This window comes from Pseudomonas sp. S44 (genome assembly GCF_016624805.1).
In the GTDB taxonomy this organism is placed as follows: Bacteria; Pseudomonadota; Gammaproteobacteria; order Pseudomonadales; family Pseudomonadaceae; genus Aquipseudomonas; species Aquipseudomonas machongensis.
Genome location: NZ_JACVTY010000022.1, coordinates 1 through 56,245 on the forward strand (window position 1 = coordinate 1; position 56,245 = coordinate 56,245).

At 63.6% G+C, this 56,245-nt stretch carries 52 protein-coding genes and 1 pseudogene (1 of these 53 cut by a window edge); 21 read left to right on the plus strand and 32 right to left on the minus strand.

Annotated features, from left to right (window positions below):
* Window positions 1-66 precede the first annotated feature (66 nt).
* From IAE40_RS16780 to IAE40_RS16810, 7 genes are all read right to left on the minus strand, one after another.
* Complete coding sequence (locus IAE40_RS16780; protein ID WP_054893802.1) at window positions 67-657, minus strand: GNAT family N-acetyltransferase; 591 nt, start codon at window positions 655-657, stop codon at window positions 67-69.
* Window positions 658-799: 142 nt separating this feature from the next.
* Window positions 800-1,378 carry a DJ-1/PfpI family protein gene (locus tag IAE40_RS16785; protein WP_054893803.1) on the minus strand — a complete coding sequence of 193 codons (579 nt, stop codon included), beginning with the start codon at window positions 1,376-1,378 and terminating at the stop codon, window positions 800-802.
* A 79-nt stretch (window positions 1,379-1,457) separates the two neighbouring features.
* Window positions 1,458-2,615: a phospholipase D-like domain-containing protein gene (locus IAE40_RS16790; RefSeq protein WP_153773165.1), complete on the minus strand. Its 1,158-nt coding sequence runs from the start codon at window positions 2,613-2,615 to the stop codon at window positions 1,458-1,460.
* Between the two features lies 1 nt (window position 2,616).
* The gene (locus IAE40_RS16795) at window positions 2,617-3,198 is read right to left on the minus strand and encodes a YceI family protein (RefSeq protein ID WP_065864225.1); all 582 of its coding nucleotides are present in this window, start codon (window positions 3,196-3,198) and stop codon (window positions 2,617-2,619) included.
* Between the two features lie 45 nt (window positions 3,199-3,243).
* Window positions 3,244-3,540, minus strand: coding sequence for an amidase (locus tag IAE40_RS16800; RefSeq protein WP_153773166.1), 297 nt, complete (start codon window positions 3,538-3,540; stop codon window positions 3,244-3,246).
* Complete coding sequence (locus IAE40_RS16805) at window positions 3,537-4,616, minus strand: serine hydrolase domain-containing protein (protein WP_200603588.1); 1,080 nt, start codon at window positions 4,614-4,616, stop codon at window positions 3,537-3,539. The genes IAE40_RS16800 and IAE40_RS16805 overlap by 4 nt, the downstream gene beginning before the upstream one ends.
* A 51-nt stretch (window positions 4,617-4,667) precedes the next feature.
* The gene (locus tag IAE40_RS16810) at window positions 4,668-5,555 is read right to left on the minus strand and encodes an acyl-CoA dehydrogenase (protein WP_200603568.1); all 888 of its coding nucleotides are present in this window, start codon (window positions 5,553-5,555) and stop codon (window positions 4,668-4,670) included.
* A 136-nt stretch (window positions 5,556-5,691) separates the two neighbouring features.
* On the opposite strand from IAE40_RS16810, the gene olsB reads away from it, so the two are divergent.
* Both olsB and IAE40_RS16820 read left to right on the plus strand, forming a co-directional pair.
* Window positions 5,692-6,447: an L-ornithine N(alpha)-acyltransferase gene (gene olsB / locus IAE40_RS16815; protein WP_200603569.1), complete on the plus strand. Its 756-nt coding sequence runs from the start codon at window positions 5,692-5,694 to the stop codon at window positions 6,445-6,447.
* Entirely contained in the window at window positions 6,447-7,235 is a 789-nt protein-coding gene (locus tag IAE40_RS16820) for a lysophospholipid acyltransferase family protein (RefSeq protein WP_200603570.1), read from the plus strand. The genes olsB and IAE40_RS16820 overlap by 1 nt, the downstream gene beginning before the upstream one ends.
* A gap of 121 nt (window positions 7,236-7,356) precedes the next feature.
* Here IAE40_RS16820 and IAE40_RS16825 read toward each other — a convergent pair whose 3' ends face one another.
* Window positions 7,357-7,941: an acyl carrier protein phosphodiesterase gene (locus tag IAE40_RS16825; RefSeq protein WP_200603571.1), complete on the minus strand. Its 585-nt coding sequence runs from the start codon at window positions 7,939-7,941 to the stop codon at window positions 7,357-7,359.
* Between the two features lie 152 nt (window positions 7,942-8,093).
* Between IAE40_RS16825 and IAE40_RS16830 the strand changes: the two genes are divergently transcribed.
* From IAE40_RS16830 to IAE40_RS16840, 3 genes are read left to right on the plus strand one after another with little or no spacing between them, the layout of a single operon-like run.
* On the plus strand, window positions 8,094-8,396 hold the full coding sequence (locus tag IAE40_RS16830) for an ArsR/SmtB family transcription factor (RefSeq protein ID WP_054893811.1): 303 nt from the start codon (window positions 8,094-8,096) through the stop codon (window positions 8,394-8,396).
* Between the two features lie 13 nt (window positions 8,397-8,409).
* Entirely contained in the window at window positions 8,410-9,582 is a 1,173-nt protein-coding gene (locus IAE40_RS16835; RefSeq protein WP_054893812.1) for an MFS transporter, read from the plus strand.
* A 19-nt stretch (window positions 9,583-9,601) separates the two neighbouring features.
* A complete protein-coding gene (locus IAE40_RS16840; RefSeq protein WP_054893813.1) occupies window positions 9,602-10,651 on the plus strand; it encodes an alkene reductase in 1,050 nt (349 codons plus the stop codon).
* A gap of 74 nt (window positions 10,652-10,725) precedes the next feature.
* On the opposite strand, the gene IAE40_RS16845 is transcribed toward IAE40_RS16840, so the two are convergent.
* The 3 genes from IAE40_RS16845 to IAE40_RS16855 all read right to left on the minus strand — a co-directional run bounded on the left by IAE40_RS16845 (window position 10,726) and on the right by IAE40_RS16855 (window position 13,566).
* Window positions 10,726-11,544, minus strand: coding sequence for a hypothetical protein (locus IAE40_RS16845; RefSeq protein WP_054893814.1), 819 nt, complete (start codon window positions 11,542-11,544; stop codon window positions 10,726-10,728).
* An 86-nt stretch (window positions 11,545-11,630) separates the two neighbouring features.
* A complete protein-coding gene (locus IAE40_RS16850; RefSeq protein ID WP_065864208.1) occupies window positions 11,631-12,626 on the minus strand; it encodes an NAD-dependent epimerase/dehydratase family protein in 996 nt (331 codons plus the stop codon).
* 49 nt (window positions 12,627-12,675) lie between these two features.
* The gene (locus tag IAE40_RS16855) at window positions 12,676-13,566 is read right to left on the minus strand and encodes a LysR family transcriptional regulator ArgP (protein ID WP_063545988.1); all 891 of its coding nucleotides are present in this window, start codon (window positions 13,564-13,566) and stop codon (window positions 12,676-12,678) included.
* Window positions 13,567-13,692: 126 nt separating this feature from the next.
* Here IAE40_RS16855 and IAE40_RS16860 point away from each other — a divergent pair, with 126 nt between their 5' ends.
* The 9 genes and pseudogenes from IAE40_RS16860 (at window position 13,693) to IAE40_RS16895 (ending at window position 27,258) form a co-directional block, all read left to right on the plus strand.
* Window positions 13,693-14,292, plus strand: a complete 600-nt coding sequence (locus IAE40_RS16860; RefSeq protein ID WP_153773172.1) for a LysE/ArgO family amino acid transporter — start codon at window positions 13,693-13,695, stop codon at window positions 14,290-14,292.
* A gap of 191 nt (window positions 14,293-14,483) precedes the next feature.
* Window positions 14,484-15,080: a superoxide dismutase gene (locus IAE40_RS16865; RefSeq protein ID WP_054893818.1), complete on the plus strand. Its 597-nt coding sequence runs from the start codon at window positions 14,484-14,486 to the stop codon at window positions 15,078-15,080.
* Between the two features lie 307 nt (window positions 15,081-15,387).
* The gene (locus IAE40_RS16870; protein WP_063545989.1) at window positions 15,388-17,439 is read left to right on the plus strand and encodes a putative bifunctional diguanylate cyclase/phosphodiesterase; all 2,052 of its coding nucleotides are present in this window, start codon (window positions 15,388-15,390) and stop codon (window positions 17,437-17,439) included.
* A gap of 160 nt (window positions 17,440-17,599) precedes the next feature.
* A complete protein-coding gene (locus tag IAE40_RS16875) occupies window positions 17,600-18,931 on the plus strand; it encodes an imelysin family protein (RefSeq protein WP_200603572.1) in 1,332 nt (443 codons plus the stop codon).
* 238 nt (window positions 18,932-19,169) lie between these two features.
* The gene (locus tag IAE40_RS16880; RefSeq protein ID WP_200603573.1) at window positions 19,170-20,597 is read left to right on the plus strand and encodes a di-heme oxidoreductase family protein; all 1,428 of its coding nucleotides are present in this window, start codon (window positions 19,170-19,172) and stop codon (window positions 20,595-20,597) included.
* 18 nt (window positions 20,598-20,615) lie between these two features.
* A complete protein-coding gene (locus tag IAE40_RS16885) occupies window positions 20,616-21,680 on the plus strand; it encodes an imelysin family protein (protein ID WP_151925147.1) in 1,065 nt (354 codons plus the stop codon).
* 2 nt (window positions 21,681-21,682) lie between these two features.
* Window positions 21,683-22,780 carry a DUF1513 domain-containing protein gene (locus tag IAE40_RS16890; protein ID WP_200603574.1) on the plus strand — a complete coding sequence of 366 codons (1,098 nt, stop codon included), beginning with the start codon at window positions 21,683-21,685 and terminating at the stop codon, window positions 22,778-22,780.
* Between the two features lie 242 nt (window positions 22,781-23,022).
* Window positions 23,023-24,060: pseudogene (locus tag IAE40_RS25755) on the plus strand (efflux RND transporter periplasmic adaptor subunit); the annotation flags it as partial.
* A 114-nt stretch (window positions 24,061-24,174) separates the two neighbouring features.
* Window positions 24,175-27,258 (plus strand): multidrug efflux RND transporter permease subunit, encoded by a 3,084-nt coding sequence (locus IAE40_RS16895; protein WP_234465174.1) that lies wholly within the window; start codon window positions 24,175-24,177, stop codon window positions 27,256-27,258.
* A 46-nt stretch (window positions 27,259-27,304) separates the two neighbouring features.
* On the opposite strand, the gene IAE40_RS16900 is transcribed toward IAE40_RS16895, so the two are convergent.
* The 5 genes from IAE40_RS16900 to colR all read right to left on the minus strand — a co-directional run bounded on the left by IAE40_RS16900 (window position 27,305) and on the right by colR (window position 31,071).
* Window positions 27,305-27,541 carry a hypothetical protein gene (locus tag IAE40_RS16900; RefSeq protein WP_151925149.1) on the minus strand — a complete coding sequence of 79 codons (237 nt, stop codon included), beginning with the start codon at window positions 27,539-27,541 and terminating at the stop codon, window positions 27,305-27,307.
* Entirely contained in the window at window positions 27,541-28,239 is a 699-nt protein-coding gene (locus IAE40_RS16905; protein WP_054893827.1) for a lipopolysaccharide kinase InaA family protein, read from the minus strand. Before IAE40_RS16905 ends, IAE40_RS16900 begins: the two co-directional genes overlap by 1 nt.
* Before the next feature lie 7 nt (window positions 28,240-28,246).
* Window positions 28,247-28,927: a class I SAM-dependent methyltransferase gene (locus tag IAE40_RS16910; protein WP_112899077.1), complete on the minus strand. Its 681-nt coding sequence runs from the start codon at window positions 28,925-28,927 to the stop codon at window positions 28,247-28,249.
* A 151-nt stretch (window positions 28,928-29,078) separates the two neighbouring features.
* Window positions 29,079-30,398: a sensor histidine kinase gene (locus IAE40_RS16915; RefSeq protein WP_112899078.1), complete on the minus strand. Its 1,320-nt coding sequence runs from the start codon at window positions 30,396-30,398 to the stop codon at window positions 29,079-29,081.
* Window positions 30,388-31,071: a two-component system response regulator ColR gene (gene colR, locus IAE40_RS16920; protein ID WP_054893830.1), complete on the minus strand. Its 684-nt coding sequence runs from the start codon at window positions 31,069-31,071 to the stop codon at window positions 30,388-30,390. Before colR ends, IAE40_RS16915 begins: the two co-directional genes overlap by 11 nt.
* Before the next feature lie 189 nt (window positions 31,072-31,260).
* On the opposite strand from colR, the gene IAE40_RS16925 reads away from it, so the two are divergent.
* Window positions 31,261-31,986, plus strand: coding sequence for a phosphatase PAP2 family protein (locus tag IAE40_RS16925; RefSeq protein ID WP_054893831.1), 726 nt, complete (start codon window positions 31,261-31,263; stop codon window positions 31,984-31,986).
* 81 nt (window positions 31,987-32,067) lie between these two features.
* Here the strand turns inward: IAE40_RS16925 and groL are convergent, their stop codons facing one another.
* From groL to IAE40_RS16950, 5 genes are all read right to left on the minus strand, one after another.
* Window positions 32,068-33,711, minus strand: coding sequence for a chaperonin GroEL (gene groL / locus IAE40_RS16930; protein ID WP_054893832.1), 1,644 nt, complete (start codon window positions 33,709-33,711; stop codon window positions 32,068-32,070).
* A gap of 44 nt (window positions 33,712-33,755) precedes the next feature.
* Window positions 33,756-34,049: a co-chaperone GroES gene (locus IAE40_RS16935; protein ID WP_029614823.1), complete on the minus strand. Its 294-nt coding sequence runs from the start codon at window positions 34,047-34,049 to the stop codon at window positions 33,756-33,758.
* A 261-nt stretch (window positions 34,050-34,310) separates the two neighbouring features.
* Window positions 34,311-34,772 carry an FxsA family protein gene (locus tag IAE40_RS16940; RefSeq protein ID WP_054893833.1) on the minus strand — a complete coding sequence of 154 codons (462 nt, stop codon included), beginning with the start codon at window positions 34,770-34,772 and terminating at the stop codon, window positions 34,311-34,313.
* Between the two features lie 65 nt (window positions 34,773-34,837).
* Window positions 34,838-35,569, minus strand: coding sequence for a HugZ family pyridoxamine 5'-phosphate oxidase (locus IAE40_RS16945; protein WP_197891865.1), 732 nt, complete (start codon window positions 35,567-35,569; stop codon window positions 34,838-34,840).
* 96 nt (window positions 35,570-35,665) lie between these two features.
* Window positions 35,666-36,673 (minus strand): DUF481 domain-containing protein, encoded by a 1,008-nt coding sequence (locus tag IAE40_RS16950; protein WP_065864193.1) that lies wholly within the window; start codon window positions 36,671-36,673, stop codon window positions 35,666-35,668.
* Window positions 36,674-36,826: 153 nt separating this feature from the next.
* On the opposite strand from IAE40_RS16950, the gene IAE40_RS16955 reads away from it, so the two are divergent.
* Window positions 36,827-37,180 (plus strand): MGMT family protein, encoded by a 354-nt coding sequence (locus IAE40_RS16955; protein WP_153773180.1) that lies wholly within the window; start codon window positions 36,827-36,829, stop codon window positions 37,178-37,180.
* A gap of 43 nt (window positions 37,181-37,223) precedes the next feature.
* Complete coding sequence (locus IAE40_RS16960) at window positions 37,224-38,771, plus strand: AmpG family muropeptide MFS transporter (protein WP_054893837.1); 1,548 nt, start codon at window positions 37,224-37,226, stop codon at window positions 38,769-38,771.
* A gap of 58 nt (window positions 38,772-38,829) precedes the next feature.
* Here IAE40_RS16960 and IAE40_RS16965 read toward each other — a convergent pair whose 3' ends face one another.
* From IAE40_RS16965 to IAE40_RS16975, 3 genes are all read right to left on the minus strand, one after another.
* A complete protein-coding gene (locus tag IAE40_RS16965; RefSeq protein ID WP_054894025.1) occupies window positions 38,830-40,074 on the minus strand; it encodes an MFS transporter in 1,245 nt (414 codons plus the stop codon).
* A 125-nt stretch (window positions 40,075-40,199) separates the two neighbouring features.
* The gene (locus IAE40_RS16970) at window positions 40,200-41,042 is read right to left on the minus strand and encodes a mechanosensitive ion channel family protein (protein ID WP_054894024.1); all 843 of its coding nucleotides are present in this window, start codon (window positions 41,040-41,042) and stop codon (window positions 40,200-40,202) included.
* A 113-nt stretch (window positions 41,043-41,155) separates the two neighbouring features.
* The gene (locus IAE40_RS16975; protein ID WP_054894023.1) at window positions 41,156-41,641 is read right to left on the minus strand and encodes a YajQ family cyclic di-GMP-binding protein; all 486 of its coding nucleotides are present in this window, start codon (window positions 41,639-41,641) and stop codon (window positions 41,156-41,158) included.
* Between the two features lie 101 nt (window positions 41,642-41,742).
* On the opposite strand from IAE40_RS16975, the gene IAE40_RS16980 reads away from it, so the two are divergent.
* From IAE40_RS16980 to IAE40_RS16990, 3 genes are read left to right on the plus strand one after another with little or no spacing between them, the layout of a single operon-like run.
* Complete coding sequence (locus IAE40_RS16980) at window positions 41,743-42,660, plus strand: putative 2-dehydropantoate 2-reductase (RefSeq protein ID WP_153773181.1); 918 nt, start codon at window positions 41,743-41,745, stop codon at window positions 42,658-42,660.
* A 36-nt stretch (window positions 42,661-42,696) separates the two neighbouring features.
* Window positions 42,697-44,727 carry an ATP-binding protein gene (locus IAE40_RS16985; RefSeq protein ID WP_200603576.1) on the plus strand — a complete coding sequence of 677 codons (2,031 nt, stop codon included), beginning with the start codon at window positions 42,697-42,699 and terminating at the stop codon, window positions 44,725-44,727.
* Between the two features lies 1 nt (window position 44,728).
* Complete coding sequence (locus IAE40_RS16990) at window positions 44,729-45,295, plus strand: cob(I)yrinic acid a,c-diamide adenosyltransferase (protein WP_063546002.1); 567 nt, start codon at window positions 44,729-44,731, stop codon at window positions 45,293-45,295.
* A 35-nt stretch (window positions 45,296-45,330) separates the two neighbouring features.
* Here the strand turns inward: IAE40_RS16990 and IAE40_RS16995 are convergent, their stop codons facing one another.
* The 4 genes from IAE40_RS16995 to secA all read right to left on the minus strand — a co-directional run bounded on the left by IAE40_RS16995 (window position 45,331) and on the right by secA (window position 51,127).
* The gene (locus IAE40_RS16995) at window positions 45,331-46,275 is read right to left on the minus strand and encodes a Nudix family hydrolase (RefSeq protein ID WP_197891852.1); all 945 of its coding nucleotides are present in this window, start codon (window positions 46,273-46,275) and stop codon (window positions 45,331-45,333) included.
* Entirely contained in the window at window positions 46,272-46,904 is a 633-nt protein-coding gene (locus IAE40_RS17000; protein ID WP_054894018.1) for a glutathione S-transferase family protein, read from the minus strand. The genes IAE40_RS16995 and IAE40_RS17000 overlap by 4 nt, the downstream gene beginning before the upstream one ends.
* A 106-nt stretch (window positions 46,905-47,010) precedes the next feature.
* A complete protein-coding gene (gene argJ, locus IAE40_RS17005) occupies window positions 47,011-48,228 on the minus strand; it encodes a bifunctional glutamate N-acetyltransferase/amino-acid acetyltransferase ArgJ (protein ID WP_200603577.1) in 1,218 nt (405 codons plus the stop codon).
* A 163-nt stretch (window positions 48,229-48,391) separates the two neighbouring features.
* Window positions 48,392-51,127, minus strand: a complete 2,736-nt coding sequence (secA, locus tag IAE40_RS17010; protein ID WP_063546006.1) for a preprotein translocase subunit SecA — start codon at window positions 51,125-51,127, stop codon at window positions 48,392-48,394.
* 350 nt (window positions 51,128-51,477) lie between these two features.
* Between secA and IAE40_RS17015 the strand changes: the two genes are divergently transcribed.
* Window positions 51,478-51,933, plus strand: a complete 456-nt coding sequence (locus tag IAE40_RS17015) for a DUF721 domain-containing protein (RefSeq protein WP_063546007.1) — start codon at window positions 51,478-51,480, stop codon at window positions 51,931-51,933.
* Between the two features lie 106 nt (window positions 51,934-52,039).
* Here IAE40_RS17015 and lpxC read toward each other — a convergent pair whose 3' ends face one another.
* The 4 genes from lpxC to IAE40_RS17035 all read right to left on the minus strand — a co-directional run.
* Window positions 52,040-52,951 (minus strand): UDP-3-O-acyl-N-acetylglucosamine deacetylase, encoded by a 912-nt coding sequence (gene lpxC, locus IAE40_RS17020; RefSeq protein WP_054894014.1) that lies wholly within the window; start codon window positions 52,949-52,951, stop codon window positions 52,040-52,042.
* Window positions 52,952-53,063: 112 nt separating this feature from the next.
* On the minus strand, window positions 53,064-54,260 hold the full coding sequence (gene ftsZ, locus IAE40_RS17025) for a cell division protein FtsZ (RefSeq protein WP_054894013.1): 1,197 nt from the start codon (window positions 54,258-54,260) through the stop codon (window positions 53,064-53,066).
* A gap of 55 nt (window positions 54,261-54,315) precedes the next feature.
* Window positions 54,316-55,572 carry a cell division protein FtsA gene (gene ftsA / locus IAE40_RS17030; protein ID WP_054894012.1) on the minus strand — a complete coding sequence of 419 codons (1,257 nt, stop codon included), beginning with the start codon at window positions 55,570-55,572 and terminating at the stop codon, window positions 54,316-54,318.
* Window positions 55,573-55,586: 14 nt separating this feature from the next.
* Window positions 55,587-56,245, minus strand: partial view of a cell division protein FtsQ/DivIB gene (locus IAE40_RS17035; RefSeq protein ID WP_054894011.1) — the 3' portion only. It continues 211 nt past the right edge of the window; the window shows 659 of its 870 coding nt (coding positions 212-870); its start codon lies off the right edge, out of view; its stop codon occupies window positions 55,587-55,589.

Here is a 56,245-nt window from a genome sequence, read left to right on the forward strand (position 1 = left end):
GGGCAAGCCCGCTCCTACAAGGAACGGGCTTGCCCGCGAACGGGGCGCTGCTGTTTCAGCACAGGATCACAGCAACAGATCCTTGAGCCAGAACGACAGCGTCTTGTCCGACTCATCCGCTTCATCAAGATCGCGCCAGGCATACGATGCACGCATGGACGGCTGATGCAGAAAGCCACGATTACGCCAGAAACCGTGTAGCGGCTTGTAGTCGTCGGGTCGTCGCGGATGGCCATTGGGCCGTTCGACGGCGCTGAACGCACAGTAATGAAAGCCGCCCAACTTGTGCGCATAGGACTCACGCTCGATGAAAAAACGCACACCCAATCCCCGCCCGCGATAAGCCGGCAGCAACACCGACTTGCCGAAATAATAGACTGTACGCGGATCGCGCCCCTGCTCGAGAAACGGCTGGCGCAACGCCTCGCTCTTGTCACTCAGCGGCAGACCGGTCGAGGCACCGACCACCCGTCCTTCGTCCACCGCCAGGATCGCCAGGCTGCACTCGCAGTCGATGTAGCGGCGAAGCGCATCGGCCTCGCACTCCGGCGTACCCTCGTAGAGGTAGGGAAACTCGCGTAGCAATGTCAGGCGCAGGCGAGCGATGTCATCGATGTAAGGCGCGATGGCAGCGCCGTGGAGCAGGCGGATTTCCATGCGGGGCGATCGCTCTGTCGATGTGGGTGAAGCGCCCGGCCAAGCCGGGCCTGAGGGGAAACCCTAACATCGGCTGCGCCATGCGCCCTTTCCCCTGCGCGACGGGTATTTCTCCAGAACCGCTACCCGGCGCTATCGCGAATCAGCCGATACGTGTCCCCAGCACCTTGAGAAAAGCTGCCAGCCACGCCGGATGCGCCGGCCATGCCGGTGCCGTCACCAGATTGCCATCCACATGCGCCTGGTCGATGGCGATATCCACGAACCGTCCCCCGGCCAACCGCACCTCCGGCGCGCACGCAGGATAGGCGCTGCACTCACGCCCTTCGAGCACCCCGGCCGCCGCCAGCAACTGTGCGCCATGGCACACCGCCGCGATCGGCTTGCCCGCCTGGTCGAATTCCTTGACCAGTTTCAGCACCCGTTCGTCCAGGCGCAGGTACTCCGGCGCCCGCCCACCGGGGATCAGCAGCGCGTCATACCCTTCGGCACGCACCTGGACGAAATCGAAGTTGAGGGCGAAGTTGTGCCCAGGTTTCTCGCTGTAGGTCTGGTCGCCCTCGAAGTCGTGGATGGCCGTGCGCACGGTCTGCCCGGCGATCTTCTCGGGGCAGACCGCGTGCACTGTGTGGCCGACCATCTGCAAAGCCTGGAACGGCACCATCACCTCGTAGTCCTCGACGTAATCGCCTACCAGCATGAGAATCTTCTTCGCCGTCATCGCATTCACTCCTTCGTTTGCAGGGAACAATCACTGCACGATAGTCCGCTTTGTCCATGACCGATATACGGCGCAGGTCTCAGTTGCGGCGATCCAGCAGATTGACTACCAGCCGATCCAGCCAGCCCCAGATCCGCTGCTGCACCCGCCGCCACAGCGGTCGGGCCTTCCAGTGATCCAGATCGACCTCCTCGCTCACGGCGAAGTCCCGCGTGAAGCTGGCCAGCACCGCTGCAGTCAGCGGCGGGTCGAGGGCTTCGACGTTGGCTTCGAGGTTGAAACGCAGGTTCCAGTGGTCGAAGTTGCACGAGCCGATGCTGACCCAGTCGTCGACCACGGCCATCTTCAGGTGCAGGAAGCATGGCTGGTATTCGAAGATCCGTACCCCGGCGCGCAGCAAGCGAGGGTAGTAACGATGGCCGGCGTAGCGCACCGAAGGGTGGTCGGTACGTGGGCCCGTGAGCAGCAAGCGTACGTCGATGCCCTTTTGCGCCGCCCGGCGCAGCGAGCGGCGCACGCTCCAGGTTGGCAGAAAATACGGCGTCGCCAGCCAGATGCGACGCTGCCCACTGTTCAGCGCACGGACCAGCGAATGCAGGATGTCGCGGTGCTGGCGCGCATCGGCATAGGCCACGCGGCCCAAGCCCTGCCCCTGCGCCGGCATCTTCGGCAGGCGCGACAGGCCGAAGTTCTCGGGCGGGCGCCAGGCTGTACGACGGTGGTTGGCGTGCCACTGGCGGTCGAACAGCACCTGCCAGTCACTCACCACCGGCCCCTCCATGCGCACCATCACTTCATGCCACTCGCTCGCCTGCTGCCCCGGTGTCCAGAATTCGTCGGTCACCCCGGTACCACCCACCACCCCCCAGTGCTCATCCACCAGCAGCAGCTTGCGGTGATCGCGGTACAGGTTGCGCAGGCCCCGGCGCCAGCGCAGGCGGTTGTACAGACGCAGCTCGACACCGGCGGCCTGCAAGCGTTGGCGAAGTGCCGAAGGGAAGGCCAGGGCGCCGTAGTCGTCGAACAGGCAACGCACCCGCACACCACGCAAGGCGGCCGACTCCAGGGCCTCGACCACCGCATCGGCACAGGCCCCCGCCTCCACCAGGTACAGTTCCAGATCGACCTGGCGCTCGGCGCGCACGATCGCCGTAAGCATGCGCGGAAAGAATTCCGGGCCGTCGATCAGCAGTTCGAACTGGTTGCCATCCCGCCAGGGGAAGACTGGCCCTGGCATGTCAACGTGCGGTGAAGATCAGCACCGCATTCACCGGCACCGACGGGTTGATGGACTTGAGCTTGGCGAACTTGCGCAGGCTTTCCAGCCCTGGCAGCAAGCCGTAATCGTCGGCCCGCAACAGTAGCGGTTCGAGGGTCACCACCTGGAAGCGCCGCTCATCGAGGCGGGTGGCCAGCAGCAGCGCGTTGTAGTTGTGAGACTGGCCGTGCAGGGTCACGGTCAGTGGCAGGCGCAACTCCAGCTGGGCACCGTTGGCCAGGTCGTTGATCGGCCGCAGGTCGAGCTGGGCCTTGACCGTCGCTTCGGGGAAGCGCTCGACCTCGAACAGGCCGTCACGCATGCGCTCATCACGCAGCGGGATACCGCTGCTCACCGAATCCATCTCGATGCTCAAGCCAGCCACACCCTTGCGGTCGATGGTGCCGTGCAACACCAGGAAGCGGTGCACCTCGGCAGTATCGCCGTTCTTGCCGGTGATGAACGACAGGCGCGAGGACTCGCCGTCCAGATGCCAGTTGGCATGGGCGGGCAGACACAGGGCCAGCAACAGGGCGGGTAACAGGCGGAGCAAAGTGGACATGTGAAACCTCGTGAAGCAAGGCCAGCCACCTTACCCTGCGGGCCTTCACGGCAGCAAGCGACAACCCTCGCGAGGCCCCTGCCAGGCAGCCTCGCTAAGCCGTCCCAGGCCTTCGGCGCGCACGCTGCGTGCGCGGCTGTCCTCTTCCAGGCGTCCCAATGGCAGGTACTGCTTCACATAAGCCCGGCAATAGGCCTCGTCAAACCCCATGACGAAGCGGCACGAGCAGTACTCCTTTGCCGAATACGCCGGGAGAATGCTCGGAAAATCCGACAGGGCCTGACGTTCGCTCCATCCCCAGGCCAGCAGGACCAGCAGCAACACCAGTAAGACTCGCTTCATGCGCCCTCCTTCGCCAGCACGGCCAGCACGCGCTTGAGCAGTTCGTTGTGGCTATAGCTGCCGTCGCGGTCATCGCCGTAGCGTACGATCACCAGCTTCTGCGTGGGCAGCACGTACAGCGCCTGGCCCCAGTGACCGAGGGCGGCGAAGGTGTCGGTGGGTGCGTCCGGCCAGGGCGTCGGGTTGCCCGGCAGCGGCTGGTTCAGCCACCAGTGCCCACCAGGGTTGGCATCGCCCGGCACCGGCTCGGCATGGGTGAACAGGGTGCGGTTGAAGGTCACCCAGTCGGCAGGGAGCAGTTGCCGCTCACGCCAACGCCCGTCGCGCTGCATCAGCAGCCCGATGCGCGCAAGATCGCGAGCACTGAGGTAGAGGTAGGAGGAGCCGACGTAGGTACCCGCAGCGTCGCGCTCCCACACCGCATGCGTGATGCCAAGCGGGGTGAACAGCGCCTGCCAGGGATAGTCGGCGTATTGATCCGGCGCGAGCATGCCGCGCAAGGCCGCCGCCAGCAGGTTGCTGTCGCCGCTGGAATAGGCGAAATGCTCACCCGGTTTCTCGGCTTGCGCCATGCCTGCGGTGTAGGCCGCCATGTCGTTGCGTCCGCGGGTATAGAGCATCGCTACTACCGAGGATTTCAATGGCGCGTATTCATAGTCTTCCTGCCAAGCCAGGCCGCTGGCCCAGTGCAGCAGGTCGACCAGGCGCAGTTGCGGATGCTCACGCAGGGCGGGGTAATAGCGGGCGGCCGGGTCATCGAGCTGGAAATGCCCTTCGCCGCGGGCCACACCCAACAGCGTGGCCAGCACGCTCTTGCTGATCGACCAGGTCAGGTGCGGGGTATCGGCACTTGTGGGGGCGGCGTAGCGCTCGTACATGATGCGACCGTCACGAATGATCAACAGTGCATCGCTGCGCACACCGCTGCGAACAGCATCGTCGCGCAGCGGGAAGGCATAGGCGTCGACAGCCTGCCAGTCGTACTGCGTCGGATCCTGCTGCCAGTGGCTGTCCGGCCACTCCTCGGCGAACACCGGCAGGGCGATCAACCCGAGAATACCCAGTACCACCTTCAGTCTGCCCATCGATACCTCACGCGCGGTCAATCGGCGGAGCATGTCTGGGCTTCATGACAATCCTGCAGCAGCCCAGGCCTTGGCCAGGCGCCTTTCCCGGGTCGCAGCCGCCAGCGCCAGCAGCCCCTGGTCGCGTTGCCAGAGCTGCATCCAGTGTTCGGGTCCTTCGACCAGGGCCTTGTCGATATCGACCCGCAGTGCCTGGAACTGGGCGAACAGACCGGCCAGCAACAGATGACAGCCCACACTGTCGGCGCACTGTCGGCTGGCCTCGGCACAGGCGGCGAGCAAGCCGATCAGGCGCAGGCGCAACGCCTGCGGCCAGGCGCATTCCTGGGCAACGCCATGCAGCCATCCGAGCAGCGCAGTGAGCACATAGAGGTCTTCAAGGGAGCGGAACGGTTTGACATAGGCATCCCAGCCATCACCGGCCAGCAGTTCGCAGGCCGCGTGCTTCAGTTCGACACGGGCATGGCCGACCTCGGGCATCAACGGCAGGGTCGGCAACGCTTCGAGGGTCACGCCGGGCTCACCGGGGTAGACCACCGCCAGGCTCAGCCGCGCGCCCTCGCCCTGCGCTTCGCTGCGGGCCGCCACCAACAGCCATTCGGCGTCGAGGCCGGCGGTGACGAAATCCTTGCGACCACTCAGCCGCAAGCCGTCGAGGCGGGTGTGCATGTCGGCCGGACGCACACTGCGCCGCTCGGTGGCGCACAAGGCCCCCAATCCAGCAGGCGCGCTGGGCCAGAGCACACGCAAGGCCGCCTGGTAACCGATCAGAAAGGCCAATCCTGGCGTGTCCATTGCGCGCCCACCCAGCGCCGCCAGCTCGAACGGCGTGACAGCGCCCAGGCGCTCCAGCGTGGCCGCGTAGGTCTCGCCCAGGGTGGCCGCCAGCGCCTGGCGCAGCGGGTCGTTGAGTCGTTGCAACCAGGTCATCGAATGCTCCTCGTGAGGGGTGTCACGCAAGCATCACCAAAGATTCATGGAGGTGACACCGCGCCTACCTAGGCTGACTTTGCACAACAAAGCCGACCGGCCGCAACCCTATTTGGCTGGCTTATGGAGACTCGCAATGACTCGGATCGCTCGCTCTGGCGACAACAGCACTGAACGCCGTCTGCAAGCCGAACGCCTGGTCGGCGCTGCGGCCCTGCAGGAAGCACAGGCCCTGCGTTTCAAGGTGTTCAGCGCCGAATTCAAGGCCAAGCTCAAGGGCGCCGAACTGGGCCTGGACATGGATGACTACGATATCCACTGCCGCCACATCGGTGTGCGCGACCTGGCCACCGGCCAGTTGGTCGCCACCACCCGCCTGCTCGACCACCAGGCCGCCAGCAGCCTGGGCCGCTTCTACAGCGAAGAAGAATTCAGCCTGCATGGCCTGCTGCAACTGCAAGGTCCGATCCTGGAGCTGGGCCGCACCTGCGTCGACCCCGACTACCGCAGCGGCGGCACCATCGCCGTGCTCTGGGGCGAGCTTGCCGAAGTGCTCAACGAAGGTCGCTACAGCTACCTGATGGGCTGCGCCAGCATCCCCATGCAGGACGGCGGCATCCAGGCCCACGCAATCATGCAGCGCCTGCGCGAACGCTACCTGTGCAACGAGCACCTGCGCGCCGAGCCGAAAAAGCCGCTCCCCAGCCTGGCCCTGCCGAACAACGTGATCACCGAGATGCCACCGCTGCTCAAGGCGTACATGCGCCTGGGAGCGAAGATCTGTGGCGAGCCTTGCTGGGACGAAGACTTCCAGGTCGCCGACGTGTTCATCCTGCTCAAGCGCGATGACCTCTGCCCGCGCTACGCCCGCCACTTCAAGGCGGCAGTCTGATGCCGGGCCTGCGGGCCTGTGCCCGCCTCCTGCGCCTGGTGCTGGTGCTGTTGCTGGGAATGGCCATGGCCAGCGTCATCGCCCTGGGCGAACGCTTGGGCCTGCACGCATCCATCGAGCGACGGCAACGTTGGACCTGCCTGTTCATGAAACGCCTGATCGGCGCCCTGCCCTTCGAGGTGCGGGTCGTCGGTGAACTGCCGCAGCGCTCGATGCTGTGGGTCAGCAACCACGTGTCTTGGACCGACATCCCGGTACTGGGCATGCTCACCCCGCTGTCGTTCCTGTCTAAGGCCGAGGTACGCCAATGGCCGCTGGCCGGCTGGCTGGCGGAGAAGGCCGGCACCTTGTTCATTCGCCGTGGCGGGGGTGATGCCCAGCGTCTGCGTGAACAGATCAGCGAGCAATTGGGCCAGGCCAGACCGTTGCTGATCTTCCCTGAAGGCACCACCACCGATGGCCGCGCCCTGCGCACCTTCCACGGACGCCTGCTGGCCGGCGCCATCGACCAGGGCACGCCCGTGCAGCCAGTGGCGATCCAATACCTGCGCAACGGTGAACCGGACCCGATCGCACCGTTCATTGGCGATGACGACATGGTTTCGCACTTGATGCGCTTGTTTGCCGAGCCTCGGGGAGAGGTTTGCATTCACTTGTTGACGCCGATAGGCAGTGCCGGGAAGGAACGAGCGGCGCTGGCGTTTCAAGCGCAGCAGGCGATTCACATGGCGTTGTTCGGGGTTGAGGAAGAGACGGTGGCTCCACGGCGTCAGGCGCGCGCTGCCTGATTCAGGCATTGCCTCTTCGCGGGTAAACCCGCTCCCACAGGGACTGCGCGGGATCTGAAAACAGCGCAGTCCCTGTAGGAGCGGGTTTACCCGCGAAGAGGCCAGTGAAGGCAATAGAGATTCAGCTGTCAGCTAGCCTTCCTGCCGCCGCAAACGCCTGCAACTGAGGATAAAATTCACGAAAATCCGCCAGCAACGGCTCATACAGCCGCTCCAGCTCATCCATCACCCCAGCCATCCCTTCCGGCCGCGACAAGCGCCGGGCAATGCCATTGAATACCTGCTCCAGCGTGGCGAAATCACCATAGGCTCCCAGCCAGTCATCCGCTGCCATGAACGGCGCAATGCGTGCCAAGCGCCCCGGCAACTGCGGCTCGGCCAGCAGCACTCGATAAAAGCTATCGGTAAACTGCGCCAGCGGCTGATCGGCGTAATCCGCCCAGTGCCGTGCCAGGCAGTGATCGAAGAACACGTCGAGCACAATCCCGGCAAACCGCCGACGCTCCCGCGGGAAACGCGCCAGCGCCGCCAGCACCAGCGGGTGGCTGTCGGTGTAGCGATCGATCTGTCGATGCAACCGGATTGCCGCCTCCAGCTCAGGCGCAAAGCGCCCTTCGAGCGGGCCTTTGACGAAATCGCCGTACAGGCTGCCGAGCAGTTGCTGCGGCGCGGAGCCGCCAAGGTGCAGGTGTGCGAGGTAGTTCATGGCGGCATTCTATCACCGTGGACATTTATATCGTTATAACGCGATATAGCGATTTCAGCTGAGCTCAGAACCTCTTCATATTTGTATATCGCGAAGTACCGATTTATATTTCGCCCTATCGCGATATACCGCTACACACCACGAGCCCAACCATGCCTCTCGACCTCGACGAAATAATAAAAGCCCTGGCCCATCCGGTCCGCCGAGACATCCTCAACTGGCTGAAGAACCCAGCGGCGCAATTCCCCGACCAGCACCACAGCACCGAATTCGGCGTCTGTGCCGGGCAGATCGATCAACGCTGCGGCCTGTCGCAGTCGACCGTCTCCGCCCACCTGGCCACCTTGCAGCGCGCAGGTCTGATCAGCAGCCAGAAGGTCGGGCAGTGGCATTTCTTCAAGCGCAACGAGGAAACCATCCAGGCCTTCCTCGAGCAGATGAGCCAAGAGCTCTGACAAGGACCTTGCAATGCCCCTTTCACTGTTGATCCTGGCGCTGAGCGCCTTTGCCATCGGCACCACCGAGTTCGTCATCATGGGCCTGCTGCCCGATGTGGCGCGCGACCTGGGGGTGAGCATTCCCGGCGCCGGCTGGCTGGTGACCGGCTACGCCCTGGGCGTGGCGATCGGTGCGCCGTTCATGGCCCTGGCCACGGCCCGTCTGCCACGCAAGGCGGCATTGGTAGTGCTGATGGGCGTGTTCATCGTCGGCAATCTGCTGTGTGCCGTGGCCAGCGACTACAACCTGCTGATGTTCGCCCGCGTGGTCACCGCCCTGTGCCACGGTGCCTTCTTCGGTATCGGCTCGGTGGTCGCGGCCAGCCTGGTGCCGGCCAACCGCCGCGCCTCGGCCGTGGCCCTGATGTTCACCGGCCTGACCCTGGCCAACGTGCTCGGCGTGCCACTGGGCACCGCCCTGGGCCAGGTCGCCGGCTGGCGCTCGACCTTCTGGGCCGTGACCGGCATCGGCGTGATCGCATTGATCGGCCTGATCCGCTTCCTGCCCCTGCAACAGGATGCCGAAAAGGTCGACATGCGTGCTGAACTCGCCTCCCTCAAGGGTGCCCGGATCTGGTTGTCGCTGAGCATGACCGTACTGTTCTCGGCCTCGGTGTTCGCCCTGTTCACCTACGTCGCGCCACTGCTCGGTGATGTTACCGGCGTATCGCCACGCGGCGTGACCTGGACCCTGGTGCTGATCGGCCTGGGCCTGACCCTGGGCAACATCCTCGGAGGCAAGCTTGCCGATCGCCGCCTCGCCGCCACGCTGGTGGGCGTGTTCGCCACCATGGCGGTGGTCTCCACCCTGTTCAGCTGGACCAGCAACGCGCTGGTGCCCGCCGAAATCACCCTGTTCCTCTGGGCCACCGCTGCCTTCGCCGCCGTTCCGGCGCTGCAGGTCAACGTGGTCACCTACGGCAAGGATGCGCCGAACCTGGTCTCGACCCTGAATATTGGCGCTTTCAACCTGGGCAACGCCCTGGGCGCCTGGGTCGGCGGCAGCGTCATCGCCCATGGCCTGGGCCTGACCAGCGTACCGCTGGCTGCAGGTGCCCTGGCTGTCCTGGCGCTGATCGTCACCCTGATCACTTTCAACCAGCGCGGCGACAACGACGCCGAACTGGCCGCTGCATCCAACTGACCTACGCGAGGCTTGCGATATGACCACGCTTTTCGATCCGATCACCCTGGGCGACCTCGAGCTGCCCAACCGCATCATCATGGCCCCGCTGACCCGCTGCCGTGCCGACGAGGGCCGCGTGCCCAACGCACTGATGGCCGAGTACTACGTGCAGCGCGCCAGCGCCGGCCTGATCCTCAGCGAAGCCACTTCGGTCACGCCGATGGGCGTCGGCTATCCCGACACCCCCGGCATCTGGTCCAACGACCAGGTCCGTGGCTGGCTCAACGTGACCCAGGCCGTGCATGGCGCCGGCGGGCGCATCTTCCTGCAACTGTGGCACGTGGGGCGCATCTCCCACCCGTCGTACCTGAACGGTGAGCTACCGGTGGCGCCAAGCGCGATCCAGCCCAAAGGCCACGTCAGCCTGGTACGTCCGCTGAGCGACTACCCGACTCCACGTGCGCTGGAAACCGAAGAAATCGCTGACATCGTCGAGGCTTACCGGACCGGTGCCGAGAACGCCAAGGCTGCTGGTTTCGACGGCGTGGAAATCCATGGCGCCAATGGTTACCTGCTCGATCAGTTCCTGCAGAGCAGCACCAACCAGCGCACCGACCAATACGGCGGCTCGCTGGAAAACCGTGCCCGCCTGCTGCTGGAAGTGACCGACGCGGTGGTCGGTGTGTGGGGCGCCAAGCGCGTTGGCGTGCACCTCGCACCACGGGCCGATGCCCATGACATGGGCGACGCCGACCGCGCCGAGACCTTCACCTACGTTGCCCGTGAACTGGGCAAGCGCGGCATCGCCTTCATCTGCTCGCGGGAAAAAGAAGCCGACGACAGCATCGGCCCGCTGATCAAAGAGGCGTTCGGCGGCCCCTACATCGTCAACGAACGCTTCACCAAGGCCACCGCCAACGCAGCACTGGCCAGCGGCAAGGCCGATGCCGTCGCCTTCGGCATCCCGTTCATCGCCAACCCTGACCTGCCAGCACGCCTGGCAGCCGATGCGCCGCTGAACGAGCCGCACCCCGAGACGTTCTACGGCAAAGGGCCAGTGGGCTACATCGACTATCCGCGGATGTAACGCACAGGCTGAAAAAAAGCCCGCCCCCACACCTGGTCGTGGGGGCGGGCTTTCTTTTTAACGCGCGCAGGCGATCAGGGCCGCGCGTTGATCTGCTGCTGCAGGTTCTGGATCTGGCTCTGCAAGGTGTTGAGGCTGCGGGTGGTCTGACCACGGAAGGCATCGAACTCCTGCACCGACGCGCCACCGGCAGCCGCGCTGGCTGGACGGTTGTCCGCCTGGCTCTTGAGCACCAGTACATCCTGCTCCAGGCTCTCGATCGCAGCGCCTTGCTTCTTCACTGCAGCCACCTCGCTGCTCAGGCTCTTGAGCTGGCCATCGAGCTTGCCGCCATCGACCTGGCCCGACTTGAGCGCCGCCAATTCGGTATTCACGGCCTTGAGCTGCGCCTGCAACTGGGTCTGCAGTTCGGTCACCGCCTTCTGCTGCTCGCGGGTATCGGCCAGCACCTGCTCCAGGCGCTTGCCCAGATCGCCGGCCTGACCAGCGACGCCTTCCTGCTGCTTGCTCTGCTCGGCAAGGCTGGCCTGCAACTGGCGAATCTGCAGCTTCAGGGCTTCGCTGCCAGTGCTGCTGTTCGACTCGCTGGCATCGACCTTGCCGCTGATCGCCTGCAGGCGGCCGGCAGCTTCCTCGCTGATGCGGGCAAAGCTCTCCTGAGTGGCCACCAATTGCTGCTCCATCAGCGAGATCTGCTGGAAGCTCCACCAGCCGAGCCCGGCCAGGGCAATGAACGAGGCCAGCAGCAGCGCCCACAGCGGGCCGTTGCTGGCTGGCCGCGCGGCTTTCTGGCGGCCGCGGGCCACGTGAGCCGGAAGCAGTTCATCATCGTCAGGCGTACCCGCCCTCAGGACCGGCACATCATCGAAATCATCGTGGGCATCGTTGCGCATGGGTAGGTTCGACCGCACTAATAGCAAAAAGACATATTATAAACCGCCCGGGCGGCGCACTGATGACCATCGTCCGCCCGACAGGTTCACTGCTGCCCCGGAAGGTGCTGCCACCAACCGCAGAATTCATCCAGCGCGGTCCACAGGCTGACCTTGGGGCGGTAGTCGAGATTATGCCGGGCGCGGCTGATGTCGAGGGTGAAATCCTTGCTCATCACCTGCATCGCAGTACGTGTCAGGGTGGGTTGCGGCCGGCCGGGCCAGAGCATGCAGGCGGCCTCGTTGACCGCCGCGAGGCTGTAGGCGAGGCGATAGGAACGGTAACGGGTGACTTGGGGCAACTGCATCTGGCGCATCACATAGTTGACCACGTCCCACAGTGGCAGCGGCTGGCCATTGCTGATGTTGTAGGCCTGGCCCAGCGCCTGTTCTTCGGCGAACAGGGCGCTGAGCAGCGCCTCGTTGAGGTTGTGCACACTGGTGAAGTCGACCTTGTTCAGGCCGTTGCCGATGATCGCCAGACGTCCCTTGCCCTGCATCCGCATCAGCCGCGGGAAAATGCTCGCATCACCTGCGCCGGTGACGAAGCGCGGACGCAGGGCGAGCACTTCGAGGCCGAACTCCTGGGCACCGAAGACTTTCTGCTCGGCCAGGTGCTTGGTCAGCGCATAGTGATCGTGAAAACGCCGCGGCACCTGGTCCTCGCGAATGTCCAGGCGCGAGCGGCCAGTGAAGTAGATCGACGGCGACGACAGGTGCACCAGGCGCCGCACATGTTCTTTCAGGCAACCTTCGACCACGTTCTCGGTGAGCACCACGTTGCCATGATGAAAATCCTGATAACGCCCCCAGTTGCCCACCGCCCCCGCGCAATGCACCACGGCGTCGACGCCCTGGCACAGACGGCGCGCCACCTCGGCGTCGCCCAGGTCGCCCGGAATGAACTGCGCCCCGCGCTTGACCAGGTGCTCCACGCCTTCGGCACGGCGGCCGTTGACCCGCACCTGCAGGCCCTGCTCCAGGGCAAAACGCGCAAAGCGCCCGCCAATGAAGCCGCTCGCGCCGGTGACCAGAATTCGCATGTAAGACTCCGCCTTGCCAGATTACAGATGCAGTTGACGCCGCCCGTGCCTACAACGGCACCAGCCAACCTGGCGCCGCCTGGCGCAGGTGTTCTGTCAGTTGTGCGAGCAGTTGCCCGCCGTTGCGCCAATGATGCCAGTACAACGGCACATCGATGGGAGTATCGCTGCAGATTTCCACCAACTGGCCACTGGCCAGTTGTTCGCGGGCCTGCAGTTCAGGCACCAGGCCCCAACCGAGCCCGGCTTCGGTCAGACGCAAAAAACCCTCGGACGACGGGCACAGGTGATGCAGGAAACCGTCCTCGATCCCCAGTGACGCCAGGTAGCGGTGCTGCAGGAAATCGTCAGGCCCGAAGACAACCGCCGGTGTGCGGGCCAACCGCGCCACCTCGAACCCCTGCGGAAAATACCGCGCCATGAACGCCGGGCTTGCCAGCGCGCGATAGCGCATCGCCCCCAACGGCTGGCTGCGCGCCCCCGCCACCGGGCGCTCGCTACCGCACAGGCAGGCCGCCACCTCGCCGGCACGCATGCGCCGCAGGCCGACTTCCTGATCTTCGACCACCAGGTCCAGCAGCAAGCGTTGCCCGGCACAAAAATCCCCCACTGCCCCGGCCCACCAGGTCGCCAGGCTGTCAGCGTTGAGAGCGATACGTAGACGTTCGGGCATGCCCTCTTCATCCAGCGCCGGGACCTGGCGCTGCAGGTCACGCTCGAGCAGGCGCACCTGCTGCACGTGGTTGAGCAACTGGCGACCGACATCGGTCGGGCTCGGTGGGGTGGCTCGCACCAGCACCGGCTGGCCGACACGCGCCTCCAGCAGCTTGATGCGTTGCGAAATGGCCGACTGCGAAAGCCCCAGTACCTGGGCGGCGCGCTCGAACCCGCCTTGTTCGATCACGGCGGCGAGGGCAGCGAGCAACTTGTAGTCGAACATCGATTTTCCTAATGCCGGATGAGTACTATTTGCTTTTCTTATACAGCGCCCTTGCCGACAATGGCCAGCATCTTCTTGTGAATCTGCGTCGCCCTTCAAAGGTGGCGCCCGTGGAGTGTTCCCGTTATGTGGCAGAGTTACCTGAACGGCATGCTGGTGGCCTTCGGCCTGATCATGGCCATCGGCACCCAGAATGCCTTTGTCCTGGCCCAGAGCCTGCGCCGCGAACATCACCTGCCGGTGGCACTTTTGTGCGTGCTGTGCGACGCGATCCTGGTGGCGGCCGGAGTGTTCGGCCTGGCGACGGTGCTGGCGCACAACCCGACCCTGCTTGCCGCCGCACGCTGGGGAGGTGCGCTGTTTTTGATCTGGTATGGCGCCAAGGCCCTGCAGCGGGCCTGCTCCAGGCAGAGCCTGGAACAGCAGCAAGGCCAAGGCCTGCGTTCACGCCGGGCAGTACTGCTCAGTGCCTTGGCGGTGACCTTGCTCAACCCCCACGTCTACCTGGACACCGTGCTGCTGATCGGCTCGCTCGGCGCCCAGCAGACGGTGCCCGGTGCTTACGTCGCCGGAGCGGCGAGCGCATCGCTGGTATGGTTCTTCACCCTGGCCCTGGGTGCCGCCTGGCTCGCCCCCTGGCTCGCGCGCCCCGGGACCTGGCGGCTGCTGGACCTGATGGTGGCGGTGATGATGTTCGCCGTGGCCACACAGTTGATCATCGGCTGATTCCCACTGGTCGTCAGGGCCCAACCGCTCTGGAACCTCTATTCCCTATAGTTGTTGCGTGGTTATGCGCGGGGGCTGGTGCTATGATCCAGCCCTTGCGTCGCAAAGAGTACAAACTCGCCGACGCTCATCGGGCCGCCCGTGATCGGCCTTGCGCAAACCGCAAACAGACCTGAATCAGGAGATCCACCATGGCTTTTGAATTGCCGCCGCTGCCCTACGCCCACGATGCCCTGCAGCCGCACATCTCCAAGGAAACCCTGGAGTTTCACCACGACAAGCACCACAACACCTATGTCGTGAACCTGAACAACCTGGTCCCAGGCACCGAATTCGAAGGCAAGTCGCTGGAAGAAATCGTCAAGACCTCCTCGGGCGGTATCTTCAACAACGCAGCTCAAGTCTGGAACCACACCTTCTACTGGAACTGCCTGGCACCGAACGCCGGCGGCCAGCCGACTGGCGCCCTGGCTGAAGCCATCAACGCTGCCTTCGGTTCCTTCGACAAGTTCAAGGAAGAGTTCACCAAGACTTCGGTCGGCACCTTCGGTTCCGGTTGGGGCTGGCTGGTGAAGAAGGCTGACGGTTCCCTGGCCCTGGCCAGCACCATCGGCGCCGGCAACCCGCTGACCAGCGGCGACACCCCGCTGCTGACCTGCGACGTCTGGGAGCACGCCTACTACATCGACTACCGCAACCTGCGTCCGAAGTACGTCGAGGCGTTCTGGAACCTGGTCAACTGGAAGTTCGTTGCCGAGCAGTTCGAAGGCAAGACCTTCAAGGCCTGATTCGTTCAGCGCTCTGAAAAACCCGGCCCTGGCCGGGTTTTTTTGTTTCCCGGGTCCAGGAAATGGAAAAACCACGGCTAATTTTCAAGCCTCCCGCGCGCCCTCTCTTGCTCCCCCTCAATAGCGCGCTAACATCAACCTTCTGGAAAGTTGATGCAGGACATTCAAGTCGCAAGGCCGCATAACCGATACAGTACTCAGGGTGCATCCAGCGACGGGCCCCTCGCCTGCCGCGGCAATCGGTCGATAGTGTATTGCCAAGGTTGATGGCAAAATAATGGCATGCGCATGGATTAAGGAAACCCCATTGAAGCTGGAATTTCGGAACAGCTTGTCGGTCAAGTTGCTCAGGGTCGTGCTGCTGTCGGCGCTCGCGGTGGGCGTCGTTCTCAGTTGTGCGCAGATCGTCTATGACACCTACAAGACCCGCCAGGCCGTCAACAACGATGCCCAGCGCATCCTCGACATGTTCCGCGACCCCTCCACCCAAGCGGTCTACAGCCTCGACCGAGAGATGGGCATGCAAGTCATGGAGGGTCTGTTCCAGGACGAATCGGTCCGCATGGCCTCCATCGGCCACCCCAATGAAACCATGCTCGCGCAGAAGTCCCGCCCCCTGCAGGACATGCCCCTGCGCTGGTTGACCGACCTGATCCTCGGCCAGGAGCGCACCTACACCACCCAGCTGGTCGGCCGCGGCCCCTACAGCGAATACTACGGCGACCTGAGCATCACCCTCGATACCGCCAGCTATGGCGAGGGCTTTCTGGTCAACGCGGTCATCATCTTCATTTCCGGCGTGCTGCGCGCCCTGGCCATGGGCCTGGTGCTCTACCTCGTGTACCACTGGCTGCTGACCAAACCCTTGTCGAAAATCATCGAGCATCTCACCCAGATCAACCCCGACCGCCCCAGCCAGCACCAGATTCCCCAACTCAAGGGCCACGAACGCAACGAACTGGGCCTGTGGGTCGACACTGCCAACCAGTTGCTGGCCTCCATCGAACGCAACACCCATCTGCGCCACGAGGCGGAAAACAGCCTGCAGCGCATGGCCCAGTACGACTTCCTGACCGGCCTGCCCAACCGCCAGCAACTGCAACAGCAACTGGACAAGATTCTCGTCGATGGCGGGCGCCTGCAGCACCGTGTGGCCGTACTGTGCGTGGGCCTGGACGACTTCAAGGGCATCAACGAGCAGTTCAGCTACCAGGTCGGCGACCAGTTGCTGCTGGCCCTGGCCGACCGCCTGCGCGCCCACAGCGGCCGCCTCGGCTCCCTCGCCCGCCTGGGTGGCGACCAGTTCGCCCTGGTGCAAGCCAACATCGAGCAGCCCTACGAGGCCGCCGAGCTGGCCCAGAGCATTCTCGACGACCTGGAAGTGCCCTTCGCCCTCGATCATCAGGAAATCCGACTACGTGCCACCATCGGCATCACCCTGTTCCCCGAAGACGGCGACAGCACCGAGAAGCTGCTGCAAAAGGCCGAACAGACCATGACCCTGGCCAAGGCCCGCTCGCGCAACCGCTATCAGTTCTACATCGCCAGCGTCGACAGCGAGATGCGTCGGCGCCGAGAGCTGGAAAAAGACCTGCGCGAGGCGTTGCCGCGCAACCAGCTCTACCTGGTGTATCAACCGCAGATCAGCTACCGCGACCACCGCGTGGTCGGCGTCGAAGCGCTGCTGCGCTGGCAGCATCCGGAGCTGGGCATGGTACCGCCAGACCAGTTCATCCCGCTGGCCGAACAGAACGGCAACATCATCGCCATCGGCGAATGGGTGCTCGACCAGGCCTGCCGCCAGTTGCGCGAGTGGCACGACCTGGGTTTCAGCGAGCTGCGCATGGCGGTCAACCTGTCGACCGTGCAACTGCACCACAACGAGCTGCCGCGGGTGGTCAACAACCTGCTGCAGGCCTATCGCCTGCCGCCGCGCAGCCTGGAGCTGGAGGTGACCGAGACCGGCCTGATGGAAGACATCAGCACCGCCGCCCAACACCTGCTGAGCCTGCGCCGTTCAGGGGCGCTGATCGCCATCGACGACTTCGGCACCGGCTACTCCTCGCTCAGTTACCTGAAGTCGCTGCCGCTGGACAAGATCAAGATCGACAAGAGCTTCGTCCAGGACCTGCTGGACGACGATGACGACGCCACCATCGTTCGCGCCATCATCCAGCTGGGCAAGAGCCTCGGGATGCAGGTCATCGCCGAGGGCGTGGAAACCGCCGAGCAGGAAACCTACATCATCGCCCAGGGCTGTCATGAGGGTCAGGGCTACCACTACAGCAAGCCGCTGCCCTCGCGCGAGCTGACCGCCTTCCTCAAGCACGCCCAACGCAACCAGGTCTCGGCACTCTGAGCGTGGTCGTCATTGACGACCCTGGAAACGACATTTGCACGAAAAGCACGGCCAACCCTTTACACCAAATGCAAATCTTTCGCATTATGTTGCGGTTTCGCGTGCCACGGTGCAGCGCTTCCAACACATGGTCCAACCAAACGACGCAGGGAAACCAACAATGATTCGAATGCCTCTGGCCTCCGCCAGTCTGCTGGCCATCGCCATCGCTCTCGCCGGCTGCGGCGAAGGCAAGGACGACAAGGCCGCCGCTCCGCAAGCCCAGGCACCTGCCGCCAGCACTGCTGCCGCACCTGGGGCTGTCGATGAAGCTGCTGCCCAGGCCGTGGTCAAGCACTACGCCGAAATGGTCCATGCCGTGTACAGCGACTCGCTGAGCACCGCCAAGCAACTGCAGACCGCCATCGACGCGTTCCTGGCCAAGCCCAACGATGAGACCCTGAAAGCCGCCAAGGACGCCTGGGTCGCTTCCCGCGTTCCTTACCTGCAGAGCGAAGCCTTCCGCTTCGGCAACACCATCATCGACGACTGGGAAGGTCAGGTGAACGCCTGGCCCCTGGACGAAGGCCTGATCGACTACGTCGACAAGAGCTACGAGCACGCCCTGGGCAACCCGGCTGCCAACGCCAACATCATCGCCAACCCTGAGATCCAGGTCGGCGAAGACAAGGTCGACGTCAAGGAAATCACTCCCGAGAAACTGGCCAGCCTGAACGAGCTGGGCGGTTCCGAAGCCAACGTCGCCACCGGCTACCATGCCATCGAATTCCTGCTCTGGGGCCAGGACCTCAACGGCACGGGCCCAGGCGCAGGCAACCGTCCGGCGTCGGACTACCTCGAAGGCCAGGGTGCCACCGGTGGTCACAACGACCGTCGCCGCGCCTACCTCAAAGCCGTCGCCGACCTGCTGGTCAGCGACCTCGAAGAGATGGTCGGCAACTGGGCACCGAACGTCGCCGACAACTACCGCGCTTCGCTGGAAGCCGAGCCGGTCAAGGATGGCCTGCGCAAGATGCTGTTCGGCATGGGCAGCCTGTCGCTGGGCGAACTGGCGGGCGAGCGCATGAAGGTCTCGCTGGAAGCCAACTCGCCTGAAGACGAGCACGACTGCTTCAGCGACAACACCCACTGGTCGCACTTCTACGACGCCAAGGGCATCCGCAACATCTACCTGGGCGAGTACACCCGTCCGGACGGCTCCAAGGTCAGCGGCCCGAGCCTGTCGTCGCTGGTGGCCAAGGTCGACCCGGCCACCGACGCCACCCTGAAGGCCGACCTGCAGGACACCGAAGCGAAGATCCAGGTGATCGTCGACCACGCCCTCAAGGGCGAGCACTACGACCAGCTGATCGCTGCCGATAACGCTGCAGGCAACCAGGTGGTGCGCGACGCCATCGCCGCGCTGGTCAAGCAGACCGGTGCCATCGAGCAGGCCGCTGGCAAGCTGGGCATCGACAACCTGAACCCGGACACCGCAGACCACGAGTTCTGATGCCAGGGTGAAGGTTTGAAAGGGGCGGCCTTCGGGTCGCCTTTTTCATATCCGGGTTTGCGCTGACCAAACCCGCCCCTTCGCGAGCAAGCCCGCTTCCACTGGTGCCGGTGGGAGCGGGCTTGCCCGCGAAAGGGCCGCCAGCGGATTCAGCAGGCAATTGCAAATTGCTCTTATTCAAACATCCCCATTTTGCTAAGCTTGCACGCCGGTTTTTCGCTCACGCCCAGGATTCTCGATGTCCTCGTCGCTGTCCCGACTCCCACTTCTGCTGATGGTCACCGTCCTGGCCGCCTGTGACGACGCTCCGCGTTTCACCCAGGCCGAGCCCGGCGAAGCGCTGTCCGGCGGCAAGGCGACGATCCTGCGCAGCGACCGTAACGCCTTCTCGATGCCCTCGGCCAACCTCACGCCCGAGCGCCGCCTGGATTTCAGCGTCGGCAACAGCTTCTTCCGCAATCCCTGGGTGATCGCACCTTCGACCACCACTGCACGCGATGGCCTGGGCCCGTTGTTCAACACCAATGCCTGCCAGAACTGCCACATCCGCGACGGCCGAGGTCATCCGCCAGAGGCCGATGCCCGCAATGCCGTGTCCATGCTGGTGCGTCTGTCGATCCCCGACCAGCCGCAGTTCATCAAGGAAATCGAACGCCTCGGCGTGGTTCCCGAACCGGTCTACGGTACGCAGCTGCAGGACATGTCGATCCCCGGCGTAGCTCCGGAAGGCAAGGTGCGGGTCAGCTACGACAGCGAGACCGTCACCTTCAAGGATGGCCACCAGGTCGAACTGCGCCGCCCGACCGTGGAGATCACCCAGCTCGGCTACGGCCCGATGCACCCGGACACACGCATGTCCGCCCGCGTCGCCCCGCCCATGATCGGCCTCGGACTGCTCGAGGCCATCCCGGAGGCTGCGCTTTTGGCCAACGAAGACCCGGATGATCGCAACAACGACGGCATCCGCGGCCGCGCCAACCGGGTCTGGGACGATGCCCAAGGCAAGACCGTGGTCGGCCGCTTCGGATGGAAAGCCGGGCAACCCAACGTCAACCAGCAGAACGTCCACGCCTTCGCTGGCGACATGGGCCTGACCAGCACCCTCAAGCCCGAGGACGATTGCACGCCGGCGCAGGTCGAATGCCGCGCCGCGCCCAACGGCGACGGTGACGACGGGGAAAAGGAAGTCAGCGACAACATCCTGCGCCTGGTGACGTTCTACACCCGCAATCTGGCGGTGCCTGCACGCCGCGAGGTGAATTCGCCGCAGGTGCTGGCCGGCAAGAACCTGTTCTTCCAGGCGGGTTGCCAGGGCTGTCACACACCGCAGTTCACCACGGGTAGTGACAACGTCGAGCCAGAACTGGCCAACCAGGTGATCCGGCCCTACAGCGACCTGCTGCTGCACGACATGGGCCCAGGCCTTGCCGACAACCGTAGCGAGTTCGCCGCCGGTGGCCAGGATTGGCGCACGCCGCCGCTGTGGGGCATCGGCCTGACCGAAACCGTCAGCGGCCACACCCAGTTCCTCCATGACGGTCGCGCCCGCAATCTGCTCGAGGCCGTGCTCTGGCACGGCGGCGAAGCCGAGGCTGCACGCCGTCACGTACTGACCTTCAATGCCGAGCAACGCGCCGCGCTGCTGGCTTTCCTGAACTCACTTTAAACGCGCAAGGAGCCGGGCATGTTCCGACCCAAACTGTTGTTCACCAGCCTCGCCGCCATCGCCCTGGGCGCCTGCTCGCCGCAGGACCCGCAAGCCGTGACCTCCGCCGCCATCGCCCAGCAGGTGATCCTGCCGACCTACAGCCGTTGGGTCGAGGCCGACCGCCAACTGGCCGCCAGCGCCCTGGCCTATTGCGAAGGCAAGCAGAGCCTGGACACCGCCCGCGCCGACTTCCTCAACGCGCAGAAGGCCTGGGCCGAACTGCAGCCGCTGCTGGTCGGCCCATTGGCCGAAGGCAACCGCGCCTGGCAGGTGCAGTTCTGGCCTGACAAGAAGAACCTGGTCGGCCGCCAGGTCGAGCAACTGGTCAGCGGCGACAAGCCGGTCGACGCAGACAGCCTCGGCAAGGCCAGCGTCGTGGTCCGTGGCCTGTCGGCCTATGAGTACATCCTCTTCGACAGCAAGCCGGACATCGCCACCGCCGAGCAGAAAGCCCGCTACTGCCCGCTGCTGGTGGCCATCGCCGAGCACCAGAAAGCCCTGGCCGAAGACATTCTCAAGAGCTGGAACAGCACCGATGGCATGCTGTCGCAGATGACCAAATTCCCCAACCAGCGCTACGCCGACTCGCATGAAGCGATCGCCGACCTGCTGCGCGCGCAGGTCACCGCCCTGGACACGCTGAAAAAGAAACTCGGCGCCCCCATGGGCCGTCAGAGCAAGGGTATCCCTCAGCCACTGCAAGCCGAAGCCTGGCGCAGCCACTCCTCGCTCAAGAGCCTGGAGGCTTCGCTCAAGGCCGCCGAAACCGTCTGGACCGGGGTCGACAACAAAGGTCTGCGCGGTCTGCTGGGTAAAGATCAGAGCGCGCTGGCGCAAAAGATCGACGATGCCTACGCCAGCGCTGCCAAACTGCTGGCTGACAACCAGAAGACGCTGGGCGAATTGCTCGCCGACGATGCCGGCAAGCAGACCCTCAACCAGATCTACGACAGCCTCAACGTCGTCCACCGCCTGCACGAAGGCGAGCTGGCCAAGGCGTTGAATATCCAGCTGGGCTTCAATGCCAACGACGGTGACTGATCATGCTGCGACGCCAGGCCCTCAAACTCGGTAGCGTGCTGCTCAGCGCCCTGACGCTCGGCGGCTGGACCCTGCTGCGCAACAAGGGCAGCGAGCCGCTACTGCTGTCGGCGCGTGACGATGCTGATGGCGGCCACCATGCCGTAGGCTACCGCCTCGACGGCACCCAGGTGTTCGCCACCCAGGTAGCCCAGCGTTGCCATGCAATCATTCATCACCCCGAACAGCCGGTCGCCCTGTTCGTCGCCCGTCGACCAGGTACCGAAAGCTACCTGATCGACCTGCGCGACGGGCGTCTGCTGCAGACGATCACCTCGCAACCGAACCGGCACTTCTATGGCCACGCCGTCATCCACAAGGATGGCGAGTGGCTGTACGCCACCGAGAACGACACCACCGACCCCGGGCGCGGCGTGCTCGGGGTCTACCGTTTCGAGGGCCAGCGCCTGGTACACAGCGGCGAGATCCCCACCCATGGCGTCGGTCCCCATGAAGTGGCCTGGATGCCCGACGGCGAAACCCTGGTGGTGGCCAACGGAGGCATCCGCACCGAGGCCGAAAGCCGGGTAGAGATGAACCTGGACGCCATGGAGCCGAGCCTGGTGCTGATGCAGCGTGATGGCACGCTGCTTAGCAAGGAGACGCTGGCCCAGCAGATGAACAGCGTGCGCCATCTCGCGGTGGGCAACGACGGCACCGTCCTTGCCTGCCAGCAGTTCATGGGAGGTGCTGAAGAAACCGCCGAACTGCTGGCGATCAAGCGTCCGGGCGAGGCGTTCAAGGCCTTCCCGGTGCCGGAGCGGCAACTGCAGTCGATGGCCCAGTACACCGCCAGTGTCGCCGTGCACAGTGACCTGCGCCTTGTGGCACTGACCGCGCCGCGGGCCAACCGCCTGTTCATCTGGGAACTGGACAGCGGCGCGGTGAAGCTCGATGCGCCGATGCCCGATTGCGCCGGGGTCGGCGCGGTGAAGGACGGCTTCGTCGTCACCTCGGGGCAGGGGCGCTGCCGCTATTACGACTGCCGCAAGGCAGAGCTGGTCGGGCAGCCCATGAATCTGCCATCCGGGCTTTGGGACAATCACCTGCATCTGGTCTGATTCAGCACTGGCCCACCGCCCCTACCGCGGGGCGAGCCCGCTCCCACAGGTCCGGCATCCACGGGTAGTGGGAGCAGGCTCGCCCTGCGATAGGGCCTGCCCAGTCGATACATCTCCCACTTCCCGAAAAACAGTCAATACTTGCCTTCATCCGCACGTGGGCAGGATCGCCCGTGGTCGTGCCATACCCATAACAATCACATCCAAGGAACCGGACCATGCTACGCCGCCGCATGCTGATCATGTTGGCCGTGGTGCTGCTGATCGTGCTCGCCCTGGGGGGCATCAAGGCCTTTTCGATCTACCGCCAGATCCAGGTCTTTTCCGCTCCCAAGCCCGCGATCAGCGTCGCTGCCGCCAAGGCCGAGCAACGCCAGTGGCAGGAACGCCTGCCGGCGGTCGGCAGCCTCAAGGCGCTGCAGGGCGTCGAACTCAGCCTGGAAGTGGCCGGGACGGTAAAGCACCTGCATTTCGATTCCGGACAACAGGTCAAGGTCGGGCAACTGCTGCTGGAACTCGACAGCGAACAGGAGGCCGCGCTGCTGGGCACCGCGCAGGCCGACCTGGGCCTGGCCAAGGTCGATTTCGGCCGCGGCAGCCAACTGGTAGGCGACTCGGCCATCTCCCGCGGTGAATTCGACCGCCTCACCGCCCAGTACCGGCGCAACCAGGCCGTGGTCGAACAACTCAAGGCCTCGCTGGCCAAGAAAAGCATGAAGGCGCCCTTCAGCGGCACCATCGGCATCCGCCAGGTGGATGTCGGCGACTATCTGGCCAGCGGCACGGTGATTGCCACGCTGCAGGACCTCTCCAGCCTCTACGTCGACTTCAACGTACCCGAACAGGCGCTACCGCAGTTGTCCCTCGGCCAGCAGGTGCTGGTGCAGGTGGCGGCTTTCCCCGGCCAGACCTTCCCTGCCCGCCTCAGCGCAATCAACGCCAAGGTCGAGGAAAGCACGCGCAACCTGCTGCTGCGCGCCACTCTGGCCAACCCGGATGGCAAGCTGCTACCGGGCATGTTCGCCAGCCTGCTGGTATTGCTGCCCGATCCGCAATTGCAGGTGGTGGTGCCGGAGAGCGCGATCACCTACACCCTCTACGGCAACTCGGTGTATGTGGTCGGCGAGAAGAAGGCCGACGACGGCCAGGCCCATCTGGTCGCCGAGCAGCGCACCGTACAGACCGGCGAGCGCCGCGATGGCGTGGTGGTGGTGCGCAAGGGGCTGCAGGCCGGCGAACAGGTGGTCACCGCCGGACAGCTCAAGCTCAGCCCGGGCGCTGCGATACGTATCAGCCAGGACCCGCCCTTGTCGCCCCCCCCCCCCCCACGCGCGGCGGCCCCCCCCCCCCCGCGCGCCCCCGGGCGGGGGCCCCCCACTGACGCGGAGGCTGGCATGGCATTCACCGACCCATTCATCCGCCGCCCCGTACTCGCCAGCGTTGTCAGCCTGCTGATCCTGCTGCTCGGCTTCCAGGCCTGGAGCAAGCTGCAGATCCGCCAGTACCCGCAGATGGAAAACGCTCTGATCACGGTGACCACCGCCTATCCCGGCGCCAACGCCGAGACCATCCAGGGCTACATCACCCAACCGCTGCAGCAGAGCCTGGCCAGTGCCGACGGCATCGACTACATGACCTCCGTGAGCCGCCAGAACTTTTCGGTGATCTCGGTCTACGCGCGCATCGGTGCCGATACGGATCGCCTGTTCACCCAACTGCTGGCCAAGGCCAACGAGGTGCGCAACAAACTGCCGCAGGACTCCGAAGACCCGGTCCTGAGCAAGGAGGCGGCCGATGCCTCGGCGCTGATGTACATCAGCTTCTACAGCAGCGAAATGAGCAATCCGCAGATCACCGACTACCTGTCACGGGTCATCCAGCCCAAGCTTGCGACCCTGCCAGGCATGGCCGAAGCCGAAATCCTCGGCAACCAGGTGTTCGCCATGCGCATCTGGGTCGATCCGGTGAAGCTGGCCGGATTCGGCCTTTCGGCCACCGATGTGACCAGCGCGGTGCGCCGCTACAACTTCCTGGCTGCCGCCGGCGAGGTGAAGGGCGAATACGTGGTCACCAGCGTCAATGCCACCACCGAACTGAAGTCCGCCGAAGCCTTCGCCGCCCTGCCGGTCAAGACCGTCGGCGACAGTCGCGTGCTGCTCGGCGATGTGGCGCGCATCGAGATGGGCGCAGAGAACTACGACACGGTCAGCTCCTTCGACGGTATCCCGTCGGTGTACATCGGCATCAAGGCCACGCCATCGGCCAACCCGCTGGAGGTGATCAAGGAGGTGCGGCGAATCATGCCGGACCTGGAAAGCCAGCTGCCCTCGGCACTGAAAGTCTCTATCGCCTACGACGCCACGCTGTTCATCCAGGCCTCCATCGATGAAGTGATCAAGACCCTCGGCGAAGCGGTGCTGATCGTCATCGTCGTGGTGTTCCTGTTCCTCGGTGCGCTGCGCTCGGTGCTGATCCCGGTGATCACCATCCCGCTGTCGATGATCGGCGTGCTGTTCTTCATGCAGATGATGGGGTATTCGCTGAACCTGCTGACCTTGCTGGCCATGGTCCTGGCCATCGGCCTGGTGGTGGATGACGCGATCGTCGTGGTGGAGAACATCCACCGCCATATCGAAGAGGGCAAGACGCCGTTCGACGCTGCCCTCGAAGGCGCGCGGGAAATCGCCATGCCGGTGGTGTCGATGACCATCACCCTGGCGGCGGTGTACGCACCGATCGGCTTCCTCACCGGGCTGACCGGCGCGCTGTTCAAGGAGTTCGCCCTGACCCTGGCGGGCGCGGTGGTGATCTCCGGCATCGTGGCCCTGACCCTGTCACCGATGATGTGCGCCCTGCTGCTGCGCCCCGAGCAGAGCGAGAAAGGCCTGGCCCATCGCCTGGACCAGATCTTCGAGCGTCTGAAAGTGCGTTACCAGCGCCTGCTGCACGGCACCCTCGACAGCCGCCCGGTGGTCATCGTCTTCGCCGTGATCATCCTGTGCCTGATCCCGGTACTGCTCAAGTTCACCCAGAACGAGCTGGCGCCCAACGAAGACCAGGGGGTGATCTTCATGATGAGCAGCTCGCCGCAGCCGGCCAACCTGGATTACCTCAACGCCTATACCGACCGTTTCACACCGCTGTTCAAGACCTTCCCCGAGTATTACTCCTCGTTCCAGATCAACGGTTTCAATGGTGTGCAAAGCGGTATCGGCGGCTTTCTGCTCAAGCCCTGGAACGAGCGCGAACGTACTCAGATGCAACTGCTGCCGCTGGTGCAGGCCAAGCTCGAGGACATCGGCGGACTGCAGATCTTCGGCTTCAACCTGCCATCGTTGCCGGGCACTGGCGAAGGCCTGCCGTTCCAGTTCGTGCTCAACACCGCAGGCGACTACCCAGCCCTGCTGGAAGTGGCACAGCGCGTCAAGGAGCGCGCCCAGACCTCGGGCAAGTTCGCCTTCCTCGACATCGACCTGGCCTTCGACAAGCCCGAAGTGGTGGTCGATATCGACCGGGCCAAGGCGGCGCAGATGGGGGTGTCGATGGATACCCTCGGCGCAACGCTGGCCACCCTGCTGGGCGAGGCGGAAATCAACCGTTTCACCCTCGAAGGGCGCAGCTACAAGGTGATCGCCCAGGTCGAGCGGGCCTACCGCGACAACGCCGGCTGGCTGAACAACTATTACGTGAAGAACGAGCAGGACCAGTTGCTGCCCCTGTCGACCCTGATCACCCTCAGCGAGCGGGCCCGACCGCGCCAGCTCAACCAGTTCCAGCAGTTGAACTCGGCGATCATCCAGGGCGTACCGATGGTCAGCATGGGCGAGGCGCTGGATACCATCCGCGGCATCGCCCGCGAGGAGGCGCCGGAGGGCTTCGCCTTCGACTATGCCGGCACCGCGCGGCAGTTCGTCCAGGAAGGCAGTGCCCTGTGGGTGACCTTCGGTCTGGCCCTGGCGATCATTTTTCTGGTGCTGGCAGCACAGTTCGAAAGCTTCCGCGACCCGCTGGTGATTCTGGTGACCGTACCGCTGTCGATCTGTGGCGCACTGCTGCCGCTGTTTCTTGGCGTCTCGAGCATGAACATCTACACCCAGGTCGGGCTGGTCACGCTGATCGGGCTGATCAGCAAGCACGGCATCCTGATCGTCGAGTTCGCCAACCAGTTGCGCGAGGAAAAGGGCCTGGGGGTGCGCGAGGCGATCGAGGAAGCCGCGGCGATCCGTCTGCGGCCGGTACTGATGACCACCGCAGCAATGGTATTCGGCATGGTGCCACTGATCCTGGCGACGGGTGCCGGCGCCGTAAGCCGGTTCGACATCGGTATCGTGATTGCCACCGGCATGTCGATCGGCACGCTGTTCACCTTGTTCGTGCTGCCCTGCGTATACACCTTGCTGGCGCATCGGACGGTGGCGGATGAGCGCCAGGGGAGCGGCGGCACAACCTCAAGCCTGGAAAAACCACAAACCCATTAGCCAGAAACAACAAGGCCCCGCGTCTGCGGGGCCTCGTGCCTGGGGCTCAACCAAACGGCCGCAGCCCCTGGCGCATCCCGAACAGGAACAACAGCAGATCATGATCCGGCTGGGCCGGGGCCTGCGCCTGCTCTGGCTTTGTCACCCGCGGCGTGGCGCACTGCCCCGCCGCATCGCTCTTGCTGAACACGGTCGGCCGTGGCACCTCCCAGGCCGCCACGGCTACGCTGGTCACGCCAAGCGCGGCCACCAGGAACAAAGCTCGAGCTATTTCTAGTTTCATCAACCTAACCCTTTGACAGCGCTGCCAAACGCCCTCTCATAAAAGTAGAGCAGGGTTTGCCACTCCGCTTCATTGAACGACGAATGGCGGCGCAGCTGGCGCAGGTCGTTGTAGGCCGCGCGCTGGCAACTGATGCGGCGGCGGCACTTCTCCAGGTCCAGCAGGGCCACTTCGGCCCGCGCCTGCTCACCTTCACCGCTCACCTTGACGAACACATGCTTGCCGTACAGGCAGCCGTGCTGCCAGTGGCCCAGATGCATCCGCGCCAGGTTGTCAGCCAGGTCCTTGAGCATGCGCTCATGCAGCACCTGCGGGTAATGCTCGCGAGCGCCCTGGGCGTGCCAGGTGTCGAGATCGACGAATCCATCCAGCGCTTCACTGACCAACAGTGCCCGCCACTGGTGCTCGGCATCGCGTTCTGCACCAGCAAAGACGATGCGCGGCACCCGCACTCCCAACTGCTCGAAGCTGTTCAGGGCGTCCAGCTCGCGCAATACCGTGGGGCGGCCGAAGGGGTGCAGCAGGCTGCGGTAGATATGCCCGACCTGGCGCTTGGCATAGAGCAGATGGCCGTTGCCATCATCCAGGCGCTGCACGCCACTTTCACCGCCACGTCGCTGATTGGGCTCCTCGACCCATTCCCCCTGCTGTTGCCAGTAGTAGTCGAATTGCGACACCTGCCCCTGAGTTGCTGCCATGAATCCCTCACCCCTTTCGCAATACATAGACTCGCCACATGGCATAGAACGGCAGGAAGTCGAGACGTTCCTGAATCCTGAAGCCTGCTGTCACAAATTCTTCTTCAACCGTAGCAGCAGGTAACACAAAGCGATTCTGGTAACTGTCCTGCTCCGCCTTGGCGCTGCGTCGTTGTTCGAGCTTCTTGCGCCGCCATGCCTTGAAATTGCCATCCACCCACAGCGACAGGATCACGCTATCGCGGCTAACTCTTTGAAATTCAGAAAGAATTGTCTTGCGATGGGCCGGATCACCGATGTGGTGGAACAATCGCATGCAGAAAATGCTGTCTACCGAGTTGTCCGGCAGGTCAATGGCAAAGGCTGAGGTTTGCAAAGGGCGTACCCGCTCGACCACCGCTGGCGGTTGCGACGCACAGGCTGTCTCGATCATCGCAGCGGAATTGTCTGCACCGATGATCACGCGGTTAGGTTTTTCTGCCAGCAGCGGCCAGAAACGGCCGGCGCCGCATGGCAGGTCGAGCACCAGGCCCGGCTCGCCGGCCAGTGTCAGGGCGCGGCGAGCAAGTTGCTCGTCACGCGTGTGGGAAAGGCGACGGGCCAGGCCATCCTGATGCTTGATGAAGTACTCACGGGCGTGCTGCTGATCGTACTTTTCGGAAAATTCGAGTTTGATAGGGCTACGCATGGGACATCTCCTGACTCAATGCCGACCACATTAGGTGGGCAAGCGTTGGCATCAGGTCATCGCCATGTGAAAAAACTGTCACACGAAAGGGTTAAATCTTACGAAGCATTACACAACATTCTGCATCGGGGCCGCCGTACGGCCCCGGTTTCTACTGCAGTGTTGTGTCGATTTCCTGCTCATGCGCCAGCGTGGTGCCCTGGCTCAGGTCTACCTGGAAGCGGCAGCCGTGGGGCGCGGTGGCGGTCAGGGTCACGCGCCAGCCCTGGTCGTCGCAGATCCGCTGCACCAGCGAAAGCCCCAGGCCGAGCCCCTCGCCACGCCGCTCGTCGCCACGCACGAAGGGCTTGAACATAGCCTCGCGCTGCTCCTCGGGAATGCCCACGCCGCTGTCCTCGACACTGAAACCGCGGGCCTCGAGGCTCAGGCGGATATAACCGGTATCGGTGTAATGCGCTGCGTTGCGCAGCAGGTTGCCCATCACCGATTGCAGGAAAGTGGCGTTGTACAAGGTTGGGCTGGCACTGACACGGCCATCGTAGTAGAGCGTCAGGCCCTTCTGCTCGATGGTGTCGCGCCAGACGCCGATCAGATCATCAGCCACCTCGCGCAGGCTGGCCCGCGAGGCCACCGCACCTTCGTCACGCTGGGCACGGGCCAGCATGAGGAAGGTCTTGACCAGCTCGCGCATCTCCTCGGTGGCACGGGCGATCCGTTCCACCTGGGCGCGTGACCGACTGTCCAGGCCGGTGTTCTCCATCAGCAGTTCGCAGGAAGTCGCGAGCACCATCAGTGGGGTGCGCAGTTCATGGCTGACATCGCTGGTGAACAGTCGCTCGCGGGTCAGCGCATCGCGCAAGCGACCAAGGGTATCGTCGAACGCCACCGCCAACTGCCCGACTTCGTCGGCAGCATAGTCCGGCGCAAGCGGCGGCGCCAAACCGAGCAACTGGTCACGATGGCGGACCTGACGCGCCAGACGAATCACCGGCGCCATGACCCGGCGCGCCAGCAGCCAGCCAAGGAATGCCGCCAGCACCAGGCTGAGCAGGAAGCCCACCACCACCACGGCGAACAGCACCCGCTCACGCTCCTCGAAATCGCTCTGGTCCTGCAACAGTACATAGCGACGACCGTCCACGACCTCGACCATGGCGTGGTAGGAGAGCTGGTCGCGGAACACTTCATGGAAGCCGGCATCGAGGTGACGCAGGTCCTTGGGCAACTCGAAATCATCGCGACCGCCGCTGAAGTAGAACAACTGGTCAGGGCGCGGGCGGTGGCTCCAGTCACTGACGCTGTCCATGCGCAGCAGACGCTGCAGATCCCCCCCCAGCACCGAGGAAATCAGGCGTTCTTCGACCAGGTGAACAGTGGCGACGATGCCGAAGGCAAACGCGCCAGCGACCAGCGCGCTCATCAGTGCAAAGGCAATGATGATGCGCTGGGCAAGGCTCTGCTTAAACTCCATCGCGACCCTCGGCGAGGCGATAGCCGACGCCATGGACGGTATGCAACAGGGGCTTTTCGAACGGCTTGTCGATCACCTGGCGCAGTTGGTGGACATGGCTGCGCAAGCTGTCGCTGTCGGGGCAGTCGTCGCCCCACAGGGCTTCTTCGAGGACTTCGCGGCGCAGCACGTGCGGGCTTTTCTGCATCAGCACCGCCAGCAACTTCAGGCCGACCGGGTTGAGTTTGAGCAGCTTGCCCTGACGGGTGACTTCCAGCGTGTCGAGGTCGTAGCTCAGGTCTGCCACCTGCAGCGTACGCCGACCACCGCCCTGGGCGCGACGCAGCACCGCCTCGATGCGCGCGGCCAATTCGGACAGGGCGAACGGCTTGAGCAGGTAATCGTCGGCCCCGGAACGGAAGCCCTGCAGGCGATCGTCCAGCTGGTCGCGGGCGGTCAGCATGATCACCGGGGTGTCGCGGCGGGCATCTTCGCGCAGGCGCTTGCACAGGGTGTAGCCATCGATGCCAGGCAGCATGATATCGAGCACGATCAGGTCATAGTGTTCGGTCGCGGCCAGGTGCAGGCCCGACAGGCCGTCCTGGGCGCAGTCGACGGTGTAGCCTTTCATGCCCAGGTAATCAGCCAGGTTGGCGAGGATATCGCGGTTGTCTTCAACCAGTAGAATGCGCATCGGGGTCTCCTGTGCGGCGCTTCGCTGTGCGCGGCAGGCGCAGCTTACGGCCATTGGCCAGGCATCGCCAGCCTTGGAGGAAAAACAGCGTAACTGACGCTTTTTTCACTGATCCTTCACACACAGAGCATAGCCGCGGACCGAAAATGCCCGATCTTTCGTGCCTTCCCCCTTGCCTGTGGAGCCTTCATGCACACCGCCCGACCCCGCCCGATCAACCTCTGGCTGTACCTTGGCATCCCCCTGGCTACCGCACTGGTTCTGCTGCTGCTCGAGGCCACATCGCTGGACATGGACGTGGCCAACCTGATGTTCGATCCGTCCGTGGGTCAATTCATCGGGCGCCATAGCTACTTCCTGGAGACCATCCTGCATGACCGGGTCAAGCAGGCGGTGATCGGTGTCGGGCTGCTGGCGGTAGTGGCGTTCATCGCCAGTTTCTTCTGGTCACGCCTGGGCAGTTGGCGTCGCGAACTGGGTTGCCTGGTGCTGGCCCTGGGGCTGTCCACCGGTTTTGTCACGCCGCTCAAGCAACTGACGGCGGTGCAGTGCCCGTGGAGCCTGACCCAGTTTGGCGGCAAGGAAACCTACAGCAAACTGCTCGAAGCGCGGCCAGCGACCGACAAACCAGGGCTGTGCTGGCCCGGCGGCCATGCAGCGACCGGCTTCAGCCTGTTCGCATTGTTCTTCGTGCTGCGTGACCGCAAGCCACGTCTGGCACGTGGTGCCTTCGCCCTCGCGGCAGGTGTCGGGGTGGTGCTATCGGTAGGCCGGATGATGCAGGGCGCACACTTTCTCTCGCACAACGTCTGGACCGCCGTGTTCTGCTGGTTGATCGGATTGGGCTGCTATTACCTGGTGCTCTATCGCAGGGGGATGGCAAGGGTGACCGTGGCTGAACGCGGCATTGCCTGAGTCGACGCAGGTCTGGCACACGCGCATGAAAAAGCCCCGCACAAGGCGGGGCTTTTTCATGCAGCTAGGGCCAGGGCTGGCTTACATCATGCCGCCCATGCCACCCATGCCGCCCATGTCTGGCATGCCGCCAGCAGCTGGCTTGTCTTCCGGCAGGTCAGCAACCATGGCCTCGGTGGTGATCATCAGACCACCGATCGAAGCAGCGGCTTGCAGCGCCGAACGGGTGACCTTGGCTGGGTCCAGGATGCCCATCTCGATCATGTCGCCGTATTCGCCGGTAGCGGCGTTGTAGCCGTAGTTGCCCGAACCCTGCTTGACCTTGTCGGCCACAACGCTTGGCTCGTCGCCGGCGTTGGCAGTGATCTGACGCAGCGGCGCTTCGACAGCGCGACGCAGCAGGGAGATACCGACGTTCTGGTCTTCGTTGTCGCCTTTGAGCTCGGTAATGGCTGCCAGGGCGCGAACCAGGGCAACACCACCGCCAGGCACCACGCCTTCTTCAACGGCTGCACGGGTAGCATGCAGGGCGTCTTCAACGCGGGCTTTCTTCTCTTTCATCTCGACTTCGGTGCCAGCACCGACCTTGATCACGGCAACACCGCCAGCCAGCTTGGCCAGACGCTCTTGCAGCTTCTCACGGTCGTAGTCCGAGGAAGTCTCTTCGATCTGGGCACGGATCTGCTTGACGCGTGCTTCGATGTCGGCGTCAACGCCAGCACCGTCGATGATGGTGGTGTTTTCCTTGGACAGGATGACGCGCTTGGCGTTGCCCAGGTGCTCCAGGGTGGTGGTTTCCAGGGTCAGGCCGATTTCTTCGGAGATGACCTGGCCGCCGGTCAGGACGGCGATGTCCTGCAGCATGGCCTTGCGGCGGTCGCCAAAGCCTGGGGCCTTGACCGCAGCAACCTTGACGATGCCGCGCATGTTGTTGACCACCAGAGTAGCCAGGGCTTCGCCTTCGACGTCTTCGGCAACGATCAGCAGCGGACGGCCCGACTTGGCAACAGCTTCCAGAACCGGCAGCAGTTCGCGGATGTTCGAGATCTTCTTGTCGACCAGCAGCAGCAGCGGGCCTTCGAGCTCGGCAACCATGGTGTCAGGCTTGTTGATGAAATACGGCGACAGGTAGCCACGGTCGAACTGCATGCCTTCTACGACGGACAGTTCGTTTTCCAGGCCCGAGCCTTCTTCAACGGTGATCACGCCTTCTTTACCGACTTTTTCCATGGCTTCGGCGATGATTTCACCGATGGAGCTGTCGGAGTTGGCGGAGATGGTGCCGACCTGAGCGATGGCCTTGGAGTCGGCGCATGGCTTGGACAGGTTCTTCAGCTCGGCGACGACGGCAGCGGTGGCCTTGTCGATACCGCGCTTGAGGTCCATCGGGTTCATGCCGGCAGCGACGGCCTTCAGGCCTTCGTTGACAATGGCCTGAGCCAGAACGGTAGCAGTGGTGGTGCCGTCACCGGCAGCGTCGTTGGCCTTGGAAGCAACTTCCTTGACCAGCTGGGCGCCCATGTTCTCGAAGGCGTCCTTCAGTTCGATTTCCTTGGCAACCGAAACACCGTCTTTGGTGATGGTTGGAGCGCCGAAGCTCTTGGCCAGGACAACGTTACGGCCTTTCGGGCCCAGGGTGGCTTTGACAGCGTCAGCCAGAACGTTGACACCAACGAGCATTTTCTTGCGGGCGGAATCGCCGAATTTTACGTCTTTAGCAGCCATGATCGTTTAATCCTTGGAATTCTTTAGCAGGGAAATCGGGGAAATCAGCCTTCGATGACGGCGAGGATTTCGTTCTCGGCCATCACCAGCAGGTCTTCGCCATCGACTTTCACGGTGTTGCTGCCCGAGTAAGGGCCGAAAACCACTTTGTCACCCACTTTCACGGCCAGCGCGCGAACTTCGCCGTTGTCCAGGACGCGACCGGTGCCAACGGCGACAACTTCGCCGCGGTTCGGTTTTTCAGCGGCCGAACCCGGCAGGACGATACCGCCAGCGGTTTTCGATTCTTCTTCGCTGCGACGGATGACGACGCGGTCATGCAGAGGACGAAGCTTCATTGTCGATCTCTCCCAAATTGTGGTTTTCATCGGCCGGTGTCGACACCGGCGGGTTGAGGCTATCCGGCGTTGCCGGAGGGGGCTCGCGGCCTGCGAACCCCACGTGTCATGTCTGGTGTCGCCACCAGAAACCTTGCGGTGACACATACATGAGGCCGCTCGATTCGATTACAAGGCTTGCCATGGAATTTTTTTAATCGGCGTGTACACGCCGAAAAAAAGCAGGGGCCGCATAGCGGCCCCGTTGGGTTCATTTGTCGATCACTGATCGCGGCGCTCGTATTCGCCCTCGATCACATTCGGACGGTGACCGCCATCGCGCGGCTGCCCGTTGAACGGATCATCCTGGAACGCCCGCTGGCGCGTGGCCTGGGCCTCGGCCCGTTGACGCAACTTGCGCGCAACCAGATGGCGGGTAAAGGGCAGCAGGCACAGCAGGCCCAGCACATCGCTGATGAAGCCCGGCAGCAGCAGCAAACCACCACCCACAGCCAGCATCAGCCCCTGGAACATGTCCTCAGCGGGCAGTTCGCCGCGCTGCAGGCTTTCACGGGCGCGCAGCGCCGTCGCCAGACCGGCCAGGCGCATGACCAGCAGGCCGAGGGCGGAACCGGCGATGATCAGCAGCAGCGCCGGGAAGAAACCAATGGCGGCGCTGACTTTGACGAAGACGAACAACTCCAGCACCGGAAAAATCAGGAACAGCAGTAGAAAAGCACGCATCAAGGATTCCTCGACGGAAGAGAACCTTCCAATAAGACCTCAGATGGATGCAACTGCTCGCGATTTCAACCCTCGGCCTTCGCCGGAGTGGGCCACTGGTCGGCGCGTGCCAGCAATACCAAGGCTTCGCGCACTTGTGTCGGCGTATTGCAAGTGTTCGGGAACGCCAGCCAGTGAATCGCCTGGCCGATGCGCAGGTGCATCCCCTCGCTGTCGATGCCGACCATCTCGGCCGGTGCACTGCGCGGCAGACCGGTGAGCTCGACGTAATGGGCGATGGCGTTGGCATGATCGCTGTTCATGTGCTCGATCATGCTGGCTTCTGCCGCCCCGGCGAAAGGGTTGGCCAAGGTGACGTCGTCCAGCCAGTGGATTGCGCCGAAACCGCCGATGTAGCGATGCCGCACAGGTTCCAGCACCCAGAAATCGAAATCGTGGGCCTTGTGGTAGTTGCTGGCATCGGGGAAGTACCGGTAGTAGCGCGCAGCAGCCGCGTCGATGGCGGCTTCGTCGGTCAGCTTGCGCGCCTCGGCCATCACTGTCAGGCGGCCGACCGCCTGCACGTCTTCGGCGTCACGCTCGCCCACCAGCAGCGAGCACTTGGCATCCTTCTGCAGGTTATGGGTGTGCTGGGCGATACGGCTGATGAGGATCAGCGGGTGCCCTTGGGCGTCCAGGCAGTAGGGCACCACCGAACCGAAGGGGAAGCCGGGCATGGACTTGGACAGGGTCGAGAGAACGCCGCGGTACTCTTCGAGCAGCAGTTCCCGGGCGGGGCGGATGGCGTTGGTACTCACGGGGAACTCCTGGGGCAGCGGGCTGGATGGGTGACAAGATAATCATTATCACCGCCGCCTGCCACAGGAGCGCTGTACAGCCCCGTGCGAGCGGTCTTACCAGGCCACACCGAAACCTGCGGTGTAGCGGGTCTTGTCCAGGTCGCTGTCGCTGGTGCCCTTGATCAGGTCCTTCTCGGCCTTGAGGTTGAGCGAGGCCCACTCGGTCACCTTGTAGCGCAAGCCCATCTCGGCATCCAGCGAGTAATCGGCGACCGAACCGAATGGCTTGCCCAGCTCGCCGGTGGTGAAGAACTCGACCTTCTTGCCGATCAGGTAGCGGTTGTAGTCCCACTTCACCGCTGCCGAATAGAAGTTATCCTTGCCGCCATCGCGGTATTCGTAGTCGGTGCGGTTGATCAGCGAACCAAGCGAGAACGCGCCCAGCTCGTCGTCCCAGAACTGATAGCCCGGGCCAGTACCGATGGTACGCTGGCGCGCCAGATTCTCGATCTGGTCACGCTTGTATTCCAGGCGCCCCTGCCAGAACCATTTTTCGGTGAGGAAACGGTCCAGCGCGTACTCGGCGCTCCAGTTGTTGGTGGTGGTGACATCGTCCTTGGTTTCGCGGTTGTACTCGCCTTCGGCGTTGTGCCGCCAGCGGCCATGGCGCGCGGTGGTCTTGAAGCTGACGTCGTAGTCGTCGGTGTCGTTTTCGGCACGCTTGTAGTCCAGCGCCAGGTCGACATTACCTTTCCACAGGAAGTCCTCGACCAGTGGGCGCGGCTTCATGATCTGCTCGATACTGGCGAGCTCCACGGTCTTGGGCGCATCGCCGTTGGCCAGGGTCACCTTGCCGGCTTCGGCGGCCTTGAGCGACTTGGCCTTCTCGCCGGAGTAGGCGTCCTGCTTGACCAACAGTTCCTGGTCGCTTTCGAGGGTCTGAACCTGCTTCCAGTCCAGGGCGATACTGCCGCCATAGGGTGTTTCGAGCAGCAGCTTGCCGCCGTCGAAGACCTTGATCTTGCCGCTCAGGCGGTCACCGTTCTTCATCCAGACGGTGTCGGCCAGCACGGGCGCAGAGAGGGTGGCGGCGAAAAGGCACAGCAAAGCTCTAGAGGACATAGGCTGAATTTGCGTTCGGTTGGACGAAAAAAGTCGGGCATTATCCAGATACCCACGACCAGAGCAAGGACAGACCGGGCCTATGCCTACGAGTTCAATTCTCATTTCCGCCAATCTTTCATCTTGTTTCACCTTCAGGTCAGGAATTGACTGATGTCTGATCAATCGATTCCGCATCCGGACGATCCCGAAGCCCGACGAATGGCACTGTATTCGGTCCTCGGCCAAGTGCCGGCTGGCAAGGTGATCAGTTACGGCCAATTGGCGGAACTGGCCGGCCTTGGCCGCGCTGCACGCTGGGTCGGGCGCACCCTCGGGCAACTGCCGTCTGACACACGCCTGCCGTGGCACCGGGTGCTCGGGGCCGGTGGCCGCCTGAGCCTCGCGCTGGGTACGCCGTCGGGCGACGAACAACGCGCCAGGCTGCGCGCAGAGGGCGTGAATGTGACCAATAATCGAGTGGATATGTCGCGCCATGGCTGGCGCCCAATGGAGCACAGCGGTTAGAGTGCGCGCTTTGTTTTCGCAAACTTGAGGCAGATGTTGGCCCATGCCCCGTAAAACCTGGCGCGCTGCGCTCGCTGCCTATGCCAGCCCGTCGACCTTGGTGCTGTTGTTGCTCGGTTTCGCCGCCGGCCTGCCCTACATGCTGGTGTTTTCAACGCTTTCGGTGTGGCTGCGCGAAGCCGGTGTCGCCCGCGAGACCATCGGCTATGCCAGCCTGATCGGTCTGGCCTACGCGTTCAAATGGGTCTGGTCGCCGCTGCTCGACCAATGGCGCCTGCCGCTGCTCGGCGGCATGGGACGGCGTCGCTCGTGGCTGCTGCTGTCGCAGGTGCTGGTCGTCGTAGGGCTCATGGGCATGGGCCTGTGCGATCCGCAGAAACACCTGTCCTGGCTGATCGCCCTGGCGGTGCTGGTGGCCTTCGCCTCGGCCACCCAGGACATCGCCGTCGACGCCTACCGCCTGGAAATCGCCGATGACCAGCGCCAGGCTGCCCTCGCCGCCAGCTACATGGCTGGCTATCGGGTCGCGGCACTACTGGCCACCGCTGGCGCGCTGTTCTTCGCCGAATGGTTCGGCTCCACCGGTTTCAGCTACCTGCACAAAGCCTGGACCGGCACTTACGTGCTGTTCGGCATCCTCATGCTGCCGGCGCTGTTCACGACCCTGGTGATGCGTGAACCTCCCGTGCCGTTGCGCACGCAGCTGTCGGCGGCGCGCTACGGGTTGATGCATCAGCTGGTGTCGGTGTTCGTGCTGATCATCCTGCTGGTGTCGGTGCCCGCCAGCTTCACCCAGATGTTCAACACCGACTGGGCCAGCGTGGTGTTCGGCGACTCGACCATGCTCGACCTGCTGCTCGAAGACCGCGCCTTCCTGCGCCTGATCCTCTATGCACTGCTGACCTGGGCCTGCCTGTCTTCCATGGGCCGCCGCGGCCTGGCGCCGGTACTCACGCCGGTCAACGACTTCATCGTCCGCTACCGCTGGCAGGCCTTGCTGTTGCTGGGGCTGATCGCCACGTACCGGATGTCGGACACCGTGATGGGCGTCATGGCCAACGTGTTCTACATCGACATGGGCTTCACCAAGGACCAGATCGCCAGCGTCAGCAAGATCTTCGGCCTGATCATGACCCTGGTCGGTGCCGGTGTCGGCGGGCTGCTGATCGTGCGCTTCGGCATCCTGCCGATCCTGTTCATCGGCGGCGTGGCGTCGGCAGGTACCAACATCCTGTTCGTGATGCTGGCCGACATGGGGCCGAACCTGGAAATGCTGGTGGTGACCATCTCGCTGGACAACTTCAGCTCCGGCATGGCGACCTCGGCGTTCGTTGCCTACCTGTCGAGCCTGACCAACCTGAAGTTCTCGGCTACCCAGTACGCACTGCTGAGCTCGATCATGCTGTTGCTGCCGCGGCTGATCGGCGGCTATTCAGGGGTAATGGTCGAGAAGTTCGGCTATCACAACTTCTTCATGATCACCGCCCTGCTGGGCGTGCCCACGCTGATCCTGATCGCGCTGCACTGGCGCCAGGAAGTGGGACGCGGCAAGCAGGCGCAGGCAGAGAACTCGGTGACCGAGCAGCCCTGACAGTCACCTGATCCTTTTCGCGGGCAAGCCCGCGAAAAGGACGACGCCGTTTTCAAGCCTACTGAACGACAGCCCCTTCCCCAGGCCGACCGCCCACCACGAACCACAACGGCCACAGCGCCAGCGCCCCGGCAATCCCTGCACCCAAGGCAAAGTGCAACAAGCTCGCCCCTGCACCCAGCATCGCCAACACCGCGCCCCCCAGCCCCAGCAAGGCGATGGTGATCATCCCCAGCATCGCCGACACCAGCCCCTTGCTCTGCTCGCTGGAGAACAGCGTCATGCGGTACAGCACCGCGTTGGCCACACCCAACCCCAGTGCATAGAGCGACATGCCAGCGACCACACTGGTCACCGTCGGCCACAACCAGGTCGCCAGCACCATCAGGCACAACCCGGCCAGGTACGGCCACAGGGCACCGCGCACCAGCGCAGGCAGCGGATAACGATCCGCAATACGATTGATGATGAGGTTGCCGAGGATCAGTCCACCAAACACCGGTAACTGCCACAGCGCGTATTCCAGGGTGCTCAGCCCCTCGTCATGAATCAGCAGGACCGGCGACAGGCCGATCCAGCCGATCAGCGGCAAGCCCACCAAACCCAATGCCGCGCTGCCAGCCACAAAACGACGGTTGCCCAGCAACTGCGCGTAACCGGCCAGCAAGGGCAATAGGTGGATGGGCGTGAAGGCCAGGCGCGAGCCATCACGGCGCTCGACCCCGAGCGTTTCAGGCATCAGGCGATACAGCAGCCCCCAGCACAGCACCGCGCCCACCGCGAAGGCGACGAACAGCCAGCGCCAGTCGAGCCACTGCAGCATCAACGTCCCCACCAGCGGCCCGAGCAACGGCGAGAGCAGCGCAATGTTGGCCAGCAGCGCCATCATCCGCACCGCGTCAGCCTCGCTGAACGCCTCGTTGAGCGCCGGATAGCTCACCGTCACCACGAAGCCCAGGCCAATGCCCTGCAGCAGGCGCAGCAGATTGAACAGGCCGATATCGTGCACCCAGAAGGTCGCAAGGCATGCCACACCAAAGAAGGCGCAGCCGGTCAGCAGCAGTGGACGGCGGCCATAGCGGTCGGCCAGCGGGCCGATCAGCCACTGCAGCACTACGCCGCCAAGCAGGTAGAGGTTCAGGGCGTGCGGAATGAATTCAGGGCTGGCCTTGAGATCGTCGACCACCACCGGCATGGCAGGCATGACGGCATCGCTGGCCAGGTAGGTCAGCAGTTCGAACAGGGCAAGGGTCAGGCCGAACAACAGGGCCCGCAGAGGAGTGATATACAACAATGGTTTCATGATGGCGTTTCGGGTGCAGACAGAAGGGGTCAGGCTATATGCCAGAAATCACCGGCTTTGGCTGTGAACAAGTGTAAGGCGCAAAAAACAAGGGCCCCTGCAGGGGCCCCGTTGTACAGCTTGGGTTACTGCGCGGCAGTCTCCTGCACCACGCGAATCACCCGCTGCGGGAAGGGAATGTCGATCCCCTCGGCCTTCAGGCGATCCCGCGCCTGCTCATTGAGCATGAACATCACGTCCCAGTAGTCGGCAGTCTTGGTCCACAGGCGCAGCGACACGGTGATCGAACTGTCGCCAAGCGTTGCAACCACCGCCTGAGGCGCTGGGTCGGGCAGCACCCGAGGGTCCTGCGCCAGCTCCAGCAGCACGTTGCGCGCCTTCTGCAGGTCGGCCTCGTAGTCCACACCCACGTCGAACACGACCTTGCGCGTCGGCTGGCGGTTGGTGTTGACGATGATGCCGTTGGACAAGGTGCCGTTAGGCAGAATGACCGTCTTGTTATCACCGCTACGCAGCACGGTGTGGAAGATCTGGATGCTGTCGACGGTCCCGCTCACACCCTGGGCCTCGATCCAGTCGCCGATGCGGAACGGGCGGAACAGCAGGATCAGCACGCCACCGGCAAAGTTTGCCAGGCTGCCCTGCAAGGCCAGGCCGATGGCCAGCACGGCACCACCCATGGCAGCGACGAACGAGGTGGTTTCGATGCCGATCATCGACGCCACGCTGATCGCCAGCATCACCTTGAGCACGATGTTGGACAGCGTGCGGATGAAACCCTGCAACGCCGGGTCAGCCACCCGCAGGCCGACGAGCCTGGCCAATCGATCACTGATCTTGTTGGTGATCCACCAGCCGATCGCCAGGGTCAGCAGCGCCAGCAACAAACGACTGCCGTACGCCATGATCAAGGGAATCCAAGTCTCGGACTGGCGTACCAGTTGATCGACTTCAGCGTTCAAATCCATGTTCATCTCCTGATGTCGAACGACACGTGCACAGTAAAGCAGACCGCCGGACATTCAGCGGTCGCAGGAAGCGATGGACATTGGTGTGCCATCAAGGTTCCTGCCCCGCAGAATCAGTCGCGGAAGTTGTTGAACTGCAGCGGCATGTCGAATTCCTTGGCGCGCAGGGCAGCGATGGCTTCCTGCAGGTCGTCGCGCTTCTTGCCGGTGACCCGTACCTGCTCGCCCTGGATGGCGGCCTGGACCTTGAGCTTGGCATCCTTGATATGGGCGACGATCTTCTTCGCCAGCTCCTTGTCGATGCCCTCGCGGAACTTGGCTTCCTGTTTCATTTCCTTGCCGGAAGCATAGGGATCCTTGGTTTCCAGGCACTTGACGTCGATCTTGCGCTTGACCAGCGCCAGGCGCAGGATTTCGATCATCGCCTCGAGCTGGAATTCGGCTTCGGCAGTGAGCATCACGGTCTGCTCCTTGTCCTTGAACTCGAAGCTGCCCTTGCCCTTGAGGTCGTAGCGGCGATCGAGCTCCTTGATGGCGTTTTCGACCGCGTTCTGCACTTCGTGCTTGTCCAGTTCCGATACCACGTCGAACGAAGGCATGGTTGTTCTCCATAAAATAAAAGCGCGCTCGGCTTGAAGATGGAGCGCGTCGGGTTTGATGGTTAAAATGCGGGCTCATTATAACGGGTTGCGAAACGCAGATGAGCAGCACCTGGCATATTCTCGGCGCCGGAAGCCTCGGCAGCCTCTGGGCCTGCCGCCTGGCACGGGCGGGCAAGGCCGTGCGCCTGGTGCTGCGCGACGAACAGCGCCTGGCAGCTTATGAAGCCGAAGGCGGCCTGACCCTGATCGAACAGCACCAGACAACACAATTCGCCATTCCGGCACAGACCTGCGAGGGCGAAGGCCCTATCCACCGCCTGCTGCTGGCGTGCAAGGCCTACGACGCCGCGCCTGCCATCGCGCGCCTGGCGCCGCGGCTGGCCGAAGGTGCTGAGCTGGTCCTGCTGCAGAACGGCCTCGGCAGCCAGGATGAAGTGGCCGAGCAGGCTCCCCACGCCCGCTGTATCTTCGCCTCCAGCACCGAAGGTGCGTTCCGCGAGCGCGACTGGCAGGTGCGGTTCGCTGGCCAGGGCTTCAACTGGCTGGGCGATCCGGGCAACCCTGGCGTCCCCGAATGGTTCGGCGATCTGAGCGAGGCCGGCATCCCGGCCGAGTGGTCGCTGGACATACTCACCCGCCTGTGGCGCAAGCTTGCACTTAATTGCGCCATCAACCCGCTGACGGTGCTTTACGACTGCCAGAATGGCGGGCTGCTTGGTCACCTGCCTGAAGTCGACGAACTGTGCGTGGAACTGAGCACCCTCCTGCGCAGTGCCGGGCAAGCGCAAGCGGCGGAAAACCTGGCCGAAGACGTCCAGCGGGTGATCGTGGCGACCGCGGCCAACTACTCTTCGATGTACCAGGACGTGCGCGCAGGCCGACGTACCGAGCTGCACTACCTGCTTGGTCATGCCTGCAACGTTGCCGCCCGGCATGGCCAAGCGACACCCGGCCTGGAACACCTGCGCCAACGCCTGGTCGATAACCTGCAGGCACGCAACCTGCCCAGCGACTGACGCTGCCCACCCACCGACACGGACATCACCTCGCCCATGACCCTGCGCCAACGCCTGGAAAACCTCCCGGTCGGGCAAAAACTGCTGGCCGCCCTGCTGGTGCTGCTGGTCACCATCCTGCTGGTGGCCAACCTGGCCTTCATCAGCGCCGCCTACTGGATCACCCAGGAAAGCATGGCTCCCCAGGCGCTACAGACCATCGGCCGGTTGGTCGCCAACCCACAGCTTTCCGCGCGCGCCAGCGACAGTCCAGAAGCCGCCAGCGCCTTGCTCAAGGAGCTCGACAGCTATTCACCCCTGCGCGCCGCCGCCGTGTATGCCAGCGACGGGCGCCTGCTGGCCCAACTGCAACATGGCCAGCCACTGAGCATGCCCAAGCGCTACCGCAACATCGACGGCTGGCGCCTCACCGAGTTTCGCAGCACCCAGCTGATCGCCCTGCCCCGTCCAGGCAGCCCGCCCGCGCACCTGCTGCTGGTGGCCAGCAGCGAATTGCCGGTTGCGTTCTATACCGGCACCCTGTCTGCCAGCCTGGCGATCCTGGTGTTCAGCATTCTGCTGTGGCTGATCATCGCCCGGCAGATCAAGCGCCTGATCACCCAGCCGATCAACAGCCTCGAGGAGCTCTCGCGCCAGGTGACCCGCGAGGAGAGCTACGCCCTGCGTGCGCAACGGGGCAACGACGACGAAATCGGCAGCCTTGCCGAAGCGTTCAACACCATGCTGTCGCGTATCGAAGCGCGCGAAGACCAGCTCAAGCGTGCCCGCGACGAATTCCAGTCGGCTTTCGACCAGGCCCAGGGCCTGGCCGAGGAAACCCGCCACACCAACCGCAAGCTGGAACTGGAAGTTCAGGTGCGCAGCAAGATCGAGAAAAAGCTGACAGGCTTCCAGAACTACCTGAACAGCATCATCGACTCCATGCCTTCGGCACTGATCGCCCTCGACGAGCAGCTCTACGTCACGCAATGGAACCAGGAAGCCACCTCGCTTTCCGGAACGCCGTTGGACGAGGCGCTGAACCAGCCGATCTTCATCGCTTTCGAGCCACTCAAACCATTCCTGCCACAGCTCAAGGAGACGGTGGAAAAACACCGGGTAGCGAAGGTCGAGCGGGTGACCTGGCCCAAGGACGACGAGCCACGCCACTACGCGCTCACGTTCTATCCGCTGACCGGCGGCGGCGGGCGTGGGGTGGTGATCCGCATCGACGACATCACCCAGCGCCTGTCGCTGGAAGAAATGATGGTGCAATCGGAAAAGATGCTCTCGGTCGGCGGCCTGGCCGCAGGCATGGCCCACGAGATCAACAACCCGCTGGGCGCAATCCTGCACAACGTGCAGAACATTCGTCGACGCCTGTCGCCGGAACTGCCGCGCAATCAGGAGCAGGCCGACGAACTGGGCATCGACCTGGCCAGCATCAACCGCTACCTGGACGGCCGCGAGGTGCCGCAATTGCTCGACGGCATCCAGCAGGCCGGCGCGCGGGCCGCGAAGATCGTCACCCACATGCTCAGCTTCAGCCGCCGCAGCAACCGCCAACTGGCGCCTTGCAACCTGCCCGCCTTGATCGACCAGGCGGTGGAGATCGCCGGCAACGACTTCGACCTGACGGAGGGCTTCGACTTCAAGGGCCAGGCCATCGTCCGTCAGTTCGACCCCGAACTCGGCCCCGTGCCCTGCACCGCCAACGAGCTGGAACAAGTGCTGCTCAACCTGCTGAAGAACGCCGCCCAGGCCATCCATCAGCGCACGGCGCCCAGCGAACCGGGGCGTATCACCCTGCGCACCCGCCTCAACCCGCCATGGGCCGAAATCCAGGTCGAAGATAACGGCATCGGCATGCCCGAGTCGGTGCGCAAGCGCACCTTCGAGCCGTTCTTCACCACCAAGGAGATCGGCCAGGGCACCGGTCTGGGCCTTTCGGTCTCGTACTTCATCATCACCAACAACCACAAAGGGCAGATGGAGGTGCACTCCACCCCAGGCCAAGGCACCTGCTTCACCCTGCGCCTGCCCTTGAGCCAGCTGGGGGCCATGCCCCCGGCCAAGACGGAGGCATGACATGGGCTATCGCCTGTCGAAGATCTACACCCGCACCGGCGACAAGGGCGAGACCGGCCTTGGCGACGGTCGCCGCGTCCCCAAGGACCATCCGCGCATCGAGGCCATCGGCGAGGTGGACATGCTCAACAGCCAGTTGGGCGTGCTGCTCGCCGGGCTGGCCGAGCAAGGCCTGGATGAGCTGAGCGAGGTGTTGGCGCCTTGTCAGCATCGTCTGTTCGACCTCGGCGGCGAGCTGGCGATGCCCAGTTACCAGGCGCTGGACCAGGCCGAAGTGCAGCGCCTGGAAGCGGTCATCGATAGGTGGAACGAGGAGTTGGGGCCATTGAAGAACTTCATTCTGCCCAGCGGCTCGGCGCTGGTGGCCCAGGCCCATGTGTGTCGCGCCCAGGCGCGGGGGGCGGAGCGGCGCTGCCAGCAGTTGAATGCCGTCGAGCCGCTTGAGGGGGTGGGGTTGGCCTATATCAACCGGTTGTCGGACCTGCTGTTTGTCGCAGCGCGGATCATCGGCCGACGCCAGGGAGTGGCCGAGGTGCTGTGGCAGCCTGCCGAGAAGCCGCAAGGCTGAGACCATCGGGGCCGCAAAGCGGCCCCGGATACGACTCAGGCTTGAGGCCAGAACGCCCGAATCCCGGCAACACCTTGAGCACCCGCCTCACGGGCCCGCTCACGCTCACCCGGCCCGACCCCGCCCAGCAGGAACACTGGCTGGTTGAAGCCTGCAATCAAGCGCTGCGCCTCCTCCCAACCAATCGGCGTGGCCTCGGGGTGGGTCTGGGTAGGCTGTACTGGCGACAGAGTGACAAAGTCCACTCCCATCTGCCGTGCCAGCTCGAGCTCCTCGGCGCTATGGCAGGACGCCGCCAGCCAGCGATTCTGCGGGAACGGTCGCCCCTTGGCAGCGTACTTGCGCAATTGCGCCGCCGTCAGGTGCCAACCTGCGGATGGGAAATCACCCAGCCACTCCAGTGGCCCCTTGAGCATCAGCAGGGCCTTGCCTGCACAGAGCCCCACCGCATCGACCGCCACATCGCGGTACTTGGGGTCGTACATGTCTGGCGCGCGCAACTGGATCAACCTGATGCCAGAGGCCACTGCCTTCTGGATACCGCGCAGCAACGCCGGGGTATCGAGCCCATCCGGGGTGATCAGGTACTGGTCCGGCAGGCGCGTGGCCGCCACGATCGGTTTATTGGCCTCGGGAAATGCATACTGGTCCAGGTCTCGCGGAGCAACCCACGCCAATGGCTGGCCCTCGGCGCCATGGAGCTCGCCGGTGAAAGCCGACACCTCGCGCACGTCCAGCAGCACCTGCTTGTCCGGGTAGTCATGGCTGACCTTGATCAGCGGCCGAGAGGCGCTGACGACGATACCCAGCTCCTCGTGCAGCTCACGGGCCAGTGCGGCCTCGACGCCCTCGCTCTCTTCCACCTTGCCGCCGGGAAATTCCCACAGGCCGCCCTGGTGCTGAGTATCGGCGCGGCGCGCGATGAGGATGCGCCCGTCGACGCCGCGAATGACGGCTGCAACTACATGGATCCGTTTCACCCGTTACACTCCATCAAGCCCGCCTTCTGCCAGGCCTGGAAGGCCTGCCAGTTGTAGATCGTTTCGATATACGCCGCAGCCTGCGCGGGCACTTGCACACGGTAGGTACGCAAACGCACCGCCACCGGGGCGAAGAAAGCATCGGCCAGCGTAGGCCGTCCGAACAGGAACGGGCCGCCGTCCTTGGCCATCAGGCGGCACTCGCCCCACAAGGCGACGATGCGGTCGATATCGACCTGCACTTCGAGCGGCACGCTATCCAACGCCTGATCGCGCGACAGATCGAACGGCATCGCACCGCGCAAGGCGAAGAAACCACTGTGCATCTGCGCACACGCCGAGCGCGCCTGGGCACGCGCAGCGACCTCCACCGGCCAGAGCTGCGCCTCGGGGTGCTGTTCGTTGAGGTATTCGGCGATGGCCAGGGAGTCGGCGATCACGCCGTGCTCGGTCTTGAGCAGCGGCACCTTGCCGGTGGCCGAGAATTCGAGAATGCGCTTGCGGGTATCAGGCTGGTTGAGTTTGATCAGTGTCTCGTCATAACCGACACCTGCCAGCTCAAGGGCCAGGGCGCCGCGCAGCGACCAGGAAGAATACAGCTTGTCGCCGATGATCAGGTGATAGCTCATGGTTCGGCTCCATTGCTCTTTGGATTCAGGGCTGCTGCGCAGCCCATCGCGACACAAGGCCGCTCCACAGGTCCCCTTCGAGCCTGTGGCAGCGGCCTTGGGTGGATCAGGTACGGTATTCGGCGTTGATCTTAACGTACTCGTGGGACAGATCAGTGGTCCAGATGGTTTCGCTGCACTGGCCGCGACCCAGTTCGATACGAATGGTGATCTCTTCCTGGGCCATCACCGCCGAACCTTGCTCTTCGGTGTAGCTCGGGCTGCGACCGCCCTTGCTGGCGATGCACACGCTGTCCAGGTACACATCGATCAGGCTGACATCCAGCTCCGGCACGCCTGCACGGCCGACGGCAGCCAGAATGCGGCCCCAGTTGGGGTCGGAGGCGAACAGTGCAGTCTTGATCAGCGGCGAATGAGCGACGGCATAGCCGACATCCAGGCACTCCTGATGATTCCCCCCGCCATTGACCTGCACGGTCACGAACTTGGTCGCACCTTCGCCATCACGGACGATGGCCTGGGCCACTTCCATGCACACGTCGAACACGGCCTTCTGCAGCGCTTCGAACAGCGCGCCACTCGCCTCGGTCACCTCCGGCAAGTTGGCCTTGCCGGTGGCGATCAGCATGCAGCAATCGTTGGTCGAGGTGTCGCCATCGATGGTGATGCGGTTGAACGACTTGTTGGCACCGTCGAGCATCAGGTCCTTGAGCACAGCCGGGGCGACCTTGGCGTCGGTGGCGATGTAGCCGAGCATGGTGGCCATGTTCGGGCGGATCATGCCCGCACCCTTGCTGATCCCGGTGACGGTTACTGTGACGCCGTCGTGCTGGAACTGACGACTGGCACCCTTGGGCAGGGTGTCGGTGGTCATGATGCCAGTAGCGGCTTCGGCCCAGTTGTTTTCCGAAAGGTTGTCCAGCGCAGCCTGCAGCGCGCCTTCGATCTTCTCGACCGGCAGCGGCTCGCCGATCACCCCGGTGGAGAATGGCAGCACGGACTCGGCAGGCACGCCGGTCAGCTCGGCCAGCTTGGCGCAGGTGCGCTCGGCGGCGGCCAGGCCCGGCGCACCGGTACCGGCGTTGGCGTTACCGGTATTGGTCAGCAGGTAGCGCACGGTGCCCTGCACGCGCTGCTTGGAGAGGATCACGGGAGCGGCGCAGAAGGCGTTGAGGGTGAACACGCCGGCAACGCTGGAGCCTTCGGCGCAGCGCATCACCACCACGTCCTTGCGCCCAGGGCGCTTGATGCCCGCCGAAGCGATGCCGAGTTCGAAACCGGGAACCGGGTGCAGGGTAGGCAGGGGACCGAGACCGACAGCCATTGGAGCGCTCCTAGAAAATGAATGAGTTGCGAAAAGCGGGGCCGCTTTGCGCCCCATCGCGGCACAAGGCCGCTCCTACAGGTTCTGTGCGATGCCTGTGGGAGCGGCCTTGTGCCGCGATGGGCCGCCAAGCGGCCCTGTAGATGTCAGGTGACGGATCGAATCACTCGATCTGACCATGGCAATGCTTGAACTTCTTGCCCGAACCACACCAGCACGGCTCGTTGCGGCCCAGCTTCTGTTCGTTGCGAACGGGCGCAGAGGCTACAGCCACTTCGGCGCCCTCCTCGCTCAGTTGCTCGCCTTCCAGACCTGGGGCTGCAGCGTGCTGGAACTGCATGCGGCTGGCCAGTGCCTCGGCCTCGCGGCGCAGGCGGGCTTCTTCTTCGGCAGGGTCTTCGCGGCGAACCTGGACGTGCGAGAGCACACGGATGGTGTCGCGCTTGATCGACTCGAGCAGCTCCTGGAACAGGGTGAACGACTCGCGCTTGTACTCCTGCTTCGGGTTCTTCTGGGCGTAGCCGCGCAGGTGGATACCGTGACGCAGGTGATCCATGGTCGACAGGTGGTCTTTCCACAGGTCGTCCACCACGCGGAGCAGAATCTGCTTCTCGAAGGTGCGCAGGGCGTCGATGCCGGCCTGGTCTTCCTTCTCGGTGTAGGCGGTGGTGATCTCGTTCAGCAGCTTCTCGCGCAGGGTCTCCTCGTAGAGGTGATCGTCCTCGTCGAGCCACTGCTGGATCGGCAGCTTCATGGCGAAGTCGCTGGACAGCGCGGCCTCAAGGCCCGCCACGTCCCACTGCTCGGGCAGCGACTGCGGCGGAATGTGCTGGCTGATGGTGGCGTCGAGCACTTCCTTGCGGAACTCGGCGATGGTGTCGCCGATGTTCTCGGCAGCCAGCAGGCTGTTGCGCATGTGGTAGATCACCTTGCGCTGCTCGTTGGCCACGTCGTCGTATTCGAGCAGCTGCTTGCGGATGTCGAAGTTGCGACCTTCGACCTTGCGCTGCGCTTTTTCGATGGCGTTGGTGACCATGCGGTGCTCGATGGCTTCGCCGGATTGCATGCCCAGCGCCTTCATGAAGTTCTTCACCCGGTCGGAGGCGAAGATACGCATCAGGCTATCTTCCAGCGACAGGTAGAAGCGGCTCGAACCGGCATCGCCCTGACGGCCGGCACGGCCACGCAGCTGGTTGTCGATACGACGCGACTCGTGACGCTCGGAGGCGATCACGTGCAGGCCACCGGCTTCCAGCACCTGCTGGTGGCGCTTCTGCCAGTCGGCCTTGATCTGCGCGATCTGCTCGCTGGTCGGATTCTCCAGGGCAGCGACTTCGGCTTCCCAGTTACCGCCCAGCAGGATGTCGGTACCACGACCGGCCATGTTGGTGGCGATGGTCAGGGCGCCCGGCGCACCGGCCTGGGCGATGATCTCGGCTTCCTTCTCGTGGTACTTGGCGTTCAGGACCTTGTGGTCGATGCCTTCCTTCTGCAGAAGGTTGGACATGTGCTCGGAGGTCTCGATGGTCGCGGTACCCACCAGGACAGGACGGCCCTTGGCCATGCTTTCCTTGATGTCGGCGATGATCGCCGCGTACTTCTCGTCGGCGGTGAGGTAGACCAGGTCGTTGAAGTCCTTCCGTGCCAGCGGCTTGTTCGGCGGAATGACCATCACGTTGAGGTTGTAGATCTGGGCGAACTCGAACGCTTCGGTGTCGGCAGTACCGGTCATGCCGGACAGCTTGGTGTAGAGACGGAAGTAGTTCTGGAAGGTGGTCGAAGCCAGGGTCTGGCTCTCGGCCTGGATGTTCAGGTTTTCCTTCGCCTCGATGGCCTGGTGCAGGCCTTCGGACAGGCGACGGCCCGGCATGGTACGGCCGGTATGCTCGTCGATCAGCAGGATCTGGCCGTCCTGGACGATGTACTCGACGTTGCGGTGGAACAGCTTGTGCGCACGCAAGCCCGCGTAGACATGGGTGAGCAGGCCCAGGTTGTGGGCCGAGTAGAGGCTCTCGCCTTCGGCCAGCAGGCCGGACTGGGTGAGCATCTCCTCGATGAACTGGTGACCGGCCTCGTTGAGCTCGACCTGGCGGCTCTTCTCGTCGATGGTGAAGTGACCCTCTTGAGTCACCTGGCCTTCGACTTCTTCGATGTGCTGCTTCAGGCGCGGGATCAGGCGGTTGATCTCGATGTACAGCTTGGAGCTGTCTTCGGCCTGACCGGAGATGATCAGCGGGGTACGCGCTTCGTCGATGAGGATGGAGTCGACTTCGTCGATCACGGCGAAGTTCAGCTCACGCTGGAACTTCTCGTCCTGGCTGAACGCCATGTTGTCGCGCAGGTAGTCGAAACCGAATTCGTTGTTGGTGCCGTAGGTGATGTCGGCAGCATAGGCGGCGCGCTTTTCTTCCGGCGGCTGGAAGGCCGAGACGATGCCCACCTTGAGGCCGAGGAATTCATACAGCGGACGCATCCAGTTGGCGTCACGGCGAGCCAGGTAGTCGTTGACCGTGACCACATGCACGCCCTTGCCGGACAGCGCATTCAGGTAGACCGCCAGGGTACCGACCAAGGTCTTGCCTTCACCGGTACGCATTTCTGCGATCATGCCCTCATGCAGGGTCATGCCACCGATCAGCTGGACATCGAAGTGGCGCATGCCCATGACACGCTTGCCGGCCTCACGGGCCACGGCGAAGGCTTCGGGCAACAACTGGTCGAGGGTTTCGCCTTTGGCCAGGCGCTCTTTGAACTCTGCGGTCTTGCCACGCAGTTGCTCGTCGGAAAGGGCCACCATCTTCTCTTCGAAGGCATTGACGGTGCTGACCGTCTTGAGCATGCGCTTGATTTCACGCTCGTTCTTGCTTCCAAAAAGTTTTTTTAACAAAGGCGCAAACATATCGGCAGGATCTTCCACACTTAGGGATGGAGGGCGGCCCCGTGAGTCGCCCGTGCAGCCCTTGGGCCGCATGCGAACGAGCATTCTACCCGGAAACGTTGGTGAGGAAAGTGGTGGATTTCCACGATGCTGGCACAGCGCTTTAAACGGGGCCTCTCTAACATAGGGACATTTTCCTCAAGTTCAAGGCGGCCAGAGATGAAACGTGTTTGTCCTCCTCGCGGGCGGGCCTGCGCCTGCACCCTCTGCACCGCCCCCGGGATCGGTGCTGCCGGCAAAGCGTCCGGCACAGGCAACGGCCCTGGCGGCATCTGTTAGACTGCCAATCTTGTAACCTCATGCGTACTCCGATGGCCTACAAACCCCCTTCTGCCCAGCCACCCGCCGCCTTGCTGCGCCAGGCCAGGCCGCTGCGCCTGCTGCTCAACCAGGCCGAGCGCCTCGAGCACCTGCAGCGTTTGCTGGAAAGCCAGTTGCAGCCCGCTGCCAGGGCACACTGTCATGTGGCCTCCTGGCGCGATGGCTGTCTGCTCCTGGTGGTGACGGACGGCCATTGGGCAACTCGTCTGCGCTACCAGCAGAAGCGCCTGCTGACAACGCTGCGAGCCATGGAAGCCTTCGCCAACCTGCAGCGCATCAAGTTCCAGGTGCAACCACCAGTTGGCGCACCCGCGCGCCCGACACACACCACCGAGTTGTCGCAACAAGCGGCACAAAGCCTGCGCGAGACGGCGCAAGGCATTGATGACGAAAAACTGCGGGCCGCGCTGGAACGGCTTGCAGCACACGCCCACGACAAGACCTGAAGTTCCAGGCGTTATCTGCGAAGGCGTCAAACACCGCTCGGCCATGGGCGCGCCAATAAAAAAGGCCACCCGAAGGTGGCCTCAATGAACTAGAGAGTGTTCGAACTTACACGGCCGCAACAGGGCGCATGTAGGAGATCGGTGCCGTACTGGCATCTTCGAAAGTCACCACTTCCCAGGCGTCCGTTTCTGCGATCAGCTTGCGCAGCAACTGGTTGTTCAGCGCGTGTCCGGACTTGTAGCCCTTGAACTCGCCGATCAGGCTGTTGCCCAGCAGATAGAGGTCGCCAATGGCGTCGAGGATCTTGTGCTTGACGAATTCGTCATCGGAGCGAAGTCCGTCTTCGTTGAGCACACCGGTCTCGTCGACCACGATGGCGTTCTCGACACTGCCACCCAACGCAAGGTTGTGCTTGCGCAGGTACTCGATGTCACGCATGAAACCGAAGGTGCGTGCTCGGCTGACTTCCTTCACGAACGACGTGCTGGAGAAATCAACCACTGCACTCTGGGTCTGGCCCTTGAGGACCGGGTGATCGAAGTCGATCTCGAAGCTCACCTTGAACCCGTCGAAGGGCAGGAAGGTGGCGCGCTTGTCGCCCTCCTCCACGCTGACTTCGCGCAGGATACGGATGAACTTTTTAGCGGCGTCCTGTTCTTCCAGGCCGGCGGACTGAATCAGGAATACAAAGGGACCGGCGCTGCCATCCATGATCGGCACTTCCGAGGCGGAGAGCTCGACGTAGGCGTTATCGATGCCCAGGCCCGCCATGGCAGAGAGCAGGTGCTCGACCGTATCGACCTTGACGTCACCGTTGACCAGCGTCGTCGACATGGTTGTCTCGCCGACGTTGGCCGCACGCGCCGGGATTTCGACCACAGGGTCGAGGTCAGCGCGGCGGAAAACGATGCCGGTATCCACGGGTGCTGGCTTGAGAGTCAGGTAGACCTTCTCTCCGGAATGCAGGCCGACACCTGTGGCACGAATGGTATTCTTCAGGGTGCGTTGTCTAATCATGGCATTGGCCGCTTTAGCGCTAATTGCGAATTGGTATCAACAAAGGCTGAGAATGATAGCAGACCCGGCCTTTGCTGAACACCAATCACCCTTATACCCCTGATAAATTCCATCAATCGGCCTGGCGACGCAGGAAGGCCGGGATGTCAAGGTAGTCCAGATCGTCCTGTGGGTTGAGTTTAGCCGCAGCCGCAGCGCCTGCGTGTGCCTGGTTGCGCATCACGGTCGGACGCTCCAGGTCACGGTAGTTCACCGCCGACTGCTCCTGGCGAACCGGAGCCGGGTTGGAGGACTCGTACACCTGCTGTGCGGTCTGCAGCGTGTTGTCGACGACCTTGACCGGCTTCTCGATGCGCGCACCCAGGCCAGTAGCGACCACGGTGACGTGCAGCTCGTCGCGCATGTCAGGATCGATCACGGTGCCGACCTTGACCATCGCGTGGTCGGAGGCGAAGGCCTCGATGATGCTCCCCACGTCGGAGTACTCACCCAGCGACAGGTCAGGACCTGCGGTGATGTTCACCAGGATACCGCGGGCACCCTGCAGGTTGACGTCCTCGAGCAGCGGGTTGCGAATCGCCGCCTCGGTGGCCTCACGAGCACGGTTAGGACCGCTGGCGCAGCCGGTGCCCATCATGGCCATGCCCATCTCGCCCATCACGGTGCGCACGTCGGCGAAGTCGACGTTGATCATGCCCGGACGTTTGATGATGTCGGAGATACCGCGCACGGCGCCAGCCAGCACGTCGTCGGCCTTGGCGAAGGCAGACAGCAGGCTTGCATCCTTGCCCAGGATGGTCAGCAGCTTCTCGTTGGGGATGGTGATCAGCGAGTCAACGCTTTCAGCCAGCATGCGGATGCCTTCATCGGCAATCTGCATGCGCTTGCGACCCTCGAACGGGAACGGACGGGTCACCACCGCAACGGTGAGGATGCCCATTTCCTTTGCCACTTCGGCGATGATCGGCGCAGCACCGGTACCGGTACCGCCGCCCATGCCAGTGGTGATGAACACCATGTTGGTGCCTTGCAGCACTTCGGCGATGCGCTCACGGTCTTCCAGCGCGGCCTGACGACCGACTTCCGGATTGGCACCGGCACCCAGGCCCTTGGTCACACCGGTCCCCAGTTGCAGGATGGTGCGTGCGCCAATGTTCTTCAGCGCCTGGGCATCGGTGTTGGCGCAGATGAATTCCACACCTTCGATGCTGCTTTTGACCATGTGGTTGACGGCGTTGCCACCACCACCACCGACACCGATCACTTTGATGACCGGGCTTTGCGGGACGTTGTCTACGAGCTCGAACATTTTCCCTCTCCTTACAGTTCTCTAGTTTTTGCGCCTACCACTACTGCTTTGAAACTTAGAAGTTGCCTTGGACCCAGCGCTTGAAGCGCTCAAGCACCGGGGCCTTAGGTTCATCGCCATAGCTGTTGCTGCTGCTGTTGCCGGTCAGGGGCAGGTCCTCGGTCTGCTTTTGCAGGCCGTAGGTGAGCAGTCCCACGCCGGTTGAATAGATCGGGTTGCGCACCACGTCGCTCAGCCCCCGAACGCTGTGCGGCACGCCGAGGCGTACCGGCATGTGGAAGATTTCCTCGGCCAGTTCCACGGCGCCTTCCATCTTCGATGTACCGCCGGTCAGGACGATGCCGGCCGGCACCAGATCCTCGTAGCCGCTGCGACGCAACTCGGCCTGGATCAGTGTGAAGAGCTCGTCGTAACGAGGCTCGACCACTTCTGCCAGGGCCTGGCGCGACAGTTCGCGCGGCGGACGATCGCCGACGCTCGGCACCTTGATGGTCTCGCCGGCGCCGGCCAGCTTGGCCAGGGCGCAGGCGTAGCGGATCTTGATTTCCTCGGCGTACTGCGTAGGTGTACGCAGGGCCATGGCGATGTCGTTGGTGACCTGGTCGCCGGCAATCGGGATCACCGCGGTGTGGCGGATCGCACCTTCGGTGAAGATGGCGATGTCGGTGGTGCCGCCGCCGATGTCCACCAGGCACACGCCCAGTTCTTTCTCGTCATCGGTCAGCACCGAATAAGCCGAGGCCAGTTGTTCGAGAATGATGTCGTCAATCTCGAGGCCGCAGCGGCGCACGCACTTCTCGATGTTCTGGGCGGCGTTGACCGCGCAGGTGACCACATGGACTTTCGCTTCCAGACGCACGCCAGACATGCCCAGTGGCTCGCGCACACCTTCCTGGTTGTCGATCACGTAGTCCTGGGGCAGGGTGTGCAGCACGCGCTGGTCGGCCGGGATGGCCACGGCCTGGGCAGCATCGAGCACGCGCTCGAGGTCGGCGACGCTGACCTCACGGTCGCGGATGGCGACGATGCCATGGGAGTTCAGGCTGCGGATGTGGTTGCCGGCAACACCGACGAACGCCGAGTGGATGCGGCAGCCGGCCATCAGCTGCGCTTCTTCCACCGCGCGCTGGATCGACTGCACGGTCGACTCGATGTTCACCACCACGCCTTTCTTCAAGCCGCGGGACGGATGCGTACCGATCCCGACGATCTCGAGGGTGCCGTCCGCCGCCACTTCGCCAACCAGCGCCACCACCTTGGAGGTGCCAATGTCCAGCCCGACGATCATTTTGCCGCTATGCGCGTTTGCCATGGTCCTGCCTCTCTCTAATTCTTCGCAACGGCGGGTTGGGCCGTCGTCGGTGCATTCGGTTCCCGCCAGCCAACCGCTAATCCGTTGGCGTATCGCAGATCGATGCGGGCGATGTTGGTGATCTGCTCTTTGAGTGTCTTGTCGTATATGGCAATGAACCGGCGCATCTTCTCCACCAGATGATCGCGCCCCAACAGCAGCTCGATGCCAGGACCGGCGCTACCCGCACCGGTGGTCAGGAACCAGCTGCCTCGCTCGCGCAGCTCCAGGCGAGCGATGGAGAATCCCATGGGGCGCAGCATCTGGCTCAATACCTGATACTGCTGCATGACTTGTTGCTGAGCGCGCTGCGGCCCGAACAGCTGCGGCAAATGCTCATAGTTGGCCAGCTCGCGCGGGGTGAACGCCTGGCCCTGGTTGTTGAGCAAGGCCTCATCGCCCCAGCGCGCGACCGGCAGTTGTTCCTCGAGGCGGATCACCACCTCGTCCGGCCATACCCGACGCACTTCGGCGTGGGCGATCCATGGCATCTGCTCGAGTTCTGTACGCATCGCCGGCAGATCGACACTGAAGAAGCTCGCCGCGACATAAGGCGCGATACGCTGCTGCACCGCCTGCTGGCTGATGTAGCTCAGGTCGCCTTGCACGGCGATCTTGGTGATCGGGCGGTCGG

Excerpts from the sequence above, each read along its gene's own strand:
- IAE40_RS16780 (WP_054893802.1), bottom strand. The coding sequence starts at position 657 with ATGGAAATCCGCCTGCTCCACGGCGCTGCCATCGCGCCTTACATCGAT.
- IAE40_RS16785 (WP_054893803.1), bottom strand. The coding sequence starts at position 1,378 with ATGACGGCGAAGAAGATTCTCATGCTGGTAGGCGATTACGTCGAGGAC.
- IAE40_RS16790 (WP_153773165.1), bottom strand. The coding sequence starts at position 2,615 with ATGCCAGGGCCAGTCTTCCCCTGGCGGGATGGCAACCAGTTCGAACTG.
- IAE40_RS16795 (WP_065864225.1), bottom strand. The coding sequence starts at position 3,198 with ATGTCCACTTTGCTCCGCCTGTTACCCGCCCTGTTGCTGGCCCTGTGT.
- IAE40_RS16800 (WP_153773166.1), bottom strand. The coding sequence starts at position 3,540 with ATGAAGCGAGTCTTACTGGTGTTGCTGCTGGTCCTGCTGGCCTGGGGA.
- IAE40_RS16810 (WP_200603568.1), bottom strand. The coding sequence starts at position 5,555 with ATGACCTGGTTGCAACGACTCAACGACCCGCTGCGCCAGGCGCTGGCG.
- olsB (WP_200603569.1), top strand. The coding sequence starts at position 5,692 with ATGACTCGGATCGCTCGCTCTGGCGACAACAGCACTGAACGCCGTCTG.
- IAE40_RS16820 (WP_200603570.1), top strand. The coding sequence starts at position 6,447 with ATGCCGGGCCTGCGGGCCTGTGCCCGCCTCCTGCGCCTGGTGCTGGTG.
- IAE40_RS16825 (WP_200603571.1), bottom strand. The coding sequence starts at position 7,941 with ATGAACTACCTCGCACACCTGCACCTTGGCGGCTCCGCGCCGCAGCAA.
- IAE40_RS16830 (WP_054893811.1), top strand. The coding sequence starts at position 8,094 with ATGCCTCTCGACCTCGACGAAATAATAAAAGCCCTGGCCCATCCGGTC.
- IAE40_RS16835 (WP_054893812.1), top strand. The coding sequence starts at position 8,410 with ATGCCCCTTTCACTGTTGATCCTGGCGCTGAGCGCCTTTGCCATCGGC.
- IAE40_RS16840 (WP_054893813.1), top strand. The coding sequence starts at position 9,602 with ATGACCACGCTTTTCGATCCGATCACCCTGGGCGACCTCGAGCTGCCC.
- IAE40_RS16845 (WP_054893814.1), bottom strand. The coding sequence starts at position 11,544 with ATGCGCAACGATGCCCACGATGATTTCGATGATGTGCCGGTCCTGAGG.
- IAE40_RS16850 (WP_065864208.1), bottom strand. The coding sequence starts at position 12,626 with ATGCGAATTCTGGTCACCGGCGCGAGCGGCTTCATTGGCGGGCGCTTT.
- IAE40_RS16855 (WP_063545988.1), bottom strand. The coding sequence starts at position 13,566 with ATGTTCGACTACAAGTTGCTCGCTGCCCTCGCCGCCGTGATCGAACAA.
- IAE40_RS16860 (WP_153773172.1), top strand. The coding sequence starts at position 13,693 with ATGTGGCAGAGTTACCTGAACGGCATGCTGGTGGCCTTCGGCCTGATC.
- IAE40_RS16865 (WP_054893818.1), top strand. The coding sequence starts at position 14,484 with ATGGCTTTTGAATTGCCGCCGCTGCCCTACGCCCACGATGCCCTGCAG.
- IAE40_RS16875 (WP_200603572.1), top strand. The coding sequence starts at position 17,600 with ATGATTCGAATGCCTCTGGCCTCCGCCAGTCTGCTGGCCATCGCCATC.
- IAE40_RS16880 (WP_200603573.1), top strand. The coding sequence starts at position 19,170 with ATGTCCTCGTCGCTGTCCCGACTCCCACTTCTGCTGATGGTCACCGTC.
- IAE40_RS16885 (WP_151925147.1), top strand. The coding sequence starts at position 20,616 with ATGTTCCGACCCAAACTGTTGTTCACCAGCCTCGCCGCCATCGCCCTG.
- IAE40_RS16890 (WP_200603574.1), top strand. The coding sequence starts at position 21,683 with ATGCTGCGACGCCAGGCCCTCAAACTCGGTAGCGTGCTGCTCAGCGCC.
- IAE40_RS16895 (WP_234465174.1), top strand. The coding sequence starts at position 24,175 with ATGGCATTCACCGACCCATTCATCCGCCGCCCCGTACTCGCCAGCGTT.
- IAE40_RS16900 (WP_151925149.1), bottom strand. The coding sequence starts at position 27,541 with ATGAAACTAGAAATAGCTCGAGCTTTGTTCCTGGTGGCCGCGCTTGGC.
- IAE40_RS16905 (WP_054893827.1), bottom strand. The coding sequence starts at position 28,239 with ATGGCAGCAACTCAGGGGCAGGTGTCGCAATTCGACTACTACTGGCAA.
- IAE40_RS16910 (WP_112899077.1), bottom strand. The coding sequence starts at position 28,927 with ATGCGTAGCCCTATCAAACTCGAATTTTCCGAAAAGTACGATCAGCAG.
- IAE40_RS16915 (WP_112899078.1), bottom strand. The coding sequence starts at position 30,398 with ATGGAGTTTAAGCAGAGCCTTGCCCAGCGCATCATCATTGCCTTTGCA.
- colR (WP_054893830.1), bottom strand. The coding sequence starts at position 31,071 with ATGCGCATTCTACTGGTTGAAGACAACCGCGATATCCTCGCCAACCTG.
- IAE40_RS16925 (WP_054893831.1), top strand. The coding sequence starts at position 31,261 with ATGCACACCGCCCGACCCCGCCCGATCAACCTCTGGCTGTACCTTGGC.
- groL (WP_054893832.1), bottom strand. The coding sequence starts at position 33,711 with ATGGCTGCTAAAGACGTAAAATTCGGCGATTCCGCCCGCAAGAAAATG.
- IAE40_RS16935 (WP_029614823.1), bottom strand. The coding sequence starts at position 34,049 with ATGAAGCTTCGTCCTCTGCATGACCGCGTCGTCATCCGTCGCAGCGAA.
- IAE40_RS16940 (WP_054893833.1), bottom strand. The coding sequence starts at position 34,772 with ATGCGTGCTTTTCTACTGCTGTTCCTGATTTTTCCGGTGCTGGAGTTG.
- IAE40_RS16950 (WP_065864193.1), bottom strand. The coding sequence starts at position 36,673 with ATGTCCTCTAGAGCTTTGCTGTGCCTTTTCGCCGCCACCCTCTCTGCG.
- IAE40_RS16955 (WP_153773180.1), top strand. The coding sequence starts at position 36,827 with ATGTCTGATCAATCGATTCCGCATCCGGACGATCCCGAAGCCCGACGA.
- IAE40_RS16960 (WP_054893837.1), top strand. The coding sequence starts at position 37,224 with ATGCCCCGTAAAACCTGGCGCGCTGCGCTCGCTGCCTATGCCAGCCCG.
- IAE40_RS16965 (WP_054894025.1), bottom strand. The coding sequence starts at position 40,074 with ATGAAACCATTGTTGTATATCACTCCTCTGCGGGCCCTGTTGTTCGGC.
- IAE40_RS16970 (WP_054894024.1), bottom strand. The coding sequence starts at position 41,042 with ATGGATTTGAACGCTGAAGTCGATCAACTGGTACGCCAGTCCGAGACT.
- IAE40_RS16975 (WP_054894023.1), bottom strand. The coding sequence starts at position 41,641 with ATGCCTTCGTTCGACGTGGTATCGGAACTGGACAAGCACGAAGTGCAG.
- IAE40_RS16980 (WP_153773181.1), top strand. The coding sequence starts at position 41,743 with ATGAGCAGCACCTGGCATATTCTCGGCGCCGGAAGCCTCGGCAGCCTC.
- IAE40_RS16985 (WP_200603576.1), top strand. The coding sequence starts at position 42,697 with ATGACCCTGCGCCAACGCCTGGAAAACCTCCCGGTCGGGCAAAAACTG.
- IAE40_RS16990 (WP_063546002.1), top strand. The coding sequence starts at position 44,729 with ATGGGCTATCGCCTGTCGAAGATCTACACCCGCACCGGCGACAAGGGC.
- IAE40_RS17000 (WP_054894018.1), bottom strand. The coding sequence starts at position 46,904 with ATGAGCTATCACCTGATCATCGGCGACAAGCTGTATTCTTCCTGGTCG.
- argJ (WP_200603577.1), bottom strand. The coding sequence starts at position 48,228 with ATGGCTGTCGGTCTCGGTCCCCTGCCTACCCTGCACCCGGTTCCCGGT.
- secA (WP_063546006.1), bottom strand. The coding sequence starts at position 51,127 with ATGTTTGCGCCTTTGTTAAAAAAACTTTTTGGAAGCAAGAACGAGCGT.
- IAE40_RS17015 (WP_063546007.1), top strand. The coding sequence starts at position 51,478 with ATGGCCTACAAACCCCCTTCTGCCCAGCCACCCGCCGCCTTGCTGCGC.
- lpxC (WP_054894014.1), bottom strand. The coding sequence starts at position 52,951 with ATGATTAGACAACGCACCCTGAAGAATACCATTCGTGCCACAGGTGTC.
- ftsZ (WP_054894013.1), bottom strand. The coding sequence starts at position 54,260 with ATGTTCGAGCTCGTAGACAACGTCCCGCAAAGCCCGGTCATCAAAGTG.
- ftsA (WP_054894012.1), bottom strand. The coding sequence starts at position 55,572 with ATGGCAAACGCGCATAGCGGCAAAATGATCGTCGGGCTGGACATTGGC.